Origin of the sequence: Methanospirillum stamsii (genome assembly GCF_003173335.1) — an archaeon.
GTDB classification, from domain to species: Archaea; Halobacteriota; Methanomicrobia; order Methanomicrobiales; family Methanospirillaceae; genus Methanospirillum; species Methanospirillum stamsii.
Genome location: NZ_QGMZ01000030.1, coordinates 1 through 56617, shown reverse-complemented (window position 1 = coordinate 56617; position 56617 = coordinate 1). Strand labels below are relative to the sequence as shown.

The following is a 56617-nucleotide window of genomic DNA, read 5'->3' as shown; positions in this document are numbered from 1 at the left end:
ACGAAAAAGAAAAGCATCCTCCATAAGGAGTTTCTGGCATACTATTTCTTCAAGATCAATAAACGGTTCCTCGATAAGACAGTAGGGCGGAGTTCCTCCAAAAATACCATACAAGACAATTGCCTTGTGAAGATTATTTACATAAGAATAGTAATCAATAAACCGGAAGGGTCTGAGTAAGATCTGACCTGTCCTCCGACCATATAACGGATTTTTATACTGCATAAGTTGTGATTCCACTAATCCTATGCTCGATCCAGAGAGAATGAGATAGAGGTTTTTTTTGGAAAGACCGGTATCCCAGTAATATTGAAGGAGAGAAGGAAGTGATGGCTCTTCCTGGACTAGATATGGAAATTCATCAATTGCGATAACTGTTCGTATATCTCCATGTTGCATAAGATATACAAAAAATGCATCCCAGTCCGGAAATGGAGCATGAAGCAGATAATCGTCCTTAAAAAATACGGCTAATTCAGATGAAATTCGTTTTAATTGCAAGTGTCTTGATTCTTCTCTTGCCAAGAGTCGTATTCCCCCAACCTGACTAATAAACTGGTCAATAAGTTTACTTTTTCCAACTCTCCTCCGGCCATATAATATCAGGAGTTCAGGCTTATTACTATGAAATCTTCGATTGAGTGCTGATAACTCTGTTTTTCTATCTATAAACATACTTCAAAGTAGTCTACTTCAGAGTATATTTATTGTATTGTGGGGATTGATGGATTTTAAATTCAGGATTTCCGGATCTGAAAAGAAAACAATTATCGTTATATCAAATTTAGAATTGAAATTCGCTTTATAATTATTAACCTAGAACATTTTCAAGGAAATGTTTTTTGTTAGTTTAACCTTGCTCCTGAAAGTCCATTATCTTAACATTGGGGAGCGGTATCCCCCACATAATTAAAAAATGATCTAAAATCATGATTTTTATTATGAATATCCGTGGCCAGATATGGACCCACATAAAAGGTCATTATCCTATGATAATCCATCATTCAAGGATTCCATAGGATAGATTTGTTCTTTAATAGCATCCGGATATAAATCCAGATTTTTCAGCGGAAATCGGATTTAAAAGGTAAATTAATGAGGTTTAGGATCTTGAAATCATGTGATATACAATATGGTAAATATGAGCGTTAAATTCAATAATAAGGCTGATTTTTTTTGATGGAAAAGGAGGGAGCATATATTATTCTCCAGTTAATAAATAGTAGAACTGAATTCCCATTAAGAATCTTTTAAAACTCTCAATTCAGTTTCTGGAATACCATTTTTTCTATTGCATGGCAAATTTTTATCTAGCTTAATAAGTAATGTACATCCTGAAACTACAAATAGAATACCATTCTCTTCCTTGAAAAACATTGATTATGAAGTATATTATTACAGGGGGTGCCGGATTTATCGGATCTCACATCGCAGAGTCTCTGGCATCAAATCATGAAGTTGTCGTGATTGATAACCTCTTTAGTGGGAAGATAGAAAATATTAATAATCTTCCTATCATTTTTGAAAACAGATCAATAACAGACCTTGCTTTTTTGAAACGGATTTTTGAGGGTGCAGACGGAGTATTCCACCAAGCTGCTATCACATCAGTTCCCCGTTCTGTAAAGGATCCTCTTCCTACCAATGAGGCAAATATCACCGGAACACTCAATGTGTTAGTTGCTGCAAAAGAGATGAATGTTCGAAAAGTGGTTTTTGCGTCCTCATCATCGGTATATGGTGATACTCCGGTTCTTCCAAAAACCGAAAGTATGACTCCAAACCCCCTTTCACCCTATGGGATTTCTAAATTAACCGGGGAGCAGTATTGCAGGGTTTTTTCTGAACTCTACGGACTGAAAACGGTAGCTCTCCGGTATTTCAATGTGTTTGGTCCTCGCCAGGACCCAAAATCAGAATATTCGGCGGTAATTCCAAAGTTTATTACCAGGATCCTAAAACATGAATCTCCGACAATTTATGGTGACGGGGAGCAGACCCGGGATTTTACCTATGTGAAAGATGTGGTCCAGGCGAATATCCGGGCCATGGAGAGCGATGTACAGGGAATTTTTAATGTAGCCTACTGTCAGCGAATCACTCTCAACTCACTCGCTTCATTCATAATGGAAATTACCGGGAATACAGTCCCGGTTTTGTATGATCCACCCCGTCCGGGAGATATTCGGGATTCACTCGCGGATATTGGACGAATACAGAATGAACTCAAATATAAACCCGGTTACACCGTAAAAACAGGACTTGAAGAGACGATAACATGGTATCAGAATCAGTAAATGGCAAGGTTGTATGTGTGGTCGGGCTTGGATATGTAGGTCTGCCACTTGCAGAGGCTTTTGCAGAGCACATACACACAATTGGATTTGACATCGACCAGAGAAAAATTGAGAACCTGAAAAATTCAGGATCAAAGATTACTGCCACTTCAGATCCACAGCAGATAAAAAATGCCGATGTAGTGCTGATCTGTGTGCCAACCCCGGTAACAAAAGCGAAAGACCCGGATCTCAAACCAGTTGTTTCAGCTGCAACGGTTATCGGACAAAATCTGAAACCAGGTGCAATTGTTGTCCTGGAATCCACCGTGTATCCCGGTGTGACTGAAGAAATTATGGTACCAGTCCTGGAGCAGGAATCCGGGATGCAATGTGGAAAAGAGTTTTTCGTCGGGTATTCACCGGAGCGGATTAATCCAAATGATGATGAACATACCATAGATAAGATTACGAAGATCGTCTCCGGGATGGATACCCGGACGACAGATACGCTCTGCGAACTTTATAGTCTGGTTACAACCGTGTATCGGGCACCGAATATCAAAACGGCTGAGGCTGCAAAAGTTATTGAAAATATTCAGCGGGATCTCAATATTGCCCTGATGAATGAGCTCTCGATTATCTTCTCCCGTCTTGGAATAAACACCAAAGATGTTCTCGATGCAGCAGGTACAAAATGGAATTTTCATCATTACCGCCCAGGTCTTGTCGGTGGTCACTGCATTCCTGTTGATCCCTATTATCTGGTATACAAAGCCGAAGAGATCGGATATCATCCGCAGGTGATTCTTGCTGGTCGGGCGATTAATGACTCGATGCCGAAACATGTAGCAGAGCTAGCAATCAAGGGGCTGAATGAAGCGGGGAAAGTGATCAAGGGATCCAAAGTGCTCATTATGGGAGTAACATACAAAGAAAATGTGCCAGACACCAGGGAGTCACCAGTCGAAGAGATGGTTAAGGAACTTAATGAGTTTCATATTGATGTATATGGATATGATCCGTTGTTGAATCATGAAGCCATTAATCGGTTTGGAGCCAAAGCTATCGAGCGACTTGATGGTACTGATTTTAAGATGGATGCGATAGTAGTTAATGCCCCACATAATGTGTTTAAAAAATTAGCAATAAAGGATATCCTGTCATTATGTAATGGCAAGCCTGTTCTTGTTGATGTTGCGGGAATGTTCCGTGATTGTGGAGATGTGCGGGAAGGGTGTTACTATCGGACGCTATGATGGGGTTAATTTCAGAGTTTTAAATTGCGATCAATATGGTAAGTCTGTTGCCGACCTATCACTACAATGCTAAATTAGATCTGGATAATGTGGATATTTTTTCCCTTAATAAGTTGATTATCAGACTCAAATTTATTTTTCTGTTTAGAGGATGCAGCATAACAAAAATATGGGTTCCACCAGAGCATAATTACCGTCCAATAGGATTTAATTCTAAGGATAATCTTTTAAAATTAGTCTCTTCGTATCATTGGTTTTGAGTTATGCAACTGCCTCTTGAATTGGTTTTGAAAAAAATTTCGGTTCCCTTATTGATATGTTTTCCAGAATTATTATCACTAATTTTTTTTGCTGGATTACCTGCAACCGTAATATTTTTTTCAAGAATTGATTTATTCACTATTGCTCCAGCGCCAATGGCAACACCATCGGCGATAGTAATATCTCCAAATATTTTCACACCGGGTGCTATGTATGTATCATTTCCAATCTGCGGAGCTCTATTTTGTTTTGATGTTGCTCCAATATTTACATCAACATGAATTCTACAATTAGATCCAATTTTTACAAAATTACTTATTACAATTGTGCCTCTATGAACAATTGCAAGACCAGGGCCAAAACAATTGGGAGGGATTGTAAAGCCTAATCGAACTGACATTCGATGAAAATGTAACAGGTGGTAAAAAAATAATGGTTTCCAGAGAAAGGAATTTCTACAATTTTTATAAAATTCAACTTTTCTTAATAGTCTTTGAAATTGCCAGGTTTCATCCCCAACAATTTTAGGTTTTTTTCGATTATATCCCAAGGATAATCTATCACACTCAAGAAAAAAATGTAGATCACTTTTTGATGCAATTTGGGTCGGAAGTGAATTTTCGGAATATAATTCAGATACTTTTAAAAAAATTTTCATAATAATACTATTACTGAAACTTTAATAAATTCAACTCACTTTCATATTAAATTTCTCTTAATCAGAATATGATTAACACCCACATTTGAATATTCGACGGAAAAGATATTGCCCTCATTTCACATAAGGGCAAGTTTGAATCATTCTTAAATTGTATTTTTTTTATATTTGGTACTTGGCTATAGTAGAATAACAAAAGAGGGTCACCCTTCTCATTTTATTCTACATTAGATTCTCATAGATTTTCGAGGATATCCGCTTCACCCATAACCGTAAATAATGATTTTGAATTCAATCATATCAGTAAATATATGAAAGAAAATAAAAACGGTCTAATTTGTGGATCGGCAGGATATGATACCTTCTCGAGATAAATTTTCTCCAAATTATTTATCATCTTAACGTAAAATCACCATTAAAAATTTTAATTTCTCAACCTTCTTTTGACTATTGCATGGCATATTCTTATATCTCATAAATTATAGAAAACATAATGTAATTATAGAAATGAGTCTAACCTTTATTCAGAAAGTAGTTAACATAAAACATATGAGAGATGGGGTGTTAAATTCATCAATAATAACATAATTAAGATGTCTTCTAGTCAGAAATCATGAAGTTATTATGATTGATTAATTATTATCAAGCAGTGCAGTTTTCATCCAATATACCATTTACAACTGGTATGCACCTTCTGCTAGGAGAGGTTCATATGGATATCGGCCCTGAAGCACAATATAATCAATTAATTACTAATATGGCATAGAAATTTAGTGAATCAAATCATAAAAATATATACCGATTTATTCAACTATCTTAAAAGAAAATATTGCTGCATATTTTATTTGTAAGAGGCAAAATTTGATAGGAAATATTGAAGATCAATTTAGAAAAATTTTATTAAATCGAATAAAAATTAGAAACAGCAGAGAATATTTAGAAATTTTGGGATTATCGAACCCAGATTTGCTTAGTAGTTTTATTATGCAAAAAAGAGATGAACTTTATTTGCATGCTTATTATCACACACGTTATTATAATCAAGTTTTCCAAAAAATCGGTTTAATCAAAAACGGAAAAGTAGATCATGAAAAAATTCCAGAAATACCCATTTTAACCAAAGATATTATTCGAAATAATAATCAAAATCTAATTTCAGATGACTCCCATAAACGAAAATTTTTTTACAACTCATCAGGTGGTTCAACAGGTGAACCAATCAGATTGATTCAGGACGATTATTATTTAAAATGGAGGAATGCGACTAATAATTTTTACTATCAAAATATCCTGAATGTCGACGAGCCAATGGTAAAGAAAGTAATACTTTGGGGATCTGAAAGAGATCTTTTTAAAGGCGGGATTGACTTCAAAACAAGGCTCCAGAACAAACTTACCAATTCTGTTTTTTTAAACAGTTTTAAGATGACAGAAGAGGACATTAGCAAAAATATTCAAAAAATTAATTCATTTAAGCCTGAAATATTACGAGGATATGCCGGTTCTCTTTTTGAGTTGTGTAATTATGCAGAACAGAAAAAAATCTCATTATATTCTCCAAAAATAATCGTCAGTGCAGCAGAAAACCTATCCGATAGAATGAGAGCAACTATTGAGTCAAACTTTGGTACCAAAGTTTTCAACTTTTATGGTTCAAGAGAAGTAAGTAATTTATCTGGCGAATGTGAAAAAGGTCTACTGCACTCATTTCAATTCTGGAACTATATTGAAGTGCTAGATAACTATAATCAAAAGGTCAAGGAAGGAGAAGAAGGTAAAATAATTGTTACAAATCTTTTTAACTACTCAATGCCTTTGATACGATTTGAAATCGGAGATATGGCAATTCTTGGGCCGGAAACATGCTCATGTGGAAGTGTTTTGCCCACTCTAAAAAAAGTAACTGGGAGAATTACAGATCATTTCACTTTAGAGAATGGAGCAATAATTCATGGGGAGTATTTTTCGCACTTATTTTATTTAAAAGATTGGGTAAAATCATTTCAAGTTATTCAAGAAGATTATTCATTAATTAGGATAAAAATTGTAATTAAGGATAAAATTAACCTAATAGATCAAGCAGACATTGAAGAAAAAATAAAATTGGTAATGGGCTCAAATTCTATTATCACATGGGAGATCGTAAAAACCATCCCAAAAACACAAAGTGGTAAGTACAGATATACTAAATCTTTGATCACGAGATAAGCATGGGGGGTTAGCATACTTCAGAATTTATTATTTGTCTTCGCTATGAATCTCCATTTCTCCTGAAAGCAACCGAAAAGTAATGAATATTATGAATCGCAATCCGATCCGGATTGAGGTAAAGGCCAATTTCATCAATAAAAATGCGGTAGTGAAGGAATAGTGTAATTTTCATAGGTTGTTGGAAATGGATGTAATAATTGTTGTTCATACAGAATTTGGGTATATACACAACTATGAGGTTGTATATGATAAAAACGCAACAAATGGGGTGAATAAAGGTGTATTTAACCTTATAAAATTGGCAGATAAATATGGGGCCAAGATTACCTTTGCAGTTATGCCAGAGGTTGTAAAGAGTTTCCCGAGAGATATTGAGCATGAAATCGGTTTACATATTCATGCTGGATGGGAAGAATCTAGACGGAACAATCTAACTTATCACGTGGGAGATCGATATCTTCGTGAACATTGTGATCAATCCTTAACTTCCACACTCTTGAGAGAGTATCCTTATCATGAACAACTTGAGATGATACAAGTTGGATCTGAATATCTTGAGGATTCATTTGGTGAAAAACCAACAACCTTTGTCGCAGGTCGCTGGGCAATAGATAATAGGACGATTCGGGCTTTAGTTAATTCAAGGATGGAAAGAGACTGTTCAGCACCTGCACATTCACCTCCATGTCATCACGACTGGTCTAAGCTCCCAAGAATTTGTATGCCCTATCACCCCTCCGAAAATGATTATCAAATTAATGGAGATCTTCCCCTTCTTATTGTGCCCATCTCACAGATGCTTTTTGCAGGGAATGTAAATCCTGAAGTTGCTCCTAAAGTTGGTCTCTCTTGGTTGAAAGCATGTTTTTATGAATATTATATGCAAAGTATGCCCCTATTCCAGATTTGTTTACATTCTCCCAGCATGACAGATCCTTATTTCCTAACAGTAATGGATGAATTTTTAAAATATATTTCAAAGTATTCTAATATCAATTATGTTTACTCACGAGAAGTTTATGAATATCCTTATGTTGCCCCCTCAACTATGATTAGTCCATATATATTAGGATTAAATAAAAAAATACTTAAAAATACCTTCGAATCGATAAAATTAAAATTTCAGAAAAAGTTATTATGATACATATCCTCGCTTCAAAAATTATATCTTTGATTTGTTTTTTTTATGAGAAAGTTTTCCTTAGGAAAGCGAACCTAGATGTGGAAAATTTCATAAAAAACCTTTCATTTGTGGGCTTGGGTACAATCATAGGAACAATATTTTCAGTTACTTATAATATTCTTGCAGGGCGTTTGTTAGGTCCTTCGGAATATGGGACTTTTACCTTGATACAATCAGTGGCAATGTTTCTTTACATTCCAATGTTGCTGGGTTTTTCTTCAGCAATGGTAAAATATAATTCAGAAAAAATTGATTTTATCAGGCAGAGGTGTATCCTCTCGACAACGTATGCCTTAATAATTCTGTTTACTGTAATCACACTGTTTCTATATGCAGTTTTTTCAAAATATATTATTGCAATTTTCTCAATAACTTATGAAATATTCGTTTTTGCAGTCATCTTTTCAATATCATATGTCTTTTATACACTTATGACGAGTAGTGTTAGAAGTCTCCATAAATTTAGGGAGTACTCATTGACAAATTCAATTTTTCCCGCATTACAATTAATATTATTATCGGTTTTTATATATGCGATTAACGATCTCTCCTTTAAATCTCCTCTTTTTTCGATGATAATTACATATGTAATAACGGGAGGAATTCTCCTGGTATATTTAAGAAAATATATTAAAATAGAATTTAGTATGCCAATGGCTAAAAAACTATACCGATTCAGTATATATTCCCTCATGGGAGGGATATCTTCAATATTTTATTTAAATATCGGAAAAATTGTAATAAATATGTTTCTACCTGTATCACAAGTAGGAATATATTATGCATTTAATTATGCATTTACAGCATTTATATTTCTAATTACTATGATCTTTACTACGGTTTTTTTCCCTGTAGCTTCTATGTGTAACAATAAAGGTATGTTATTCAATCGTATCAATAAAATTATACTATTATTAATTGTATTTGGTCTTCCGCTTACATGGATTTCAGGGTACATAATATTAATGATGTACGGTCCTGACTATCCATTTGATTTACCCCTCATGATTTTCTTTTCCATAGCGGGCATATGTATATCGGTTGATCAGTTATATGGGCAATTATTGTGTTCTACTGGAGTAAATGGAGCAAAATTGACTTCTTATGCTGCTGTTGTCATGGCAATAGTAAACATAAGTCTTTGTTTTCTATTAATTCCAGGAATTGGTATCATTGGGGCCGTTATCGCGACAATCATTTCATATTTATTTTCGATTGGCATAATGTTGTTTAAATGTAAAAAATTTATTCATTTTATTGATCAATAGGAGGATTTTTACTATGATAGAAATTGAAAATTCAAGATTTATTTTTAAAACTAAGACAATATGGTTTAGTGAAGTCCCATTTGACATAGAGGGATTTGATCAAGTATCATTTAATGCATGTAAAATGAATGTTGATTTGAAGGGTTTTTTTAAAAAATCGTTTACAACTCAAATAATTGATCTAACGCAAGATCTTGAGACAATATGGAAAAAAATGGATAAATCTTCTTGTAGATATTCAATTAATAAAGCAAAAAAAGATGGAGTAAATATTATACTAAATCAGGAGTATGATTCCTTTTGCAGTATAAACTCCGAATTTAGAGAATTAAAAGGTCTTCCAAATTATGCGATAAGTTCTGACTTTATGAAAAAATATGGGGTTTTATTTTTGTCTACATTTAATGAAAAAATCATCGGAGGTCAATTTTACTTATGTAATGGAAAAAATATTCGATGGATGTTGGGTGCATCTAGAAGACTAGAGGAAACGGGTCAAATAAGAACATTAGTTGGTAATGCAAACCGATTGATGATTTGGGAGGCAATTAATTATGCTAAAGAAAGGGGTATAGATAATTTTGATTTGGGGGGGTATTATGTTGGAGAAAAACAAGATAATGAAAAAGAAAATATTAATTTTTTTAAAAAGTCATTTGGTGGTGAATTGACAACACTCTATAATTATGATAAAGATTATTCCAAACTATATTCTATTGCCAAAAAATTGGGTATAATGTATAACCGGTTTATTAAAAACTAATTGTCTCATAATTTTCAGGTTAATATTATTGAGAGTTGACAACATGCTGCGAATAAGCTATTTGGAAGAGTGATTAATCACATATAAAGAACTGAAAGGTAATCAAATAGCCTCTTCGGTATTTTGAATGGGTAACCAGAAGTAAAGGATCCCTTCAACCGACTCTCCGCGAAGTGGGGATGCTTGTCCATCCCCACGAGCTCATCATGACAAGGGGGAAGGTTCGGGATGGGGGACGGAGTCCCCCTCCTGATTTTATATAATATCGTCCAAATTATTCGACATTATGGACACAGAACTCTTTGAAGCTGCTCTAAACGTTCAATCCCCATGGCACATTACCAAAATCACTTTCAGTAAGGAGATTCGTCAATTAGACATTTGGATAGATTTTCATCCAGGATCAACTTTTGACTGCCCCAAATGCACCTCGAGTGGATGCAAAGGATATGACACTGAGGAGAAAATTTGGCGTCATCTTAACTTTTTTCAATATAGATGCGATTTACATTGCCGAACACCACGAATATCCTGTCCAAATTGTGGGGTTGTACTAGTCAATGTCCCTTGGGCAAGGCAACGAAGTGGTTTTTCGCTTCTGATGGAATCTCTAATCGTAATAATGAGTTTCGATATGCCGATTTCAAAAATTGCAGAACTTATTAGTGAAGATGATGGGAAGATTTGGAGGGTTGTTGAACATTACGTAAATAATGCCCGAAAAGAGGAAGATTACTCTAATGTGAAGATAATTGGAGTAGATGAAACATCTTCACGTAAAGGGCATAATTATGTTACTGTCGTTGTTGATTTAGAGTCATCAAAAGTAATATTTGCAACTGAGGGCAAGGACCACACAACTTTAGAAAGATTCTCTGCAGATCTCACAGAGCATAATGGAGATCCTCATATAATTACTGATATTTGCTCAGATCTATCAAAGGCTTTTATAAAAGGTATTCAAGAGAATTTTCCAAATGCAATTCATAGCTATGATCGATTTCATGTCATGAAACTCGTAGGAGAAGCTTTAGATCAAGTTAGGCGTTCTGAACAAAAAACACAACCAATTTTGCGAAATTCTAGAATCTTATGGTTGAAAAATAGGGTTAATTTATCGCTAAATGAAGAAACCAGATTTGCTCCACTTTCTGAAATGAATCTTAAAACGGCAAGAGCATATCGAATGAAAGAAGCTTTAAAAAAAGTTTGGGGTTGTCCGGATATTGAAACGGCAAATATTCTATTCAATGATTGGTATTTCTGGGCAACTCACAGCCGTCTTGAACCCTTTATAAAATTAGCGAGATCACTCAAAAAACATAAAACTGGAATTCTCAACAATGTGCTAAACGGGATCAGTAATGGTATTGTTGAAGCGATTAATGGAAAGATTCAGATGCTGAAAAGAGGTGCTCGAGGATATCGTAATCCAAATAACTTTATAACTATGATATTTCTGCGATGTGGCAAGTTGTCTTTAAACCTACCCACATGAAATGCGGAAGAGCCATCAAATATCCTAAGGTATAAGTAGAAAAGCAATTAAATATGTGATGTTAAGTTAAACTTGTACTGATAATTATCGAATTTATTTGTATGATAAATCATAAAAAGTTTGGAGGTCATTGAGATCATGAATATAGAAGGATTACTTAAGTGATTTCATCAAAACTGTTTGAATCTCTTATATGGGGTTCAGATTTTAATTTAATTCCTAATGAGTTTAATATTAAGGGAGAATACTTCGTGGATTTTTCCCCTCCTTCATATTAATATATATAAGTATACTTAATTAATTACTTATTTATTTAACTTCAGCGATAAATAATAAAATAAATAATATTAATGTATCATAGAATTTTATAGAACTAAAAACATAACTTACATTATGCCTAATATAAACTAGTTTTTAGAGATAAAATCGGGTAAGAATTTATGAAAATCGTAATAATTGTCACTTATTTTCTTCCTCAAAGACTGGCTGGAGCAGAATTGGCATCATATAATTTGGCAAAACACTTGACAAGATTAGGGCACGATGTACATATTATTACCACTCATGATCCTGGATTACCATATTTCCATATGATGGAAGGGATTTATGTTCATAGAATTCCCTATTCAAAATTTAAAATTGTTGGTACACTCTCATTTTGTCTTGCAATTTTTCAAACAATCAACAAAATTAAACCAAGTATTATTCAAGTGCAAGGTATTGGTGTAGGTTTTATTTCTCCTTTAATATTAAAAAAACTTCTGAAAATTCCTTATATCGTATGTGGTAGAGGGTCTGATGTATACCTTCCAAATATCTATACCAAAATTATTTCCAAGATGATCCTTCAGAATGCAGATGCCATCGTTGCGTTAACTGATAATATGCGTCAGAAAATGAATGAAATATTAGATAGAGAGATATATATTATTCCGAATGGAATTGATTTAAATTCATTTCATGCGATAAGCCCATATTCAATGCTTGAAAAGGACAAAATTAACATCATATTTATTGGGCGTCTTCATCCAGTTAAAGGGATTCAATATCTAATTAAAGCAATTAAACAAGTCCATGAGAAAATCCCCCAAGTGAGATTAGTCTTGATCGGCGAGGGTGAACAACGAAAATCTCTAGAAGATTTGGTCGAAAGACTTGGAATTGAGGATTGTGTGATCTTTTTTGGAAGTATCCCAAATAATAGAATTCCTGATATTTTGAATCGAGCGGATATTTTTACACTTTCAAGTTTATCTGAGGGGTTTCCTACAGTAATTTTAGAAGCTATGGCTTGTGGGATACCTATTGTTGCATCAAGGGTTGGCGGAATCCCCGATATTATGCAAAATGGTGTTAATGGATATCTTGTGGAACCAAAAAACCCGGATGATATTGCAAAAAAAATTTTGGATCTTTTACAACACGATGATTTAAGGCAAGAGATATCACAAAATAATAAGACTCATGTAAAGGTGTATGGATGGGAAAAAATAGCTTTAAGGTTTGAAAATATCTTTTTGGATATCACCCAAAATTCTGATACTTAAAATATTCATACGACCGTGGTGGTCGAAAAAGGTCTTATTTTTTTTTTACTTCTTCAAAATACTGAACAATTGATTTTTTTCAAACATAGATTTGTCATCCTCGATATACCATAAAGAGACTATATTCATCATTCGAATATATTGAATTCACTGTTGGATCATTCAATAAACGAATAAAATCAGTATCTGTAAACCAATCTAACCATCCTCGTCGTTCTTCACGTGCAGCATAAGGAGCAATTTTCATCATTTCAGTCGTGGACATATAAAATTTATCTTCAGGTAAGGTAGCAAAGGCATCCCCTAAATTTCTATACTGGTTGTATCCAAAATTTGAAGGTATGATCATTAAATATTCATTCATTTTTTCGCTATTTCTTGAATTCTGCGATTCGAAATAGTAACTTGAATATTTACTAATAGTAGAATCGTCTTTGATGATTGGCAATTCGCGATTCGAATATTCCAAAATCCAATCGTTACCGTATTTATCCTCATAAGTAAATGCAGTGTTGGGCATATTTGTCCAAGGACTTTGATAAAGATTAAAAAAACATAACATGTATAGTATTGTAGTGATTAAAGTAACAATAATAGAAAAAATTTTTTTATGTTGTGTTTCATTTATTGAGAGCCAAATTCGATATAGAAATAATCCTGATAATATCATTGAGAATATTAAGGAATACATTAATACTCTAACTGGTTCAAAATATATACTATGTCCAATAAATAAAGAAATTCCTAATGAAAGAGCTAAACAAAAGAGAAGTGAATAAAAGAGGTCTGTTTCAAAAATTGTTTTTTTATTGTAATACTGTGTAAGTATATATACAATAAATCCAATCGAAAGCAGAAGATAAATAGAAATTGGTCCATATATCTTTATAAAACCTTCAATATATAGCCAGATTGAGGCTGGGTGTGTGGAAGAAACTAAATCAATTTGATCATTAATTATCGTCCTCTCATCGACTCCTCCAAGATTCGTTAGAATCATGTCAGTTAATGTATGAATATATAGCCTAACCAGTGCAAACCAAAAAATAAATGAAATCGCTATTACAGTGAAAATGTTGAGATCAAAATTTTTCGAGGGCTGAAGTTTTATTACAAATCGTTTAAATAAATTATAAAATATAACTAATAAAAAAGTAATTATAAGAAAGATTGCAACCAATGGATGGCAAAAAACTATAAACATAGAAAGAAAAAGTACACAAATATAGAATGCATTTTCATTTTTTGGAAATAATTGGGTTTTTTGATATAAAAATAATATTAATAATATTGTAACTATTGCAAAAAAAAATGGATAAAAACCATAATAAACATAGGAAAAAATTAATGGGATACTTAAAATAGATATTAATAAACCGCCATTTTTTCTTCCAACAATAGTATTCCCTAAAATATATAAGTACAACATTATTAAAACCATAAAGATAGCAGAGATTAATAAAGTGACAATAATTAAATCAGTCAAAAAAAAATTTATACATGAGGTTAAAATATGTATCCCTGGATAAATATTACTTTGAAGGAAATGTCCAGAATTTATAATTTGACTAGATACAAAAATATGATGGTATAAATCTCCTCCTCCACGGCTTATCGAATAATATCCCCTGATTATTGGTAGAAATAGTACAAGTATTCCTATTGTAATTATTGAAAAGTAACTATAATAGTAATTAATTGATTGATTGTCACAAGAACGAATTATCGAGTATGTACTGAAAAAAATGTTTATTGAGATAATTATCCAGAGGTAAATTGAATAGACTCCATAAATTGAAAGTTCATATCCCGATGATGACGGAGTTAAAGCAATTATGATGACTGATAATAAAAGAGTAAATACAATGATAAATGGGAGAATATTTTCTGGATAAATGATTATATTAGAAAAAATCTTTTTAATTTGAACTAATTTTTCATGAAACATTCGAAAAAGGAATAATTCTGTATTGGTTTTCTTCATCTTATTACTCTAATTGGGATATGTTTTTTGTTATTAGATTTTCGTTTGGCAATTCTTAAATCTCTCATAAAAAACCTGTCAAAATTACCTAAAATTCTTAATTATTTTGTCTTTCGCCATATCCGATAATCGCACATTGGTTATCCAAATCTTTCAGAAAAACGAAAGTAAAATTTTTGTTCATATCTTTTCTAAAACATTCTTCCATATAACAAGAGCATTTTCAAACGAAAAATTCTTTTCAACATATCGTCTTCCTTTTTCAGCGATGACAAATAGATCTGGGGAATTTAGTGCCCGGATAACATTCTTCGTAATGCACTCGGGGGAGTTATTCTCCATAATAAATCCTGTATCTCCATCTATTAATACATCAGGTATCGCTCCGACTGGAGTTGCGAGGACTGGTGTCCCACATGCCATGGCCTCGAGCATGATATTTGGGAGGCCCTCGGTATAAGAGGGAATGATGAGTAGGCGAAGCTGATTCAGATAGTGGGGTAATTCATCGTGGGAGATCCAACCTGGGAGGTCGACCCTGATGCTGATATCATTATCATGGAGGGAAGATTCAATGGAATCTTTCAGCTGACCATCACCACCTATAAGGCAGCGGAGATCCTTATGTCGGTTGAGGATTGCAGGAAGGGCCTCTGTAAAATGCAGAACGCCTTTCTCGCCACTTAAGCGACCGATGTAGCCAATAAGGGGGTAACGATCTTTGTAAGGGGTGGTGATAGTGAATGTAGTAAAGTCTAGGAAGTGTCGTTGGGCAATGATAATTTTTTCACTGTATTTTCCCAGCTTCCATTCAGGAATTAATTTTGAACTGTAAAGAATTATTTTATCAGCGAAAAAGTAACCAATTGTAGAAAAACTTTTTAGCACAAATTGATACCTATCAAATAAGTAAAATTGCGAAACCGATGATGCTAATATGCAAATTATTGGCTTATGTAGTAATCGTGAAAGAATTATTGGTATGACATATACCTCTCCGCCTAGGAAAAAAAACCAATAGTCGACGTACTTATTATATTTTAAAAAAAAGTATGAGATTTTTATTTGCAGAAATAAAAAATTCAAGATACGAAAAAATGGAGAATTACCAGTTGTATGGGAAAGAACGGAATAGTGACTAATATTGGATTTTTTTATTAAAGATAAAATTTCATTTGCGGAAATTATTGAAATATCATCTGTAATTGATGTAAGTATACACATCAAATTTGACACAGGAATGAGACTCGGTTTACCAATTGGGGTGGTAAAAACTCCAACACGGTGTTTTCTATTAGGTTTTCTTCTACTCATTTAATAACCTTGGATTTTTGCTTTATTATTGAAGATAGTATTAAAATAGAGAGATTCTACGTTTTTTCCTATTTTTTTCCAAGTTAAATAAGTTGATATAAATTTTTTCCCGATTTCCACATTATTCTGACAATCTGTTTCGTGATTAAGGGAGAATCGAATAGTATCCGCAAGTATTTGAGTATCCCCATAATTTACCAAATGTCCACATCTGACCTCATTAATTAATTCCCCACATCCACAATCATCCGTCACGATAACAGGTGTCCCGCACATAATGGATTCAAAAGGAACCAGCCCAAATATCTCCAATATTCCTGGATATACAAGTACATCTGCATCAACAAAGGCTTCTATTTTTTCTTCGTTATAAAGAGGACCTGTTATTATAACATTATCCTGAATATGTAATTTTTCAATTAGTTCTTTAATTGAGGTTAGATATCCATCATCTGGTCCAACAATAATTAGTTTGACATATTTAGTTTGGTCCAACAATTTAGAATAACTATTAATTAGTACATCTATTCCTTTGCTCTTGTGAATTCTTCCCAAATAAAGAATTATTTTCTGATCTGAATTAATTTTATATTTTTTTCGAAATTTCCCATATTCTGGGAGTTTCTCATATTCAGATAAATTAATCCCATTTGGAATAATCACAATTTTATCTTCGGGAATACCCATCTTCAAATATTGATTTTTTTCCGTTTTTGATACCGCGATCAGTTTTGAAGCGTCTTGCAGAATACGGTTTCCCCAAAAAAGATCAAATATTTTCTTCATCCATAGTTTTTCAAAAATTGGTAATACTGAACCATGGGCTTGAATGATGTATGGAATCTGATATTTCATGGCATAGTAATGAACAAATAATGCCTGAAAGGAACGATATTCGTGTAAATGAATGATATCGAAATCTTGAATAACTTTTTTTAGTGATAAAAACATTAAAGGAGCACAGGAAAAATTTTTCCTAGTGAAGGTATTACTGATATTTCGGAAACGGAAAACATTAATCCCATCCATGATTTCCGGATTAGTTGTAATCTCGAGACGTGAACTTGAATTATACGCATCAGTAGTAAATACAGTAACCTCATGACCATTCTTAACGAGTTCTTTTGACATATCAAAAGCAACTTTTGGAGCACCTCCATATGAATAAGCAGGAGGAAAACTGGATATCACTTGTAGAATTTTCATATGATTTTAATGTCCATTTTTTTACGAGTATAGGAAAATAATTTCGAACTGGTTAAAACATCGTCAAAAAATTTTAATATACGAAAGAAAATTCCACCGCTATATCACTAATTACTTAAAATCCAACTAATTTGATCATTTGTCATATCTGAATCAAAGTATCTAGCGTTAATTTTTTTAGGTCAAGAGATCTCCGGTTCTAATTCGAATTAAAGAATCACCAGGTTCTATATATTGATTAACCAGTTGAATTTTTTTAGGATAACTATCATTATTCCTATACTCATGAGTGATTGCTTCATAATTTACTTTGTTGTAGGTCATAATTTTCATTCACAGTCTCAATTTTTTAAGATAAATATATCCATACGCGAAAAACCTACTAGCAACAAGAAAAGGATAATATAACCAGCAATAATCTCTATCAATTAATAATCCTTTTATCATCCCTTTTGTTCCCAAAATGAGATGTTCATACAATATCTCATATGTTGAGAGTCCCATTAATCCAAATCGAGAATCTACAAAAGTATTCGCTCCTACAAATTGTTTCTTAAAAAACTGATAAAAAGTCCTCATGGTATCATGATACAGAGGATCTGAAATAAAAACTACTTTATATCCTAAATCTTTCAATCGTTTAGCCCATTCAAAATCCGCCCCCCAATGAATATCCCGATTTATCCCTCCAATATCTTCTAATGATTTCCTTAAAAATAAAGTATTCCCTCCTCCAAAATAACCTATGTTCTTCGAAATTCTGTTATTCATGAATATCATATAGAGATGTGTTTGATATAAACGTGCAAATCCAGTTGCATTTGGTGGAGCGACATATAGAGGCCAGACCGAACTTACTCTATTGCAATAATTGAAGTACGGTACTGCATGTATCAACCAATTTGAATGAGGAATAATAATATCAGAATCCAACGAGGCAATTATCTCTCCAGAAGAAGATTCAAGACCAGTTTGACAAGCACTCCCATACGTTCCAGCATCATAAACAATCTTATCAGAATATTTTTGAGCGATGGATATCGTTTTATCAGTCGAATTACCATCAATAATGATTATTTCTGTATTTGGGTAATTCTGAGCTTTGATACTTTCAAGGCAGGCTTCTATCGTATCTTCATTATTTTTGGTAGGGATGCAAAAAGAAACCAAAGGTAAATTTTTCAAATCGATATTATTCCCATCGAATTCTTCCATTGATGGATTAATAATAATATAATTATCATTTTGGTTCTTTTTTCCAGTATCATTCATTTCTTTCGTTTGGTGTTGCATAAGTTCCCCTGATTAAACCCTCTAATTATTATTGTTGTGAAATTTGACTAGATACATTTTCTTCTTCTTTATTTCTCAATTTTGTCCCGATCCCATAAATAATCGGTTTAAATGGAGAGTCCATAACCAGTTTGGCCATACATTCACTATTAAAAAGAATCCTTGAAAACTGGTCCAGAACGGTTTTCTTCACCTTAAACTGCATCTGGTATTGTTTCCAGCCATCATTAAACTGAACATTATCCAGTTTAGTCGTTCCAAGACCTTCTTTCTCTGCAAACATGATGTGTTCAACATGTGAGATTGGTATTCCCATTATTCGGGTACCAAGTGTATCTGCAACCACCGGATTATTAGATGCTAAAAGGAGGTCTGATTTGACTGCTTCACCGTACATTGGACCATGACCATTGAGTGCATAGGTACCATCAATAATCGCTAGTTTTGGATTGATTATTTTCGTAAGAAGAGTAAGTTTTCTGCTCAAATATTTATGGTGGAGACATCGCATTGTGTCTGGATAGCAACCCCATAAGTTTTTCATGCTCAGGGTTGTGGTGGTCATCGCATGAACTTTCAGGACAGGGACCGAAATGAAGCAATCCACATCATCGATCAACAGATTCGGCACCTGGACTTTGACTCGCTTTCCAACAATGATCTCCTCTACATACTGTGAGGGGATTGTTGACAGGTTGACAAGTTCAGCTCCGGTATCCCTGCAGATATCAGGCATGCCATGACCTTTGAATGCTGCATCTGCAGTGAATGAATGATTTCCTCCATTCGATTCCCCAACGATTACCCGATCAGCCCGATCTTTAAGAACTCCAAGAATTTCTTTCAATACCAGGGGTGTTGTGGTAATCCCTTCTTTGTAGAATGGATAGGTAAAATTGGGTTTAATGAATACCGTGGAGTCTGATTGAACAGAATCCTTCCAGTTAATGAAATCAAGACTTTGTGTAATATCACTCTGAATATTTGATATCTTTGTGATATATGCCCGATAATCAGTCATGTATCGCTCCTATGAGGAGATTTTCAAATAAATCAGTAATCGCACCCCAGTTAAGGCCCTGGACAAATGACCTTGCAGAAATGCCATAATTATCAATCGCTCCCTGGGCTACAATCGAATTTGCCATATCTAATACCTTTTCTGATGAATCAGCATACAAAACGCCATTATTATCCCCAAACTCCTTTATGAGACCAGGTAATTTTGTTGTAATGACCGGTTTTCCCATCGCCATATATTCATACATTTTTATCGGGACAATATCCTGCATGATTTTCTCCTTGGGATCTGCAGGTAACATACAGATATCACTTGCTGCAATAAACTCGGGAATTTTTTCATACGGTTGTTTGCCAGTAAGAATTAAATTTTCCATGAGGTTATTCTCTTCCCGGATCTTCTGCAAATCTTCATAGGCATCACCATCTCCGACAATGAGGATTTTGAGGTTTCGATATTTTTCTTTGCAGCGGGCTAATTCTAAACAAATTTCTTTCAATCCTGAGAAATGATACAACCAGCCCATGAAAAAAAGGACTGTCTCATCTGGTCTAATATCAAATTGTTCCCGGATTATATTCCCATCAATCCCGGGATTAAACCGTTCTAAATCTATACCGGCACCGATTAAAGAAGTGTGTTCAGGATTAGATCCCAGGGTAATTGCGTAGTCTTGTAGTTTTTCATTGATGGCAATAACCCTCGTGGAATTATGAAGAGTCTGCTTTTCAAGGAACCTCCCCAGCATCTGAAAAAACTTCTCCGGGATCAGGGTATCCAATGCATCTATCCAATAATAAACAAAGGGGATACCATGGCGCTGAGCAAGCCGGGCTCCCAGCCAGGCATTCAGGATTCCGAATCCGACGATAATATCGAGTTTAAACTCTGCAATCTGACGGGAAATTTCTATCCGGTGAGCAATCATGAGAGCGGGATATTCAAGGACAGAAATCCTGATGGAACGGGGACGAATGACCTGAACCGAAACACCGGGTATGATTTTTTGTACATCTGAATGAACCTCCCGTGGTTTTGTCAATCCCGTTTCATTGTTCTTTTTCCAATCAATATCATAATCAATAACACGAATGGAATGTCCGCGTTGTGCTAAACGTTCCATCAGATGATGCTGCTGATGAGGATTTCGAGTAATCCAGTTTGATTCCTGAACGATGAGAATATTCATAGCAATAATTATGAAAACTCAGCACTGTTCTGTATGTTATCCCAATTCCTGACAAACCACTCATGAGTTTTTTCAAGACCGTTCGAAAATTCCATGGCAGGTGCATATTCAAGATTTTTCCGGGATTTATCAATACATGATAACAACCGTGTTTTTACATCCCAGTCACGACGCTGAGTAAAGTGAATGCCAGCTTCATTTCCAGTCAGCCGGTTCACCGCATTCGCCATATCAATAACCCGTTGCTCTTTTCCAGCACCAAGGTTGAATGCTTCTCCGATTGCTTCATCCTTAACGCCCATAGCAAGAAGACCATTGACAATATCTCCGACATATGTCCAGTCCCTGGTTTCTGTACCATCACCGGTAATCGGAAGAGGTAAACCTTTCATTGCCCAGTAAAAAAAGTTCGGAATAACATTCCGGTACTTTCCGGGAACTTCCCCCGGTCCAAATGAATTAAAGAACCGTGCATTCACAACAGGAAGGTCATACATATTGTGGAAATAATTCGTATACAGCTCACCCAGGAGTTTTGTTACCTGGTAGGGAGTATGAAGGTGGATGGAAATATCATGCTCTTCAAACGGCATTTTGGAATCCAAACCGTATACTCCACATCCGGATGAAGAATATACAAACCGTTCTGCATTAACTAGTTGAGCATATTGAAGAACTTTCAGAATACCAAGACCATTAACCAGGAGGTCTTTCTCCGGACTATCGACTGAGTTCTGGTTTGCAAAATGTGCAGCCAGATGATAGATAATCTGTGGTTTGTCCCGGAAAGCCCATTTCAGGTTTTCATCATTCAGAATATCACCATGAATGAATTGGATTTTTGGACTTTTTGGAATATTCCAGTTATATGAGGAGGAGAGATTGTCAAGAATAATGATCTTTTTCGTGTCGAGAGCATCCAATGCACGGACCAGATTTCCACCTACAGCGCCTGCTCCTCCGGTAATGAGAATTGTTTTTCCTGTAAATTTTGTTGTATCGAAATTCACTATAAACACCTACAAACGATAATACCATTTCATCCATTCAACGGTTCGTTTTACTCCTTCTTCTGGTGTTACCCGTGGATTATGATTCAAATCCTTAATTGCCTTAGAACAATCGATGGTTTTAATCATGGTAGTAAAAGGCTCTGCTTCATGATAAGTAACTAGTGAATCATCTTTTCCAACCGCATCCAGAATGAGATCTGAGTACTGCTTGATGTCCCGTTCCCATTCCAGTCTTCCGGCAACATTGTACACTTCACCTGGGATGAAATTGTCAACAATATTTGCCCAGGTCCTGCATGAATCCTCGACAAAATCGATAATTCTCTTATGGCCCTTGAAAACGGTATATGGTTGATTATGCAGTGCCTGATAGATAAATTTCGGAATGAAACCACGATAGGGATTATAATGTTCCAGGGGTCCATAACAGTTGACAGGTCTGACTCTGACGGTTTCAGTGCCAAACATGGTCGCGGAATTCATGCACATGAGTTCTCCAGCCCATTTTGTTATAGCATAATCATTCATCTGATAGGTATCTTTGATTGGATTTTTCTCCATGACATCTTCGGTCATAACGCCAGCATAGTCCCCGTAGACTTCAGCACTAGAATAGAATATCATCCTGAATTTTAATTTTTCCTGAAGTCGGAGCATATGTTTTGTACCGACGACGTTGGTCTGCCAGAGGTTCTCATAATAGTCCTCTCCATTCCACCTACCATATTCCGCTGCAAGATGGTACACATAATCGAATTTTTCTTTTTCAAAAACGCGTTCAATTTGTCTATAATTTTTCACATCAGCACGAACATAATTATCACGATCATTATTTAGAATATCTGCAGCAATTACTTCATGTCCCCGTGAAGTCAGCTCATTAACCAAATTTGTCCCAATAAATCCGGATCCACCTGTAACCAGTATTTTTTTTGTGCTCATGTTATCATTCAATATTGTATCAGAAATTGTTCATTATTTTTTAGAAAATTTTAATCTGCCGATTTGATAATTTCTACAATCTGCTCTCCAGCAGAACCATCTCCATAGGGATTAGCCCACATTCGAGATGATGACATAATCCTTTCACTAGAGGATACAATACTCTCCGGATCAGAACCTGCCAGGATATTTCCCCCCACCTCAACCGTCTCAGGTCGTTCTGTGTTCTCTCGTAAGGTAACACACGGAACCCGAAGAATACATGCTTCTTCCTGAACTCCTCCGGAATCAGTAAGAATTAACCGTGCATGAGCCTCAAGTTCCAGGAAATCAAGGTACCCTACCGGAGAAATGATTGTAATCCCTTCGGAATTGATACCAAACTCCTGGATCATCTTTTGAGTCCGGGGATGCATCGGAAAAATAATGGGCATTCCATACTGCTGCCCGACTTTCTGGATTCCTGAAATGATTCCCTTAATTCTTGATTTATCATCCACATTTTCTGCCCGATGGGCGGTTACTAACAGGTACTGGTTTGGCGTAACCCCAAACCGTTTCAGCACACCGGATTTCGTCCTGGCAATCTCTCGGTGCTGAATGAGTGAATCTACTACGGTATTCCCGGTATTATATATTTTTGTGACATCAATCCCTTCACGAACCAGATTATTACAGGAATCATCTGTCGGAGCAAACAAGTACTCAGAGATATGATCCACGACAACCCGATTGATTTCTTCCGGCATACTCCGATCATTGCTCCGGAGCCCTGCCTCCACATGACCAATCGGAATATGCATCTTTGCTCCGACAAGACCTCCGGCAAGAGCGGTATTAGTATCACCTTGGACAAGAATAATATCAGGTCGGTTTTCAAGATACATTTTCTCAATCCCACACATAATTGCCCCAGTCTGTTCTGCATGCGTACCGGAACCAACATCAAGATTACAATAAGGAACCGGGAGAGATAACTCTTCAAAAAAGATTTTATCCATCTCGTACGAATAGTGTTGTCCGGTATGAAGAACTGAAAAATCTATTCCTTTTTTCTGACATGCCCGGATTACCGGGGCCATCTTAATTATCTCCGGCCTAGTCCCTAAAACAATTGAAATCATATCAGATAATTACCTAAATCAATCAACATTTTCCAATCATAACGTGAATTTAAATGGAAAACCAAAGTTACCGATCAATCCTCACAATCTTCACAAGCGTATTCAAAATCAGACCTGAAGTAATAAGAAGCATACCCAGAACTAACAAAACACCGCTGCACATCGTAGGGAAGAATACAAACTTACCGGATGAATAATACTGATTAAAGGCAAAAAGACCAAAAACAATTCCAACCATTGAAAAAACAGTCCCTCCTAAGCCAAATGTCAGCAATGGTCTCCGGTATCCGATAATCCCGATAATATGTGTAAGAACATCCATTCCATGACTCAAGGGATTCTTTTTATGTTTGAACGGAACCTCATACCTGACCGTAATCGGGACTTCTGCTATCGCAAGTCCAAGACGGGAAAAATGTTCAATCATATCTGATTCAATGTTGTAACCTTCGGAAGGAAAATCAAAATTATCTAATGCTTTTTTACTAAATGCCCGGTATCCGGATTGAGAATCTGTACACTTAAAAGAACTCCCCATATTGGTTGCCATATCAAGAGTGACCTGCCCAAGTCTCCGGTATGCAGGAATATCATTGCATTCTTCACTCAGCTGCCGGGAACCAATTACCATATCTGCTTTTTTGGAAATAATTGGCGCAATTAATATGGGTATCTCATTTGGATTGTGCTGACCGTCAGCATCAAGCATAACAACTGTAGAACAACCAATTTCTTTTACCCGAGCAATTCCTGCACGAACTGCATTTGCCTTTCCCTGATTTTTCTCAAGTTTAACGATATCTGCCCCGGATAACCATGCAATCTCTGATGTCCTGTCACTTGAACCATCATCAACAACAACTACTTTCCCTACATGCTTCAGGCTCAGCATCACCACCATACCGATGGTTAATTCTTCATTAAAGGCTGGAATGACAGCAATAATATCTTTTTCAGTAAATGGATTTTCAAAGGCTAGATTAGGAGGAAAATACCGTGTCAGATGTAATACCCGATTAATGCAATCAAATACACGGGTTACATCAGGAACTGAATGAGAATCTTCAGTTTTTAATGGATAGATTGGTGATTGTTTGAAAGATTGAGTTTTTTCCGAAATATTTTTCATCTGATCGATATTCTCATATGAAATGTGAACATCAGATTCTTCTGGAAAAAAATCTTCCCCTTTTCTAAGGTTATTCGCAGGATCATTCAGTGAATTGAAATCAGAAAAAAAATCCTGACCATTAACAGATAAAATATTCTTCCGGGGTTGGGATGAACTTGCTGACACAGTATGTTGGTATGTTACGTGTATGCCCAATTAAAGATTTGCAAGGCAAATATTTAAGTGGTAATAATGGAAGATGTTTCAACTAAAATCAGAACAATAATTATTCGCACATTTTTAAATAGGATTTTTATCCTTCTATTTGATAAAAAAATCTATGGATAATCCTTAAAAAATTTTTACCCATGGAAATAATAAAAAATTACCATAATAATTCTTTTTTACCATAGGTATAAACAAACCAAAGAGAATTATTTCAACTTTCATCGCTACTTATCTTATACGTGATCTCCTCATCGTACTCCGGAATTTCAATCAATGATCCAGACGAACTCATTGATTCAATAAAAAAAGTACATACGAAAGTTCCATTAACAGGGAAAAAAACAAACGAACTCTTAGCTCTTAAGGATAAACAATTACAATATCTTATCGCAGCCATCAGAAATACTCCTCAAATTCCGGAAAACTGGTCGGAGGATGAATGGAAAGAATGGTTAGCCACACTAATTCCACACCGGATACTATCACTCCTTGCCTTGCATATATCTACATGGGAGGAAAAATTCAGACCTCCGGATTTCATATATTCACGATTGATTAAGGAATTCCATCAGGCTGCAATAAAATCAGTTTTAATTGACCACCAATTACTAAACCTATCTTCAATCTTTGAGAAAGAAAAAATTGAAGTAATTATAGTAAAAGGAGTGGCTCTTGCAAGATCAATTTATCCTGATACTGCAACACGAATTTCTTGTGATATTGATCTTTTTGTTCAACCAGAAAATATAAAAAATTTAGAGAATATTCTCGAGAATCTTGGATATAGATGTCCTGAACATACCTTCGATATTTCACCAGATATTTTCCAAGAAGAGGTTTTTTTCACTCCAAAAAACATGGCCAATATTGATATTCACTGGTCAATTGATAGAAATTTTTCATTATTTGATCAGGATTGGTTAGACAAAGCCTTCATATCCAAACAATTAATTCAATATAATAATTTTAATTTTTTTACATTTAATCCAATTAATCATCTTGAATATCTTGCTTTTCACCATATTTTCCAGCACGATAGCATGACCTTTGATTGGATCATGGATATTGCATATCTTTTTCCCAAATTGACTATAGAAGATTGGAAAATTATCACAAAAAAATCAGCAATGGATAATGTTCGAATTTCCTTAGAACTGGCATTGATAATAGCCAGTCTTTGGTCAGGTGTTTCACTACCAGAAAATTATAATAACTTCTCAAATTGGCCGGTTCCCTCCCAAAAAGAACAAAAAATAATGACATTTGCGAAAAATCATAGTATATATCTCATGTCTTTTATCCATATTATCCATGCCTTAAAAAATAGAAACGATAAAATATCACACATATATTATTATATTTTTCCGCCAAAGGGACTTTTATATAAATATCGTAAATCAGATAGTATTTTGGATATCCCTTGTGCATACATTAGAAGATGGATAAGTTTTATAAAATATTTTTAATAATTTCCGGAACCTCTTTTCAATTCAATTATGAGAATAAATATCCAAATGCTTCTTTAATTATTAAAAATCTACGAAAGACATCAGATATTTTTGATCTATATTCAATTGGATATCTTTATTACCCCATAAAATATTATATAAAACTATGTCATTATCCCACTTCTTTAGGAACTTAACTCTAGTTCTAATATTCTGTTCTGTTTTCTCATTTTACCCGGTATTGTCAGAAGAAACGTATAGCATTGATATTTCACCATCAACAGTTGAAACTAATGAGACTGTAAAGGTTGTTTTAGAAGACATCCCACAGAATTCTATTATTAACATGACTATTGAAGGTGAAGTATCTGCAGTCAAGGGAGAAGAAAGTACCTTCCTGATGACCAATTTCCTGTTCCCATATTATGATCCGGCGGCAGTTTATGAAACGCATATGATGGATCTCATTCCCGGAACAGAAGCCACCACCAGTGTGATCCGGGAAGATGGAACTGAAGCTTCCTACACCGGAGAAGTCAATGAAACTGGTATCTTTAACGCATCAATTATCCACGAACTGAACCGTGCGGTATACAATGTCACTTTTACCGGAATTCCGGCAGAGGACCACATGAGAGCCCTTATAGAATTCGGCTCAACAACACGTGAGGATAATAGTACAGAAGAAGCAACAACTGCAGAAAGTTCCTTTACCCCAAGTGGATTCTTTGAGGGAAAGATGGATGTATCTGTTTACATTGATGGTGAACTTCAGAAAACAGAAACTATTTCAGTAACTCCCTGATCTTTATCCTCTTTTTTTTCAAAAATATTAGAGGTACATATATTTTTTTATTGATATATTATTCAATACAAATAAAAAAGTTATTTACCAAAACAATATCAATTACTTAATATTAGGATGATTAATCATCAATATCACGAAAATTGCTCTTTTAGAATGTACAGTAATAATTCCCGGAAAAAATTACAATAATAGTTCATTACCATGAAGAAAAAAGATCTGGCAACCTTATTCCTTGTAATATGGGTTTTGATCATCCTCACTTTTATGCTCATGGGTCAATACCTGGATCTGGAAATTTTTTTTGTTCTCTGGCTAATCGGACTCCTTATTATTACTGAACTCATAAGCACTCACAATATTCAAACAAAATATCTGGTGAAAATTAAATATGTAATCGCGATAGGAGTTGCCATCTTTGCATTCATTGTTTTAGAAAAGGTAATGGTGATTATAAATTCATGAAAATATCTCACATCTCACTCATTACTTTTTTTTCGCTCACCATTACTGCCTTGTATCTTCTTTCTCTCGGAAGTAATCCGATATTATATTCCCTGGAACTTGAAAAACCTACAACAGAGTTTCATAGTGACATTAATGCTGAGGAACGAATTTTTCTTAACAGTTCCCAGGATATGACACCAATAATGCAGGACATCCTGGACTACTCAGGACCTATTGCACTCAATATCAGAATGGAAGATATGGATGCCGCGATTGGCGATCTTCAGCAATATTATAACAAATACCGAAACCTTGACCGGTTGGTAATCAACCTGGATATGAGTGAGAGTGAAATAGAAGAATTCCAGGATAATACCAAGTTACAAGAAGAACTTTTCAGAGAATTATTGATGGCTTCAGATGATCTGGACACACTTAAAAGATTAGAATTCCGATACCGTGACCAGAATGATATTACCTCTCTGAAAACCGTTGCATTCCAGGGTGAAGCACTAAAAAAGAAAATCCATAAGATTCGGGAGAAATACAATCTGGTAAATGAAGAAATTGTAAACCAGGGCATGAAATTTGAGCTCAATACTTCAAAAGTCGAGCAGGCAAGAATGGATATTAATCGTTTTGTCGACGAGATTACTGAAGAACAGGAAGTGAGGAAAAAAGAGATTCCAATTACAAATCAAGAAATCCCGGAAAAAAAATTAACCTTACTGGTTACTCCGGAGTCAGGAAAATACTGGGATGTTATTCATTACTCCGGATATCTATCCGGAACAGACATCTCCAATAAAAACATTACTCTCAATGTTGACAATACCTATTATACAGATCTCTTGACAAATGATATTGGGCATTACTCATCCTATATTTATATCGAACAAATCTCCACAGGACCTCATAATTTCACCTCAGTTTATCAATCTCTAAAATCTGAACAACAACCACTATTTGTCACTCCGGTAAATTCAACCATTGATCTTTACATTCAGGCGGTGGAAAACCAACCGGTAGTTAATTTAACAGGAAATCTTCTAACCCATGTGCAGGTTAACAATGCAACTGTTCATTCAATAGTAAATAATGCTTCATGGAATACAACTCTGACAAACCAATATGGAAATTATTTCACAAATCTCACTCTCCCACAGGGAACCTATCAAATCTATACAGCATTTAATGATAATTCATATCCTATCCATCCCAACCAAAGTCAGGTTTATGAAGTAGTCTCTTCTGGTACCAGTATTCTCTCAATTCGATTGCTCGGGGAAATTGATCCTCTGATTATATTTATCATTGTAACCGGAGGAGTAGTTGGACTGACAGGAATAATAATAATTATTTTTAGAAAATATGTAAAAAAATTGACATTCCAATCTTCTGAACCAAAGACCGGATCAAACGATTACCAATTTATCGAAACTATAGATGAAGAACTGTTAGCTTATACCGAAAGGGCACTTTCCGATCATTACCTTATCGTTTTACAAAAAAAGGGATTATCGGAAGCGGCAAGAGAGGTTTATCAGATAATTCTTACAAACATCACCTTCACCATCCCCCGGAAAGAAGTGAATGCACATACTATCAGGGAAATTTCTGAAATTCTCTCGTCTAAACCATACAGTAATATTTTTTCTGCATTCACCCGAATATATGAAAAAATCAGGTATGGTGGATCAGAAAAAGTGGACGATAAAGAAAACTTTGAAACACAATTTGAAGAACTGGATCAAGCTGTAAGGAAGGAAGAATGAACAGCAAAGAATTTTTATTATTCATAATTTTCTTTATTGCCAGCATTTCCTGTCTGATATTATTCTCAACAAACAATCTTGAATTTAGTAAATCAAATCCCGGATGGAATGGAACATCACAATTCTTCTCTGATACTGACCGGCATACAACCGTTGAAATATACAATCTCTCTCAACTAACAAACGCGGAAAATGTAACCCTTCTAATCATCGCCCCGGATAACGAATTTTTTCCTAACCAGACCGTTTTATACCGGGATTTCTTATTACGAGGAAATACAATAATACTGGCAGATGACTTTGGAACAGGGAATTCTCTGCTTAAAGGCATTGGATCTCATATATCACTTCTTCGGGGGATTTTAACCAGCGTAGACCGGGCTTATAATGATGGATATACCGTTGTGACCTACCCGGCATCTGAGCATCCCCTTCTTTCAGGAGTTGATTCATTAGTATTAGAGAGAAGTTCAACACTATTAGGGGGAGAACCGCTCATAACCTCAAGTCTTTTTAGCTGGGTTGACCGGGATGAAGATAAAGAAATTACTAAAAAGGAACTTCTTGGGAAATATACTGTAATGTCAGGAGAAAAAATTGGAAACGGAGAAATAATCGTCCTTTCTGATCCCAGTATTTTCATCAATTCCATGAGGAATCTTGAGAATAAATACAGCAATCCAATATTCATAAAAAATATTATTCAATTACATCCTCTGCTCTATATCGATCAGGTAAATTCACGAACCAGTAATGCCCAGAGCACCAACCAGGTTATAGAATTCATAAAAAGCCAGAAAATTTTTAAAATTATGATAATCGGGTTAATGCTTGTTCTTATTGGATTATTTTTTATGAGGAAAAAACCAGAATGATGTTGAAATTTTCTAATTCCGCTATTGGAGGTCTGGGAGATATGCAGAAAAAACATTTAATTATATTTTCACTAAAAATCCGGAGCTAAAATAAATGAGTGACCAGAATGATAGTATTCAAAAAATTGTTGATATTCACCGGGAAGTACATGAAAAAGTTGGAGAATTTATTGTAGGCAATAAAAACCTGATTGATTTAATTTTAATCGGATTATTGACAGAGGGACATATCCTGATTGAAGGAGCACCAGGAACAGCCAAAACCAGTATATCAAAAATTATTTCACTCATTACCGGCTGTGATTTTAAAAGAATCCAGGGAGCAATAGATCTTCAACCGATGGATATGATTGGTGTAAACATCTATGATTCTTCTACTCATGATTTTGTATTCCGAAAAGGACCCATATTTACCAATATATTGCTAACCGATGAATTAAACCGGATTAATCCAAAATCACAGAGTGCATTTATCGAAGCTCTCAGTGAAAGACAGGCTACAGTAGATGGGGCTGTCTATCCTCTTCCTTCTCCTTTTATTGTAATCGCTACTCAAAATCCCTATGAGCTGGAAGGCACATTCCCTCTTATTGAAGTACAACGGGATCGTTTTTCATTCAGTACAACAACCACTTTCCTTGGCCATGAAGATGAACTGGAAATTATCAGAAGAGCATCTACAGGAATTCTGGAATGGGACAATTATATTCAGAATATCAGGCCAATAATTGAACATGAAACACTCCTCTCATTAATCCAGAGTATTAAAAAAATTACGATACAGGATCCGGTACACCGATATATCCGTGATATCATTATGGCAACTCGTCATCACCAGGATATCTCACTTGGTGCTTCTTCTCGTGGATCCATTGCGATGGTAAATGGGGCAAAATGTCTTGCTGCATTACATGGACGTGATTTTGTAATTCCGGATGACATTAAATGGCTAACACCATTTGTTCTCCTACATCGTATTTATCTGACGCGAAATGCAGAAATGGACGGTGTAAAAGTAATAGATATTATACAGGAAATACTTGAGACCATCGAGGTGCCATAAACTTGAAATTACATCGCTGCACTGAGGGATTTATCGTAATTTTCATTATCCTCTTATTTACCGCAGCGTATTTTGATGAACCAGGCCTTCTTTTCATTTCAAGTTCACTGGGTCTTTTTATTACATCCAGATACTGGATTTTTTTATTCAGGATAAAAAAAATTGCAGATTCGTGTACTATCAATCGGAAACTTGAAAAAAAAGTATTCAGACAGGGGAATCTATTAAAAGTAAATACAGAAATTTCAATAACTTCAGAAACCGGGATAAATATTCAATATTCCGAGAATCCTGTAGCGGGCATTATATTTAATCATGGTGAAATATCCAAAAATATTTCAGAAAATGCAATCCAGACCTGTAATCTTATTTATTGGATTATTCCGATAATTCATGGTAACATTCGTTTTGCATATGGAGAATTATTATTCTCTGATCTCTTTTTCTCAAGTACCCTACATCTATCCAAAAATAATTATACAAATCCTGAAATAAGAATCGTTCCGGTTCCATTTTTCGAGAAGGAAACAATTTTAAGTACTCGCGGAGATAAAGAAAACGAAAAGGCCAATATTTTACAGGGATTTAGTATCCGCTCATACCGGGAATATATACCAGGAGATGATATCAGGAAAATTGACTGGAAACTCACTGCAAAATATGACAACCTGTATGTCAGAGAGTATTCCGGAATGCAGAACAAGCCTCCACTGATCATCGCAGACCTCCCTGAACAGGGGACATCATATAAACCGGAAGGATTGCAATCTATTATTCGTGCCATAACTGGTATTATTGAAAATAAAAACTATCTGAAAGAAAATCTTTCAATTCTGGTCATTTCGGGTCCAAATATCATTAGCATGGTGTTGGATGAATATGATCACGCTAAATGTATGGAACTGGTGACCAGATATTTACATCCTCAAATTCGGAATCATCATTTATACCGGGTAAAAAAACGATCTGATATACGGGAAGAACTAAAGCAAATTAGAGACCAGAAAAAAGAAAACTTTTCAATAAATGATAACAATTTCTTTGAAAGAAAATCCACTATTTATTTAAAAGTACTCATGGAAAAAGAGAATACACATTTTTCTAACCAGATATCAAAAATACTCACCATGCATAATCCTGAAGAAATTGTCTTCTACTCCTTATGCGAAGGTGATGTAAGCCATATCCAGGAGATTCTCAAGCAAAGTCATTATAGAAATATCAGATTTACCCTGAAAATTCCATCAAAAAATTATCCTGAATTTATGAAAAAAGCAGGAATATATTTGAAAGGTGAAAAGATCGAGATGATACAATGAATCTTTTATTTAAAGAAATTTCTCTTATTGCTCTGACTGTCCTATCCTTGACTGGCTCAATGATACTTTCAAGAAACATCTGGTTTATCTATCCGTTGTTGATAATATTTTCATTGTTTATCTGGAATATCAGCAGGAATGCGCCTCACTATCGTACTATCTTATTTTTATTCATTATTTTTGATTCCTATGTATCATATTATTCTTCACCATTCCTTTCAATCCTGATTATTTGGTCCGGAGTCATGTTATTTGCTATCCAGGAAAACCTTATTGTAACAAAAATGGATATCCGGATAATTGTAATCCTTTTGGGAATGATTGCATTAACCGGCATAATAATTATGCATACCAACCGGATTCTCTATCCATCCCTCTTCGTCCTTGGTTTATCAGCGGGTATTATTTTTCTTTCCATTATTTTCCATTATCGAATTCAAAAAAGATATTCCGGAGAATATTCATGAATGTTAAAAATAAAGACCGAAATATTACCGCCTCACTGGTTCTCATTCTATCTGCAGGGCTATTATTCATTATTACCTGGATTTCTGGCAGGAATGATCTGACAAATGCAACCGTTATCATATCAGCATTGATTTTATTCCTGACCGGACTCATCATCTTTACCTTTCAAAAAAATTCTCTTGTTGAGGGAGAATGGGCATCATTATTTCATGTTCAGGAAACGATTAATCTTTCACGAATAACTTCTGACCTTGGAATAATGGGGCATGCAATATTCATTCCGGAAACAGAAGAAAAAACAAAAATTATTTTTCAATTTATTCCGGTGTCGACATATAAAAAAGGAGAACTCACTGGAGATTCTTTTGTCACAGGAACCGGGGGAACCGGACTTCTAATTGATCCTTCTGGAAAACCATTAAAAGAGTACCTTGATAAAAAATTGAAACTTCATATTCCTGATAATGATGATGAAATATTCTCATTGATTCGTGAGATAATAGAAGAAACTCTGGAATTAACAGAGAAAACCCTAGTTCAAAAAACAGGAGAGAGTTTTATCATCTCATTACAGGGCTTTCAGATGATAAACGGATGTTTTGCAATCCATGAAGAATCACCAGCATGTTGCCTTATCAATCCATGTCCAATAAGCAGCCTTATTGGAATGATCCTTGCAGAAGGAAAAAACCAGCCTTTTACCCTGGAGCGATGTTCTCCGAAGAAAAAGAACAACTCTGTAGAGTTAGTATATTCTCCAGTTAAAATAGATTAAAAAATTTACCTCTTTTCTGCCGGATAGATCTGAGTCCAGAGATGAAGATCGCGATAACTTGCATTTATCCTGTCCATATTTTTTATCGTTTCATTAGGAACTGATTCATTAAACAGTAAAAATTCTATCCTATTATATCCAGTACCTGGTGGAATGAAGGTATACGGACGTGTAATTGTTTCATTATGAGGAATAGTAAGGGTATCTTTGTCAATTAAATCCATCGCCATTATGGTTGATGTATTATCTTCCGGATTAAACGTCATATTCATCACATGTGTCTCAATCGTATACGTGATATTGCGATACTCATGATTTCCAACACCGATAAATAAAGGATATTGTACTCCGACAAATACTTTTGAAGGATAATCAGCAGCCATTTGATTCTCACCAAGAATGAAAAATTCTGTAAATTTTTCTCCTTCTTTAGGAACAGCAATAACAAAAATTGTAACACTAATTGCAGTAATAATTGAAATTAACAGAATTATTGAAAGAATGCGGTCAAAACGGGTCTGACCATCTGAAAAAAAATCATCCCTTACTGATTCAATTATCTGAGAGAATGGAAATTCATATCTCTCTTCATCAGGTAGTATTCCTCTCCGATACTGTCCAATAAGGATCATTGCTAAGACGAATGCAGATAATGATATGACAATTGGATCAAGACGTATGCCCCACGGCGTATAATTTAATGCAAGACCGATTAGAGGAACTACTGCAATGGACATCCCAAATGAGAGTGCAATACGTTCTATAAGATCCAAATCTGATTTTTGAGGAAAAAACGCTGCAATAAGAGAATATCCCGGAATAAATAATATTACAGGGAGAGCAAAAAGTGTCCGGATAGGACTGGTATTCAGAAATGGAACATAAATTGCACATAAAGATATAAAGAGCCACAAGAAAATAACCTTTAAATCCGGAAAAATCCTGACTTCAAAAAAGGCTTTATTTATAGTACCCCATATTTTTTCTGGATCAGGAGATGAATTCACATAAATAATTTGATCTCTCTTTAAATTAAGGCTTTGAGTATATGAATAAATCCTTCAGATTTTTAGATATATCATCTGAAAAAAATATCGATATCGTTACATCAATTCTATGAATATCAAAATGAAGGATTAATTTATTATTAAAAATAAGTAATATTTATGCTAAATAATTTATCGAATTATTTATTAGATTTTAGGCATTTAAACATCAAAAAATTTTTTTCAATTTTCTCTCTAATGATTCTATCTTTTCTGGTGACCTGCAATCCTTGTCTTGGTTCTGATGATTTGATTGATGATTCATCTCCTACTGCATATGATCTTTACAAAGAAGGAAAATATGATGAAGCATTACAATCCTTTGACCAATTATTGATTCAAAATGCATCTGACATTCGTGCTTTAACAGGAAAGGCTAATACACTGGTAAAATTGAAGAAATTTGAAGACGCAATTACAGAATATGACAAAATTCTAATTCTGGATACAACGAATGCAGATATTTGTAATAAAAAAGGTCAAGCACTTTATAATTTAAAAAAATATGAAGAAGCGATATATTCTTTCAATAAAGCACTGGAGATTGACCCGAATCTGAAATCTGTATGGTATAATATTGGAAATACATATTATTCACTCAAACGATATGAAGAGGCAATGCCTGCTTTTGACAAAGCCTTTGAATTAGATCCGGAATACACCTCGGCATTATTGAAAAAAGGTGATTCACTAAGAAATTTACAGCAATATGAAGAAGCAATATCAACATATGACAAAGTGATTGATCTTGATCCTAACCTGACCGCACCTTGGAATAGCAAAGGAGTTACTTATAATAAACAAAAGAAATATGAAGAAGCAATTGAATCTTTTAAAAAATCTCTGGAAATCAATCCAGACCAGAAATCGGGATGGTATAATATTGGAGATGCATATTATACACTCAGCCAATACCAAGAGGCGATACCTGCTTTTAACAAAGCATTTGAATTAGATCCGGAATACACCTCGGCATTATTGAAAAAAGGCGATTCTTTTAGAAAAATGCAAAAATATGATGAAGCGATAACCACATATGACAAAGCTATTGATATCGATCCTAACCTTACTTCTCCCTTTTTAAGTAAAGGAGCAATTTTTTCAGATTTACAGGATTATAACAAATCAATTACAGCATATAAATTGGCACTAGAAATCGATCCTGGTCTTGCATCTGTATGGAATAGTGTAGGATCAGTTTATACTAAACTAGAAGAATATGAAAATGCAATAAAAGCTTTTGATACTGCATATTCATTAAACCCGGGTTTAACATCAGCGCTTATAAATAAAGGAGATTCGTTAAGTAAGTTAGGTAGGAACGAAGAAGCAATAGAAGTATATGACAGAGTGTGTGAAATCAACCCGAACCTTACAACGGCTTTGATTAAAAAAGGAGAAGTCCTCACATCATTAAATAAAACTGAAGAATCTCTTGAAATATACAACTCAATTATTGCAGAAAATCCGGATGATGTTACTGGATACATCCAGAAAGGTAATTTTCTAATAAAAAAGGGAAATTTTGATGAAGCCATATTAGCTTTTGATAAAGCAATAGCACTGGATCCTGAATCTACTTCGTCTATTAAAAGAAAAGCCAATGCTTATTTATCAGAAAACCGTTACGAAGAAGCGGCAGAAATTTTTAACCAGGCTTTGACGATAAATCCGGAAGATGCCTCATTATGGATTAGTCTTGGTAATACATACAAGTCTGATAAAAATTATGAAGCCGCACTGGACTCTTTTAACCGGGCATATGAACTGGACAAAAATTCGATATCCGCTCTGAAGGGGAAAGGTTCCACCCTTCAGTCGATGAAAAAATATAACGAAGCCATCGATGCATATAACCGTATACTTTACCTTGACGAAAATGATCCTAATGCATGGATAGGAAAAGGAAATGCCCTAAATGGTCTTAAACAATATTCAAGTGCCCTTATAGCTTTTGAAAAAGTGCTGGAGATAGACCCTACTCTTGTTTCAGCCCTGAATGGAAAAGCTACTGCACTCAGGAATATGAAAAAATCTCTTACTGATGAGATTCATGAAGAAGTGTATAGTACATATGAAAGTATCCTTGAAATTAACCAGGATAATCCAGGAACATGGATTAACCAGGGAAATACATTGAAGAATCTCAAGAGATATGAAGAAGCTATTGAAGCATATGATAATGCCCTCGGACTTAATGATACCCTTACGTCTGCATGGATAGGAAAAGGAGATTCTCAAAAAAGCCTTGAATACTATAAAGAAGCGACTGAATCATATGAAACCGCATTAGAATTAAACCCGAATTTAACATCAGTATGGAAAAATATGGGTGATTCATATATCAAAATTGGAGAAACTGAACCAGCAATTGCCGCATATGAAAACTATACAATCCTCTCTCCAAAAAGCCGTCCTAGCTGGTTTACTTTAGGAGAACTTTATCAAAAACTTTCGGAATTCAACAAATCCATATTCGCTTTTGATAAAGTAATAGAATTACATCCGAAAAATGCCACAGCCTGGCTCTATAAAGGTGAGGCCCTTACCGGACTTATGATGTATAACGAATCATTACAAGCGTACAGGCAGGCGAAAAATTACAATAAAAGTATTATAATTCCGCCATCAGTCATTACAAATGCAACTATTGAAGACCAGAATAATTTACGAGTAAATCTCTTTTAACCCTGAACAACTATTTTTCTGATAATAATTTTTTATTCATCTTTTCAAAAAGATAGAGTTAGTAGCGTTTTTTCCCAATTATCAACAGATATTAATATCCCGATTAGATTCGAAGGTCGTGATCTTATTATGTGAAAATCATAATAAATTTAATAATATATTATAGTTAGTTGCATAATATTTTGAAATAATATTTTGCGCTCAAAAATTTTTCAGCCCATCCTTTGAAATAGGTGATCTGGTTAATTCTGTAGAAAAATTCTTCCCAAATTTCTGCTTTTAAGTGATCATGATCCTTAATGAAAAGGGTAGAAAGATCTCTCCGGACAGCTCTCCAAATTTGCTCAATTGGATTTAAATCTGGAGAATACGGCGGAAGGATAATTAGTTCAATACCATTTTGTGCAGAAAAATCACGGACCATTTGTGATCGATGAGATGAGAAGTTGTCAAGAATTATCACAATTCTTTTTCCTGGATTTGCTACTTTAAATTCACTTAAGACTTCACATATGTCCTCTTTTTAAGAGTGATCACGAAATGTTAAAATGGAGTTCCCATTAGGAGAGTAAATTCCAAAGGTATTGGCTCTAAACTTACTGGTATTTTTTATAATGCGGGTTTTTGTGAAAAACCAAACCCGTTAAGTGTTAGCAGTAGATTGTGGGGAACTAGCATCGAAAAAGCCGATTACAACATTTTTGCTCATTTTTAGGAGTCTTTTTTTAAAATTTCCTCTGCGTTTTCAGGCCGACGATAATCTTGCGGATATAATTTCCCAAAAAGCATTTTGTATTTCTTTAAAATTCTCCTTATTTGGTCCATACTATAATTTACGGAAAATTTTAAAAAAATTAACTCTCGAACTTCAGAGGTTGTCCAAAAATTGTGAGTGTGTAAAATCTCATATAATTGATCCTTTTCAACATCTGAAAGTTTTGCTGGCTTTCCACCTGCATAACCTTCTGAATTCCACCTGTCCTGCCACGTGTAACCCGTTCCCGGAGAAATACCTACTAATTTACACGCTTCCTTTACGGACATATTCGAATACCGAAGGTTAATAAAGGTTAACCGCTTATGGATTTTGGCCTCGAGCTCATAATCTTTTATTTTTTTAAGCAAATCACTTTGAGTAATGTGAGGAATAATTGATATTTGCTGGACATTTATCATAAACTATGTTTAAATTTAAAAGTATAGAAAGTAATGCAACAAACTATAAATTATTAATGAACCAATGCGATCTAAATCCCCCCTCAAAAAAGATGATACTCATCTTTTTTGTTGTCAAAATCCAGATTGTTCCGATTATGGGAAACGTGGACTAGGAAATCTTACGGTTAGTGGAACATCTGGGAGCCAAGGAAACCGTATGTTGAGATGCAGGTCTTGTGGCTATCGCTTTTCTGAAACCAGAGGTACTGTTTTATTCAACTCAAAAATAGACCACGATCAAGCCGTTTCTGTTATGGCACATCTCTCCGAGGGATGTGGTATACGAAAAACCAGCAGATTAACAGAAGTGAGTTTAGGGACAGTGGCTAGGCTCTCTAAAAAGTCAGGAAAACATGCTCAAGTAGCCCATGATGAATTGGTTGGTTTTTCCCCCTCAGACTAATGAAGTTCAATTCGATGAAAAATGGAGTTTCATTGGTAAGAAAGAGAAGAATTGTGATCCATAGGACCCAAAAGATAACAATTATGGAGATAATTGGGATCATATTGCTTATGGTCCTGAAAACCGATTAGTTCTTTCTGTCATTCCCGGAAAACGAACTGCAAAGAACACTCACAAACTCATACAAGACTTTATTAGAAGAACCGGGGGTAAAATAATGAGATTGATTACCACAGACAAGTATTTGCCATACATAGATGCCATTCTTGTCGGATATGGAAAACTGGTCAATCTTGAAAGAACAGGCAAACGAGGACGCCCAAAAAAGCCATATTGGGAGGTTCCTTCAGAATTGATTTATGCAATGGTAAAAAAACATCTTTCCAAAGGAAGAATATGTAAGGTTGAGACTGAGTTAATCTTTGGAACAGAGGAAGGACTGAAAAACGCATTAAAAGCTTCAAAAGTTAGCAATAATATTAACACTTCATTTATCGAACGGCAGAATGGTACTGACAGAAATCGGAATTCACAAAAACTTAGAAAAACGCTTTCATTTTCTAAAGAACTGGAAGAACACGAATTGATGACGTTCTTTTCTCTATATAGTTACAATTTTTGTTGGTCCGTTGGGACACTTCAACTACAAGATAAACAAGGGAAGCGATCAGTGAAAAGAACACCTGCAATGGCAGCAGGTTTAACAGATCATGTGTGGACTATCGAAGAGTGGATTCGTTTTCCTACTGTGCAGCTATGTTAGATTACGACCGATTCGAAGAATTACCTAAAAAATGGATAATGATTATCCAGCATTAACTTCGGACTCCATTTTAAAGCCCAACTTTGCCACTAGAAAATAATATGTGTGTTTTTAGTGATGTTTGAATCGTTAAAAATGCAGACAAAAAAAAGAACCAATGAACTTTCGCCGAATGAAAATATATCTTTTCCTATCGGGACAATATTCCTCGTTGATAAGTTGTATGAAATCCTGCAATTTGCGATATTTTCGGAAAGCACGAGACGAGGAGTATCGAAATCAACAAACTACTTCGAGCCCTCATTAGCTACAAATTGACGAATAACTTCAACATAAAAAGGTCTGAAGACTGGATCAACCGGCCTGAAATACTTGACGAATTTTCCCCCTCTCCCTTACTTCAGTGAAAGAACGCTTTACCGTGTCCTTGAAATGCTTGATACTAATCGTGATGAAATCATCTCTGACATCCAGGATGTCTTTTTTTCGCGATACGATTTTGAGCATCCCAACATCTACATGGACTGGACCAGCCTGGTCCTTCATGGCTATGAGGCCCGACTTGGAAAATATGTATTCATCTGTGACCACCGCCCAGAAAAAAACAGATCACAGTTGGTGTTACAGAACTTTAAGGCCCGATAAATATCCCAAATGGGATGACAATCGAACCTGGCAATCTCAATGATCATATCCACTTCAAGAAGACATATCACAGTCAAACAACCGGCTGAAAGAAGGATCTCTGGTTATATTCGATAAAGGAGCGAATAGTGTCGCTAATACCCAGTTGATCCGGGCAGATAATCTTCAGTTCATCACCGGAAAAAAGCTCAACAAGAGCGATGACAACATAATCGCTAAGTTTGAAACCTATAATCCGCATGTAATTGATGAGGAATCTGGGATTCGCGGAATTAAAATCAAGAAGCCAAACACTATTAACTATCTCTACTTCTCAAAAAAACTGCAGAAAGAACAGCTGGAATCCAGAGCCAGAAAAGTCGTTCGTGAGATAAAAGAAGCAAAGGCCATTCAATAGAGCATTGACAAGAATAAGGCTCTTCCAAAACGATTCAGGATTAACAATCTTCTTGTGGATGTGGGCTACTCCATCCAGACAATGCTGATGGAACTCTCCGAAGATGATGCTATATGGCTTCTTGAAATAAAGTTTATAAATGGGAGAGAGGAAGTTTTCTGCCCAAATCAAGTAAGAATTTGACACTTACTGAAGCCCTTCTGACCTATCAGAAGAATGTCTTGATTGAAAAGATATTCAACTCTCTCAAGAACGAGATCGAATCAAACCATTACGTATATGAACAAATAATAGTATTTACGGGGCATTAATCATTGGGTTTATTGCACAGATATTTGTCTCACTAATCCGATTTGAGATCCCGGACCTGAAGCATACGTCAACAAAATTCATCAAACGGCGCTATCGATTTTGGGTAATGTCCTGACAAAAAGCTGGTAATACTTATAGGCAAAATTGTGTCAATATCCATGTATTAAAATTTTATATGAATTAGATGATGAATATTAACAATGGTAGGAAAACGCGGTCCAATAAACATAACCTGTCAAAACCCGGATTGTTCATTCTTTCAAATAGAAGAGGGAAAGGACATTACAAAAAATGGTCATAATACAACAGGAAATCAACAATATCATTGCCATCATTGTGGTCAGTATTTCATTGAAACACGTAATACTCCCCTTTATCATTCACGTTTACCTCGTTCTGAAGTTCTTTTAATTGCAAAGCATGCAGTGGAAAAAACATCAATTCGTGGGGTATCCAGAATTATTGATCACCACCGGGATACGATTTCCAGGTATTATCACCTTATCGGAGACCATGCAGAAATCCTCAATGATCACAACATCTGTGATGTCCCTGCTGGTGATTGTGAAATGGATGAAATTAGGGAATTTATACAAAAAAAACAAAAATCTCCAAAATAATGAACCTGAAGAATATGGAGATTATTGGACAGATACAAGTTTCAAAAGAGAATCTGGATTATTTATCGCATTTCACTCATGAAAGAGGATTGGAAGTAACTGTGCAGATATGATGGATCTCTTTTTTGAGAGAATGAATCTCCCAACACCCGATGAGAAAATTTCGATATATACTGATGGAAATATTCAATACTCGATTTGTTTGCCAGAATTATATTGGGAACCATGTATGAATTATGGCCAGCGGGTAAAAGTCAAGAAAAAAAATACGCTTGTTTGTGTTTTTCGAGAGAAAATATTTGGTAATCCTCATTTTCCTTCAATCTCAACATCTGTTGTTGAGGGCTATAATAATAAAATTCGTCAGCGTTTGAGTAGGTTTGGAAGGAAAACGGTTTCATTTTCGAAAACCGTCCATGATTATATAGCATCATTAAACATTTTTCAATTCGTCTACAACTTTATTGAAATCAAAACTGACCGTTAGTCTCCGGCAATGCTGGAGATTATTACTGATCACTTATGGAATTGGGAGGAGTTTTTAAACCACCATGTTCAGTTATAATTTGGGTCAATACCAAGTATTTTGATCACAATAGTGCGTGATCTTAATGAGTATCTATAGTCAAAGTGGCAAACTTGGGATTGAAGATTGAGAAGAAACTAATCCGGGATCAAAAAAGAAAACCAACTCAGAGACCATCTGCAAAAATGGTTGTTCTTCATGTTCAGAAGAGTGAAGCAGATTAAGGAAAGTGTGAATTCCGGGTTATTGTTCGAGTTTTGAATTTCACGGATGAATTAAGATATATTCTCCGATTACGAGGGCCGCATGTGGAAAAATAGTATGCGTAATTTTTTTGGTGCCGAGTGTCGGATGAATAAAAATTCATTGAATATGAGAGAGACTGTGCAAGTGATATCACATGAAATCCAAACAGAGCACAATCTATCGTTTAAGCATAGTTCATATAATTATTTAAAAAATGAGAAATAATCCTCCTCATCAAATTCCAATTTTCTTGATTAAATTACCCTTTAAATCATTATTTTTAGCGGTTACTTTAGAACCGGTATTTAAAATTCCAATCAATCCATTTTTCACGTTATTATCAGTAATAGTTACACGACAACCCGTATTTACGATACCAATTTCAGCATTTTTAATTGAGTTATCATCTATGGTAACATAGCATCCGGAATTAAAAATACCAATAAGTCCATTCTTAATCGAATTTTCATCAATAATAGCGTTTTTCCCTGTATTGACAATACCTAAAATATTACATTTTAACTCGTTATCACTGATATGTGAACCAGTACCGGAGGAAATTATTCCGACACCATTGTTATTAACAGTATTACCACTGATTTCAGTATTTTTGCCTGAAGAATCAATACCAACCAGACTATCTTTCACATTATTATTTATTATAGATGATGATGCACCAGTAGAGATGATTCCTGCCTCGTAATTTCCTACAACATCATTATTTGTAATAATGGCATCTGAACCATAGGATAAAATACCCATATCATTATGATATACCTTATTATCGTCAAGTAAAGCATTTAACCCAGATGATTTAATGCCAATATCATTATGATAGACTAAGTTTTCTGTGATATCAGCATCATTACCGGTTGATGTAATTCCAACTTTTGAATTATGGAATACATGGTTTTCATTTATTGTTGCAGATGAACCGGTTGAATTGATACCATATTTGTTATGATGTACATTGTTTTCGGTAATAATTGCAGATGAACCGGTTGACTGTATACCCTCATAATTCTTGGAAACCTTATTTTTAATAATATCAGCAGAAGAACCAACAGACCTGATACCGATCTCTGAATTACTGTCAACGCAATTATTACTGATTTCAGCATATTCACCAAGGGAATCGATGCCAAGATTATTATGTGTTACAACATTACCGCTTATATCAGCATACATGCCCGAAGAACCAATTCCAACATCACTTCCCTTTACTACATTATCAGTGATTTCAGCATTGCGAGCTGACGAACTGATTCCGATATCTTTGTTATTAATCACACAGTTTTCATCGATTGTGACATCATCACCAAAGGAATTTATTCCAATCCCATTATCATATACCAGGTTTTGAGAGATTGATGCATTTATTCCACAGGATTTAATGCCCATTTCAAAGTTATTGATAACATAATTTCCATTGATTGTAGCATTATTTCCATTAGAAATTATACCAATCTTACCATTATTTTTCACGAGGTTTTCATTAATTGTTGCACTTTCACCAATTGAACTGATACCATACTTATTGTTGATGACGGTATTACTATCAATAACTACAGAAGAACCAGTAGACCTGATACCATCATTATTATTCTGGACCAGATTGTCAGTAATAGTTGCAGAAGAGCCATAAGAATAGATTCCTGCATATCCATTCTGGACAGTGTTCTGGTTTATGGTTGCTGATGAACCACGAGAACGGATTCCAAGCTGTTCATTATCACTAACATAGTTATTCGAAATTTCAACATCCTTGCCAAGAGAATCAATACCAAGAATGTTTTCTTTCACAATATTACTATTAATTTCAGCATTCGTTCCAGAAGAACCAATTCCAATTACATTTCCCTTTACAACATTTTCAATGATATCAGCATTGATGGCTGATGAACTGATACCGATATCAGTGTTATTAATCACACAATTCTCATCAATTGTGACATCATCACCAAAGGAATTTATTCCAATTCCATTATCATATACCAGGTTTTGAGAGATTGATGCATTTATTCCACAGGATTTAATACCCATTTCAACGTTATTTAGAACATAATTTCCATTGATTGTAGCATTATTACCATTAGAAATTACACCAATAATACCATTATTTTTCACGAGGTTTTCATTAATTGTTGCACTTTCACCAATTGAACTGATACCATACTTATTGTTGATGACGGTATTACTTGCAATGGCCACAGAAGGTCCGGTAGACCTGATACCATCATTATTATTCTGGACCAGATTGTCAGTAATAGTTGCAGAAGAGCCATAAGAATAGATTCCTGCATATCCATTCTGGACAGTGTTCTGGTTTATGGTTGCTGATGAACCACGAGAACGGATTCCAAGCTGTTCATTATCACTAACATAGTTATTCGAAATTTCAACATCCTTGCCAAGAGAATCAATACCAAGAATATTTTCTTTCACAATATTATTAGTAATTTCAGCATTCGTTCCAGAAGAACCAATTCCAATAACATTTCCCTTAACAACATTTTCAGTGATATCAGCATTGATGGCTGATGAACTGATACCGATATCAGTGTTATTAATCACACAATTCTCATCAATTGTGACATCATCACCAAAGGAATTTATTCCAATGCCATTATCAAATACCAGGTTTTGAGAGATTGATGCATTTATTCCACAGGATTTAATACCCATTTCAACGTTATTAAAAACATAATTTCCATTGATTGTAGCATTATTACCATTAGAAATTACACCAATAATACCATTATTTTTCATGAGATTTTCATTAATTGTTGCACTTTCACCAATTGAACTGATACCATACTGATTCTCACTGACGGTATTACTATCAATAACTACAGAAGAATTAGTAGACCTGATACCATCATTATTATTCTGGACCAGATTGTCAGTAATAGTTGCAGAAGAGCCGTAAGAATAGATTCCTGCATATCCATTTTGGACAGTGTTCTGGTTTATGGTTGCTGATGAACCACGAGAACGGATTCCAAGCTGTTCATTATCACTAACATAGTTATTTGAAATATTAACATCCTTGCCAAGAGAATCAATACCAAGAATGTTTTCTTTCACAATATTACTAGTAATTTCAGCATTCGTTCCAGAAGAACCAATTCCAATAACACTTCCCTTAACGAAATTTTCAGTGATATCAGCATTGATGGCTGATGAGCTGATACCGATATCAGTGTTATTAATCACACAATTCTCATCAATTGTGACATCATCACCAAAGGAATTTATTCCAATGCCATTATCATATACCAGGTTTTGAGAGATTGATGCATTTATTCCGCAGGATTTAATACCCATTTGAAAGTTAGTAATAACATAATTTCCATTGATTGTAGCATTATTACCATTAGAAATTACACCAATAATACCATTATTTTTCACGAGGTTTTCATTAATAGTTGCACTTTCACCAATTGAACTGACACCATATTGATTGTCAATGACGGTATTACTATCAATAAGTACAGAAGAACCAGTAGACCTGATACCATCATTATTATTCTGGACCAGATTGTCAGTAATAGTTGCAGAAGAGCCTTTAGATAAGACTCCACCATAATTATCTGATATTGTATTATGATCTATCGTAGCAGCTGATCCAGTGGATTTTATTCCATAATAATTATCATTCACTGTATTATCAGTTATTGTAGAAGAAGAACCCGAAGTACTTACACCAATATCATAATTGCTTATTCCCGCGAAATTCTCCACTGTGACATCGTTGGCTGAAGACGTGATATCAATGCCTATTCCATTTCCAGAACCACTGATCGAGAATCCATTTCCATCTAGCGTAACTCCTGAAGCTGAAATTACAATACTAAAAGTAAAATCTTCTTCCGATTCATAATCTTCAGAGTTATAATTCTGATTTATATAATATTCTTTATATGCTCCGGTAATTGTCCAGGTACCTAATGTATAAGTATAATCTTCAGTTTCTGTATCCACTACTAATTCAATAGAGCCTGATATATCGTTACTAACAACTTCATGGGCTCCATCGTCTTCAGGAACTAATGCTGCCTCATCAGGAACAACAGGACAAGAATCACCGGTACAAGAACCGTCAGTAACCGATAAATTAGATCCATCATCTTCAGGAACTAAATCTTCCTCATCAGGGACAGCAGGACAAGAATCACCAATACATGGAGTTTCGTCTATACCGGAATCATCATCTTCAGGTGCTAATGCTTCCTCATCAGGGACAGCAGGACACAAATCACCAGTGCATGTGGATTCGTCAATACTGGAATCATCATCTTCAGGTGCTAATGCTTCCTCATCAGGGACAGCAGGACACAAATCACCAGTGCATGTGGATTCGTCAATACTGGAATCATCATCTTCAGGTGCTAATGCTTCCTCATCAGGGACAGCAGGACAAGAATCACCAGTACATGGGCTTTCATCTATACTGGAACCATCATCTTCAGGTGCTAATATTTCCTCATTGGGGATAGCAGGACAAGAATCACCAGTACATGGGCTTTCGTCTATACTGGAACCATCATCTTCAGGTGCTAATATTTCCTCATTGGGGACAGCAGGACAAGAATCACCAGTACATGGGCTTTCGTGTGAACTACCACCACAGCCATCCGGATTGGTACAACCGCCATCATGACCGCCTGAACAGCCGCCGTGCCCTGAATTTGGATCTGTAGTTTCACATGCTAGTACAATTCCTACTGTAAAAAGAAGCAGGAATATAATTAACAAAGATTTGAATAATTTCATGATTTCACCACTATGATTGATTTGTTCCACTCATTCTCTCGAGATTGTTAAGATATGTCTGTGCATTTGATATCCCATCGGGATCATGACTGACAGCCATTTGAAAAGCAGCTTTAGCTTTATCATACTCACCTTGAGTAACATAGAGGACACCTAAATTAGTATAAGCCATAATAGCACCACCTGTATCCAATTCAATTGCCTTTAAAAATGCATTTTCCGCTTCAATAGTGTCGTTTTGCATAAAAGCCACCGCTCCAATTCCTGTATAGACATCGGGAGCAGTTTGAACAGTTGCATAGTTTTCTCCTTCCAAAAAAGTAGTCCTCGCCTCATCTAGTTTTCCAAGAGAAGAAAGAATATTCCCTTTTCTAACTAAAGCATCAGCAAAAAATTCACGGTTTTTACTTGTTACCTTTTCATAACTGGTAAGGGCATCATCAATTCTCCCAAGTTTTTCCTGGACGGCCCCAAGATTAATCCAACTCCGGAAATATTCAGGATTTGAAATTACTGCTTTTTCATAATATTTTGATGCATTTTCCAAATCACCCAAAGCAACATAACAAGTACCAATATTATTGAAAATTGGTGCTTGGTCTGATCCCTCATAATCATCAACCTCTTGGGTAAATGCTGCCAGTGCCCCGGAATAATCTCCAATTGTCAATAAATCCATTCCGGAATCAGCATTAACACAGAAAACTAGTATAATAAGCGCTAAAAAAAGAATTAAAATCCCTTTTATTCTTATGATATTAAAAAAAGAATTTCCATTAAGGCATCCACTATCAGATGTTTTTAAGATGTTTTTATCCTGAATTTGAAAGGTATTAATTATTTCAGTCATATCAGTAATAAGATAACATTCCATTGTTTATTTTATTCATATATAAAAACTTTGAAATGAATAATTTTTATGGACTGCTTATTTAAATCATAGATTTGAGCCTTAAATGTAAAAAATTTAGCAAATAATTAGTTTGAATATTACTATTGCCTAAATGCCATATGGCCATAAATTTATCATACGATTATTATAAAAAAAGAAAATAATATTTAAAAAATTAAAATCAGAATAATTAATCTTAAAATTTTTATTTCAGTGCAAAACAGTGGCCCAGGTTTAATTTTAACATGAGTCCCAATCTACTGTAAAGTTTTCTGCATACACACACATGATAACCGTATTGAAAAATATAATTATGATAAAAAAAATGTAATTGAATCAACCATACTTAATTTTTTAAATTTCAATAAAAAAAAATTCTTGATTTTATTGAACATGAAATATACTCATCATGATTCATTCTAATTCAATACCATTAGAAGTTGATGTTTCAATAATGGGAAGATCTTTCTTTTGAAAAAATATACTGAATGGAAATTTAATTCTCCAGAATTTCCTGTCAGTATTATATTCTCCGATTTCGTACTTACCAATAAATAATCTAATTACGATAAAATTTCGGGTAAAATACATAATATATCTTAATTTTATAAATTTTTGTAAAAATAAATTATATAAACCTAAATATCGGGTATTAATTTTACTTTTTTGAATTATTCTTTGTAATAAAATAGTTATTTTTTTTCGAATGAGAACCTTCCAGCGTGTATAAATACCAATTATTCCAAAAGAAATTTTATAGTATTTATCTTTACGTATTACACCAACCACATATCCTGTAAGCAATTCACGAGTCAAAAAATAATCATCAGGTTCTTTGTTATTATCTCCCTGGGTCAAATATCCATCAGAACGAATACCGATGATCCGATGAGTAACTTGTTTTTCACCATTAGGTGGATTAAAACAGATAATATCACCAATTGATGGATTTCTATTCTTATATGGTACAACATCTAATAAATCCAAGGGAAGCAAAGTGGGATACATACTATATCCTGAAAAAAGAATTGGAATATGCCCATCAGAAAAAATTTCTGAACTTGTTGCAGGCACTTTTGAAGGTTTATTCTGGTTTAAAAAGGCGTTCTCCTCATATATATCATCTTGATTACTTTTTAATTCAGTAATAATTAGTTCGATAGATTCCCAGAATTTTCCGGAAAGAGTGTTTTGTAAAAGATATATCGGAACTGATGTAATAAAGTCCCCAACATTTTTTATTTCTTTTTTATAAACTTCTCTAATGTTATTGGGTTCACGAAAATTATGTTCACATCTTTTGAACATATGCTGAATGCATTCAAAAACCATAATAAATTTATTATGTAATTGAATTTTTTCAACTAAATCAATATCGGATTGTTTAAGAAAAAAAAGTCCCTTTAGAGGAACACTTTTTTTTGTATCCCATTTTCCGCCAGTTCCATTATTAAAAAAAGTACTCCACGTTGGCCATGGATGGGCATGATATGAACCATTATCGTGTTTCAATATAAGCGTTGCATCGTCACTTAAAGAACACCATGGGGGAGGAATTCTTTTACTTGCGGTCGATTTTCCAATCCCGCTTGGTCCGGAAAGAACAATTCCACATCCATTTTTTTCAATGAGAGCTCCATGAATTAAAAATCCCCCATATGGAATAAAGTATGAAGCTATTCCAAATGCACAACTTGCAATTTTATTCATTTTTTTATCAATATCATCAAAAGGATATATTGCAAATAATTTAGGGGAATCTTCGGAGAAATTTATAAGAGGAAAAAAACCGTATGATTCCTGGATACTAAAAATAATTTTTCTTCCAGTACTTGATTTCTGTAGTGACATAATATCTGCAAGGATTTCTAATAATTCAGATTCCTCTTTACCTGCAGGAATTAATATGAATTGATTGTTAAATAGAAAAGGGATAGAATAATTATTAGAAAAACATGTTTCTATTTTTACCATCTAATTAAAAAGAGCGTTTAGAATTAAAAATATCTAGGTGATTAGATATGGCGCAATAATTAATTATGTTGAAACGCCATATTGTTGACAAGTAGTACAACCAGGACAGTTAGTATCATCGTAAGACGAACCACATTCCGCAGCCTTACCAGCAAAACATTCTTGATTTGTCCCCCTTGCTTTATTGATCATATCCATGTTACATATTTCAGGTGGGACATATTTTGGTTTAGTTCCCTTTTTGTTATCCATATAGAAATCACTAATTCTTATTTGATGTTTTAATATTAATTACTTACGTTTCATTGAACGTTTTTACCATAATTATCTTTGAAAGGATTTGAATTATCTACAATCTGCTTGAAATTTTTAAAACAACTGAATGAATCAACTCCAAAAATCCTGCCTTCATTTTCAGATAATATGCCCGGACATCCACCATCACAATATTGCATATATTTACATCCATCACAGTCGGGTAGTAAAGATAAAGGAAAATATGTAAGTATCCTAATTGAATTTAATGAAGGAGATTTTAACCAGATATCCTTAATTGGATGTTTTCCGATTACTCCAATTATCATGTATGAAAGACGATCACAAGGAACCATTGTTCCATCGTTTAATACAGTGAGGTGAGAAAAACCAGCTCCACAGCAACTATGGTATCCTGGTTTAAAATTAGAACTATTATCTTTTGATTCTTTTCCGTTACTATTATCTGTAATACGTAAAAATTTTTTAATATTCCCATTAAATTTAATTCTTTCTTTGTATTTAATTTCAAGCTCCCTTGCAATTAATATAACATTTGCTAATTCATCAAATGATAAAGCAATATCCTGTTCATTTCGTCTGGCGCTACCAATTACTGCAGTCTCCATTATACTGATAAAATTAACGCCAATATCATCAAGAAGGAAACGGGCAACATTTGATAAATCATGAATATTATATCTATTAACCGTAACCCTGACTTTTACAGGAAATCCTGCATCTTTTAGCCGTATGAGTCCCTCAATAGATTTATCAAAACTGCCTGGTCGTGATCGGTTATGAATATCAGCACATGACCCATCTATTGAAATCTGTATCGAATCAAGTCTGATTTTTCTTTTATTCTTTGATAATTCCTGAATTATTTTTTCAGAAATTAGAGTGCCATTAGATAAAATTGAATATCGCATTTTATTTTTAATAATACCATCAATAAGCAAAAAAAGATCAGAACGCAGAAATACTTCACCACCGGAAAGAGTGACTCTTTGCACACACAGACTTCCAAGTTCATCAAAAAAATCAAGCCATTGTTCAGTGGGCAGATCTTTTCTCTTATTTACATCTGAAATATAACAATATTGACATGAGAGATTACAATGACCTGTTAAAATTATATCTGCTTTAAGTGGAGCAGGTAGAATTCCTTCAGGAGGAATAGTCATATCAGGAATACAAAATTCAGTTTGTTTCACAATCTACCTCGATAAGAAAGTCATGAGATATGTTAGAAATAAATTGATTAATATCAGATAAGATTGCATCATCTGAGGGGCAGTCAGAAAATATTGTCTGAAGGTACTGAGAAATATCAATTATGTTGTGTGGTTCATTGAGAAAATCCCATATCAATATTCCAGTCCCATTAATGGGAAGTTCCTTATCGATATCCGGATTAAATAAAAAAGCTAAATCTGATTTATCCTTTCGGCAACTAACAACAGGATTATTCATATAAACTGTTGAATTGGAAACTTTATCTTTTTGTTTCACGCTCTCTTTAATCTCTGATTTTTTCATTGTTTATCCTGCTTATGTAGAAAATGATTAATCTGATATTCCGGATATAATTTCATAACCGATAAATCCATCCTTTTTCAGACTGGATATAACATTCATGACATCTTCACGTATTCTATCTGAATCATCATCATAGTAATTTTTTACATCCATAACAATCTGGTCGACATCCCTTTTCCCATCAATTTTTTCCCAGATAAATGCACCTGTACTATTAAGGACAATAGAACTTCCGATATCGCAATTAACAATTATTAAGTGATCATCAAGACCTTTTCGACTGACTACAGACGGATTTTTAGTAGGAATGGATGATAACGTTAGTTCATTAATAGTTACCATACTAATAAATTAGCCTAATTTGGTAATAAATAAATGTATTCACCATAAAAAATATTCAGACCTGATAACTATCAGCCTGAGCCCGAAACATTTCAGTATATTTTCCATTTTTCTCATACAATTCCCTGTGACTACCTTCTTCAACAATCTTCCCTTTGTCCAGAACATAAATCTTGTCAGCCATCATTATCGTAGAAAACCTGTGGCTAATGATAATCGCAGATTTATCGATGACCAGTTCTTTAAATATCTCAAAAATTTTCATTTCTGCAAGGGCATCAAGAGAACTTGATGGCTCATCTAAAATAACCAAATCGGCATCACGATAAAATGTTCTTGCAAGAGCTATTCGTTGCCATTGCCCAGTGCTCAATTCGTGCCCACCGGAAAAAAAATTCCCTAATACTGATTGATAACCCTTTGTTAATTGGCTAATAAAAGTGTCCGCATCAGCTTTCTTGGCAGCTGTCTCCACTACCCTGCCCGGATGATTCAAATCACCGAGCCGGATATTTTCTTCAACAGTAAGTTGATAACTTGAATAATCCTGGAAAAGAATTGCGATATGTTTACGCCAACCAATTGGATCAAACGAACGGATATCTATCCCGTCAACTAGTATTTTCCCCCTGTCCGGATGATATAAAAGAGCAAGTAATTTTACGATAGAACTCTTTCCGGCACCATTTTCTCCTACAAGAGCAATTATTTCCCCTTTTCGTATTTGAAAAGACACTTCAGACAAGACATTTTCATCTGTTCCAGGATAACTAAATGAAACCCGGTCAAATACTATTTGATTAAATCCTTCTTGAGGAACAGGTTTTGGAGATGGAGGAACAATAATCTCCGGAACATGATCCAGAAACTGAAACAAATTATCAAGAAATAATTGATCCTGGTAGAGATCACTCATCCCTCCGAATATTGACTGAATATATCCAATGAACATCTGAAAGCCCATGAAATACATTACCATATCACCCGGAGTAATGCCCCCTTCAACTGTCTGAATAACGATATACAGGAATGATCCAAAAATCGCAGCCGTCATAAAAATCTGCGAAAAAGATTCCCATATTAATTGTTTCTTATGAAGTGACAATTGTTCATGTCTCAAATCAACCTGAATATCATTAAATTTATGAATAAAAAATGATCCAAGGTCAAATAATCTGATTTCTTTTGCAAATATCTGGCTAGTTACGATCCAATGAAAATACCTGCCCTTTCTTTCGTTCTCGGTCTGTAATTGTTTAAGAGCATAGATCTTTGCCGAGGACAGTATCCTGATAACAAAAAACGGTATTGTAGAACTAAAAATAATTAACCCTGCAATCGGAGAGAAAGAAATGAGAATAACAAGAACACTGCCAATTGATATAAGGCTTTGACCGATTTTTACTATACTTAATAAAACACGGTTTATCCTAAAATTACTTTCAAATTGTGCCCGATGCAGAGTATCCTGATATTCTTTATTTTCATAATATGCAAGTTCAAGATGTACAGATTTTTCATGAATAATATTATTTAACCCATCGGTAAGAACAGAAGATTGTACTATTGAAATATAATGACTAAATGACCTGAAAAAAGCAGTAAATATTGCAATAATCGCTGCAATAATCACTAGTGGGATGATGAGAGAGAAAACCTGATGTTTATCCGGTGCAAGAATGCCCGTCGTAGCAGTATCAACAATAAGTTTTGTCAGATACAAACTACAGATAGGAAGAATTCCAAGAATAACAGATGATATCAGATTAACCAAAGTTAACCGGGAGGTAATGCTCCAGATAAGACGGAGTGTTCTGGAGAGATTTTTAATAACCTGAATCAGCTCAACAAAAATATCTCTGATAAAACCGGACAGATGAATTGAAACCACTTTCAACCTGATATTACTATTACTCAATTAAACAATTAAAAAGAATGACTTTTTATCCTGTTTCGTTTTTATAGATTCTTTGAATCTCACCAAATTCCTGCGCCGGAATTATCCGTATCTCCTGGGCCACAATCTCATCAACCATCCCATTATCCGTAGTCACGGTATAGAGAACACCGGCAGATACATTCCTGCCGGAATCATCATCATCATCATCATAACCATCCTGATAATTCGCAATATCTTCAATCACCGGATATTTCCCATCTTTATCAATGACTCTAAATATCTGGGAATGGACATGGCCGGCCATAATAATCGTCGGACGATCGATTAATTTATCAAAAATATCTTCTCCCAGTTTGGATCGGTCAGTATCAGACTCCATGTAATAATGAGTTGCAATAATGTTGAATTTTAATGACGATTTTGTAATTTCATCCCGGATTTTATTGAAAGTATCCTCTGAACGGGTTTTTTCGGCATAATCGATACCGATAAGATTAAAATCGTTTATAGAAGTTACATAAAAATCATCATCATTTCCGGTATATCGAAAGAAATTACTATAACTGGTACCCCAGTTCGTATCATGATTACCTGCAATAACATATACCGGAATATCCGTTTTTTCTATTGACCGGGCATATACATCCCATTGTTTCTTGTCATTATAGTTGTTGACAAGATCCCCGGTGAAGATAATCGCACTAATATTATACTCATCCCGGATGGAGTCAAGATATGAAAAAGTATACTCATAGGTATCCGGATAACGTGAAGCCAGATTTTGAAGATCTGATATATGCACAATTGAATACGTATAGGAACATGCTACGGGTACACACAATTGAGATAATAGAATGAGAAGAGCAATAATCAAAAGAAATTTTCTTACAACCGACACTCGGCACCAAAAAAATTACACATAATATTTTTCCACATGCGGCCCTAGCAATCGAACAATATCTCTTAATTCATCAGTGAAATTTAGAATTCGCACAAGTATTCTGGAATTATCAATTTCTTTAATCTGCCTCACTCTTCTGAACATGAAGAATAACCATTTTGCAGATGGTTTATGAGTTGGTTTTCCTTTTTGATCCCGGATTTGTTTCTTCTCAATCTTCAATGTCTCACGAATTACCCACTCTGTGAACGAATACACGAGAAGACATAGAACCATTATCATGGATAAGGCTGCAATCCGATTTGAATTCTCCAGATAAACCTCTGATGCGTGAAATGAATTCCCTTTTATGAACCTGAATCCTCTTTCAACGGTGATTTGCTCCTTATAATACTCAAGACAGGTGTTTGGATCGATTGTAGTGTCATTGCTAGCCAGAACAAATCTTCCCATCACTGCTTGCTCTTTTTGGATAACCTCCTTGTTTAGAGATAATTTACAGGAAACAGAATACCACTTCTCAAGAACCTCACCTTTTTTCGGCCTTCCTACTTTTCCTGACGCTTTTTTGTTATCACTTGTTATTTCGATATCAGAAAGAATGTACCGCTTATGCTTTGACATCCATCTTTCTACAGCTAAACGTGCATCATTTTCACAAGCAAACCCGTTGACCAATGATTTATTCAGGGCAGTCTGACTTTTTGCCAGTTTCTCCTCAAGTTTTTCAATATCACGTTTAATGCTAGACTTATGTCTCTCTTCAGAATGGAATAAAAACCACTTTTGTTCGATACCGCCATACTTGCTATCGAAAGCAGCATACTTATATCTGGCATCCAAACAC

Annotated in this window: 45 protein-coding genes and 2 pseudogenes; 21 read left to right on the top strand and 26 right to left on the bottom strand. The window is 34.7% G+C overall.

All coding sequences use genetic code 11. The annotated features are described in order from the left end of the window. A partial coding sequence (locus tag DLD82_RS13615; RefSeq protein WP_146199810.1) for an AAA family ATPase occupies positions 1-675 on the bottom strand: 675 nt, incomplete at its 3' end. Between the two features lie 707 nt (positions 676-1382). Between DLD82_RS13615 and DLD82_RS13610 the strand changes: the two genes are divergently transcribed. Together DLD82_RS13610 and DLD82_RS13605 are read left to right on the top strand one after the other, a co-directional pair. Next, positions 1383-2297 (top strand): SDR family oxidoreductase, encoded by a 915-nt coding sequence (locus tag DLD82_RS13610; protein WP_109941675.1) that lies wholly within the window; start codon positions 1383-1385, stop codon positions 2295-2297. Beyond that, positions 2279-3535: a nucleotide sugar dehydrogenase gene (locus DLD82_RS13605; RefSeq protein WP_109941674.1), complete on the top strand. Its 1257-nt coding sequence runs from the start codon at positions 2279-2281 to the stop codon at positions 3533-3535. The genes DLD82_RS13610 and DLD82_RS13605 overlap by 19 nt, the downstream gene beginning before the upstream one ends. 247 nt (positions 3536-3782) lie before the next feature. Here DLD82_RS13605 and DLD82_RS13600 read toward each other — a convergent pair whose 3' ends face one another. Next, positions 3783-4454, bottom strand: a complete 672-nt coding sequence (locus DLD82_RS13600; protein ID WP_109941673.1) for a serine O-acetyltransferase — start codon at positions 4452-4454, stop codon at positions 3783-3785. Positions 4455-5315: 861 nt separating this feature from the next. Between DLD82_RS13600 and DLD82_RS13595 the strand changes: the two genes are divergently transcribed. The 6 genes from DLD82_RS13595 (at position 5316) to pelF (ending at position 12924) form a co-directional block, all read left to right on the top strand. After that, entirely contained in the window at positions 5316-6662 is a 1347-nt protein-coding gene (locus tag DLD82_RS13595; protein ID WP_219968427.1) for a phenylacetate--CoA ligase family protein, read from the top strand. A 187-nt stretch (positions 6663-6849) separates the two neighbouring features. Continuing rightward, positions 6850-7806, top strand: a complete 957-nt coding sequence (locus DLD82_RS13590; protein ID WP_109941672.1) for a polysaccharide deacetylase family protein — start codon at positions 6850-6852, stop codon at positions 7804-7806. After that, positions 7803-9116 (top strand): oligosaccharide flippase family protein, encoded by a 1314-nt coding sequence (locus tag DLD82_RS13585; protein ID WP_109941671.1) that lies wholly within the window; start codon positions 7803-7805, stop codon positions 9114-9116. The genes DLD82_RS13590 and DLD82_RS13585 overlap by 4 nt, the downstream gene beginning before the upstream one ends. A gap of 13 nt (positions 9117-9129) precedes the next feature. Next, a complete protein-coding gene (locus DLD82_RS13580) occupies positions 9130-9879 on the top strand; it encodes a hypothetical protein (protein ID WP_109941670.1) in 750 nt (249 codons plus the stop codon). Positions 9880-10165: 286 nt separating this feature from the next. Further along, a complete protein-coding gene (locus DLD82_RS13575; protein ID WP_109941669.1) occupies positions 10166-11377 on the top strand; it encodes an ISL3 family transposase in 1212 nt (403 codons plus the stop codon). Between the two features lie 440 nt (positions 11378-11817). Further along, on the top strand, positions 11818-12924 hold the full coding sequence (pelF, locus tag DLD82_RS13570; protein WP_109941668.1) for a GT4 family glycosyltransferase PelF: 1107 nt from the start codon (positions 11818-11820) through the stop codon (positions 12922-12924). A 94-nt stretch (positions 12925-13018) separates the two neighbouring features. Here pelF and DLD82_RS13565 read toward each other — a convergent pair whose 3' ends face one another. The 10 genes from DLD82_RS13565 to DLD82_RS13520 all read right to left on the bottom strand — a co-directional run bounded on the left by DLD82_RS13565 (position 13019) and on the right by DLD82_RS13520 (position 25139). Further along, entirely contained in the window at positions 13019-14410 is a 1392-nt protein-coding gene (locus tag DLD82_RS13565) for a hypothetical protein (protein ID WP_109941667.1), read from the bottom strand. Positions 14411-15088: 678 nt separating this feature from the next. Further along, on the bottom strand, positions 15089-15796 hold the full coding sequence (locus DLD82_RS18690; protein ID WP_181391450.1) for a glycosyltransferase family 4 protein: 708 nt from the start codon (positions 15794-15796) through the stop codon (positions 15089-15091). 426 nt (positions 15797-16222) lie between these two features. Continuing rightward, entirely contained in the window at positions 16223-17428 is a 1206-nt protein-coding gene (locus DLD82_RS13555) for a glycosyltransferase (protein WP_109941665.1), read from the bottom strand. A gap of 333 nt (positions 17429-17761) precedes the next feature. After that, the gene (locus tag DLD82_RS13550; protein WP_109941664.1) at positions 17762-18721 is read right to left on the bottom strand and encodes a glycosyltransferase; all 960 of its coding nucleotides are present in this window, start codon (positions 18719-18721) and stop codon (positions 17762-17764) included. 28 nt (positions 18722-18749) lie between these two features. Beyond that, the gene (locus tag DLD82_RS13545) at positions 18750-19742 is read right to left on the bottom strand and encodes a DUF362 domain-containing protein (protein ID WP_109941663.1); all 993 of its coding nucleotides are present in this window, start codon (positions 19740-19742) and stop codon (positions 18750-18752) included. Beyond that, the gene (locus DLD82_RS13540) at positions 19735-20865 is read right to left on the bottom strand and encodes a glycosyltransferase (protein ID WP_245920453.1); all 1131 of its coding nucleotides are present in this window, start codon (positions 20863-20865) and stop codon (positions 19735-19737) included. The genes DLD82_RS13545 and DLD82_RS13540 overlap by 8 nt, the downstream gene beginning before the upstream one ends. A gap of 74 nt (positions 20866-20939) precedes the next feature. Continuing rightward, entirely contained in the window at positions 20940-21941 is a 1002-nt protein-coding gene (locus DLD82_RS13535) for an NAD-dependent epimerase/dehydratase family protein (protein WP_109941678.1), read from the bottom strand. A 9-nt stretch (positions 21942-21950) separates the two neighbouring features. After that, positions 21951-22886 carry an NAD-dependent epimerase/dehydratase family protein gene (locus DLD82_RS13530; protein WP_109941661.1) on the bottom strand — a complete coding sequence of 312 codons (936 nt, stop codon included), beginning with the start codon at positions 22884-22886 and terminating at the stop codon, positions 21951-21953. A 50-nt stretch (positions 22887-22936) separates the two neighbouring features. After that, positions 22937-24010, bottom strand: coding sequence for a non-hydrolyzing UDP-N-acetylglucosamine 2-epimerase (gene wecB, locus DLD82_RS13525; protein ID WP_109941660.1), 1074 nt, complete (start codon positions 24008-24010; stop codon positions 22937-22939). A gap of 67 nt (positions 24011-24077) precedes the next feature. Further along, complete coding sequence (locus DLD82_RS13520; RefSeq protein ID WP_109941677.1) at positions 24078-25139, bottom strand: glycosyltransferase family 2 protein; 1062 nt, start codon at positions 25137-25139, stop codon at positions 24078-24080. 449 nt (positions 25140-25588) lie between these two features. On the opposite strand from DLD82_RS13520, the gene DLD82_RS13515 reads away from it, so the two are divergent. The 9 genes from DLD82_RS13515 (at position 25589) to DLD82_RS13475 (ending at position 34324) form a co-directional block, all read left to right on the top strand. Further along, positions 25589-26815, top strand: a complete 1227-nt coding sequence (locus DLD82_RS13515; protein WP_181391449.1) for a nucleotidyltransferase family protein — start codon at positions 25589-25591, stop codon at positions 26813-26815. 223 nt (positions 26816-27038) lie between these two features. Beyond that, a complete protein-coding gene (locus tag DLD82_RS13510; RefSeq protein WP_109941658.1) occupies positions 27039-27602 on the top strand; it encodes a hypothetical protein in 564 nt (187 codons plus the stop codon). Between the two features lie 204 nt (positions 27603-27806). Then, entirely contained in the window at positions 27807-28067 is a 261-nt protein-coding gene (locus DLD82_RS13505; RefSeq protein WP_109941657.1) for a hypothetical protein, read from the top strand. Then, complete coding sequence (locus DLD82_RS13500; protein WP_109941656.1) at positions 28064-29824, top strand: hypothetical protein; 1761 nt, start codon at positions 28064-28066, stop codon at positions 29822-29824. The genes DLD82_RS13505 and DLD82_RS13500 overlap by 4 nt, the downstream gene beginning before the upstream one ends. Beyond that, positions 29821-30699 carry a DUF4350 domain-containing protein gene (locus tag DLD82_RS13495; RefSeq protein ID WP_109941655.1) on the top strand — a complete coding sequence of 293 codons (879 nt, stop codon included), beginning with the start codon at positions 29821-29823 and terminating at the stop codon, positions 30697-30699. Before DLD82_RS13500 ends, DLD82_RS13495 begins: the two co-directional genes overlap by 4 nt. A 94-nt stretch (positions 30700-30793) precedes the next feature. Beyond that, positions 30794-31762: an AAA family ATPase gene (locus tag DLD82_RS13490; protein WP_109941654.1), complete on the top strand. Its 969-nt coding sequence runs from the start codon at positions 30794-30796 to the stop codon at positions 31760-31762. A 2-nt stretch (positions 31763-31764) separates the two neighbouring features. After that, on the top strand, positions 31765-33081 hold the full coding sequence (locus DLD82_RS13485; protein WP_181391448.1) for a DUF58 domain-containing protein: 1317 nt from the start codon (positions 31765-31767) through the stop codon (positions 33079-33081). Beyond that, the gene (locus DLD82_RS13480; RefSeq protein ID WP_109941652.1) at positions 33078-33548 is read left to right on the top strand and encodes a hypothetical protein; all 471 of its coding nucleotides are present in this window, start codon (positions 33078-33080) and stop codon (positions 33546-33548) included. Before DLD82_RS13485 ends, DLD82_RS13480 begins: the two co-directional genes overlap by 4 nt. Next, positions 33545-34324 (top strand): hypothetical protein, encoded by a 780-nt coding sequence (locus tag DLD82_RS13475; protein WP_109941651.1) that lies wholly within the window; start codon positions 33545-33547, stop codon positions 34322-34324. Before DLD82_RS13480 ends, DLD82_RS13475 begins: the two co-directional genes overlap by 4 nt. 5 nt (positions 34325-34329) lie before the next feature. On the opposite strand, the gene DLD82_RS13470 is transcribed toward DLD82_RS13475, so the two are convergent. Next, entirely contained in the window at positions 34330-35331 is a 1002-nt protein-coding gene (locus DLD82_RS13470) for a DUF1616 domain-containing protein (protein ID WP_245920452.1), read from the bottom strand. Positions 35332-35619: 288 nt separating this feature from the next. Here DLD82_RS13470 and DLD82_RS13465 point away from each other — a divergent pair, with 288 nt between their 5' ends. Further along, positions 35620-38058, top strand: coding sequence for a tetratricopeptide repeat protein (locus DLD82_RS13465; RefSeq protein WP_219968412.1), 2439 nt, complete (start codon positions 35620-35622; stop codon positions 38056-38058). 166 nt (positions 38059-38224) lie between these two features. On the opposite strand, the gene DLD82_RS19610 is transcribed toward DLD82_RS13465, so the two are convergent. Then, positions 38225-38572, bottom strand: a complete 348-nt coding sequence (locus DLD82_RS19610) for a transposase (protein ID WP_109941649.1) — start codon at positions 38570-38572, stop codon at positions 38225-38227. A gap of 197 nt (positions 38573-38769) precedes the next feature. Then, positions 38770-39234 (bottom strand): helix-turn-helix domain-containing protein, encoded by a 465-nt coding sequence (locus DLD82_RS13455; RefSeq protein WP_109941648.1) that lies wholly within the window; start codon positions 39232-39234, stop codon positions 38770-38772. Between the two features lie 662 nt (positions 39235-39896). Here DLD82_RS13455 and DLD82_RS13450 point away from each other — a divergent pair. Then, the gene (locus tag DLD82_RS13450) at positions 39897-40442 is read left to right on the top strand and encodes a hypothetical protein (RefSeq protein ID WP_109941647.1); all 546 of its coding nucleotides are present in this window, start codon (positions 39897-39899) and stop codon (positions 40440-40442) included. Between the two features lie 354 nt (positions 40443-40796). On the opposite strand, the gene DLD82_RS13445 is transcribed toward DLD82_RS13450, so the two are convergent. Continuing rightward, positions 40797-40988 carry a hypothetical protein gene (locus DLD82_RS13445; protein WP_109941646.1) on the bottom strand — a complete coding sequence of 64 codons (192 nt, stop codon included), beginning with the start codon at positions 40986-40988 and terminating at the stop codon, positions 40797-40799. Between the two features lie 172 nt (positions 40989-41160). Beyond that, positions 41161-41328, bottom strand: coding sequence for a hypothetical protein (locus DLD82_RS18685; RefSeq protein ID WP_181391447.1), 168 nt, complete (start codon positions 41326-41328; stop codon positions 41161-41163). A gap of 668 nt (positions 41329-41996) precedes the next feature. Between DLD82_RS18685 and DLD82_RS13435 the strand changes: the two are divergent. Both DLD82_RS13435 and DLD82_RS13430 read left to right on the top strand, forming a co-directional pair. Beyond that, a pseudogene (locus DLD82_RS13435) lies at positions 41997-42981 on the top strand (IS1/IS1595 family N-terminal zinc-binding domain-containing protein). A gap of 80 nt (positions 42982-43061) precedes the next feature. Beyond that, positions 43062-43262, top strand: a pseudogene (locus DLD82_RS13430) (IS1634-like element ISMhu7 family transposase); the annotation flags it as partial. A 160-nt stretch (positions 43263-43422) separates the two neighbouring features. Here the strand turns inward: DLD82_RS13430 and DLD82_RS13425 are convergent. From DLD82_RS13425 to DLD82_RS13385, 9 genes are all read right to left on the bottom strand, one after another. Beyond that, on the bottom strand, positions 43423-47964 hold the full coding sequence (locus DLD82_RS13425) for a right-handed parallel beta-helix repeat-containing protein (RefSeq protein ID WP_109941644.1): 4542 nt from the start codon (positions 47962-47964) through the stop codon (positions 43423-43425). Between the two features lie 10 nt (positions 47965-47974). Then, on the bottom strand, positions 47975-48814 hold the full coding sequence (locus DLD82_RS13420; protein WP_181391446.1) for a tetratricopeptide repeat protein: 840 nt from the start codon (positions 48812-48814) through the stop codon (positions 47975-47977). A gap of 456 nt (positions 48815-49270) precedes the next feature. Further along, positions 49271-50830 carry a SynChlorMet cassette protein ScmC gene (gene scmC, locus DLD82_RS13415; RefSeq protein ID WP_109941642.1) on the bottom strand — a complete coding sequence of 520 codons (1560 nt, stop codon included), beginning with the start codon at positions 50828-50830 and terminating at the stop codon, positions 49271-49273. Positions 50831-51132: 302 nt separating this feature from the next. Then, positions 51133-52302, bottom strand: a complete 1170-nt coding sequence (locus DLD82_RS13410) for a radical SAM/SPASM domain-containing protein (RefSeq protein WP_109941641.1) — start codon at positions 52300-52302, stop codon at positions 51133-51135. Further along, positions 52289-52627 (bottom strand): hypothetical protein, encoded by a 339-nt coding sequence (locus tag DLD82_RS13405; protein ID WP_109941640.1) that lies wholly within the window; start codon positions 52625-52627, stop codon positions 52289-52291. Before DLD82_RS13405 ends, DLD82_RS13410 begins: the two co-directional genes overlap by 14 nt. Positions 52628-52654: 27 nt before the next feature. Further along, complete coding sequence (locus DLD82_RS13400; RefSeq protein WP_109941639.1) at positions 52655-52969, bottom strand: PqqD family protein; 315 nt, start codon at positions 52967-52969, stop codon at positions 52655-52657. Between the two features lie 55 nt (positions 52970-53024). Next, the gene (locus DLD82_RS13395) at positions 53025-54860 is read right to left on the bottom strand and encodes an ABC transporter ATP-binding protein (RefSeq protein WP_181391445.1); all 1836 of its coding nucleotides are present in this window, start codon (positions 54858-54860) and stop codon (positions 53025-53027) included. Between the two features lie 52 nt (positions 54861-54912). Continuing rightward, positions 54913-55767: a metallophosphoesterase family protein gene (locus DLD82_RS13390; protein WP_109941637.1), complete on the bottom strand. Its 855-nt coding sequence runs from the start codon at positions 55765-55767 to the stop codon at positions 54913-54915. A gap of 15 nt (positions 55768-55782) precedes the next feature. Further along, positions 55783-56617, bottom strand: an 835-nt coding sequence (locus tag DLD82_RS13385) for an IS1634 family transposase (protein ID WP_109941636.1), incomplete at its 5' end; no start/stop codon positions are given.

Coding starts and splice junctions, on each gene's coding strand:
- DLD82_RS13610 (WP_109941675.1), top strand. CDS start 1,383: ATGAAGTATATTATTACAGGGGGTGCCGGATTTATCGGATCTCACATC.
- DLD82_RS13605 (WP_109941674.1), top strand. CDS start 2,279: ATGGTATCAGAATCAGTAAATGGCAAGGTTGTATGTGTGGTCGGGCTT.
- DLD82_RS13600 (WP_109941673.1), bottom strand. CDS start 4,454: ATGAAAATTTTTTTAAAAGTATCTGAATTATATTCCGAAAATTCACTT.
- DLD82_RS13590 (WP_109941672.1), top strand. CDS start 6,850: ATGGATGTAATAATTGTTGTTCATACAGAATTTGGGTATATACACAAC.
- DLD82_RS13585 (WP_109941671.1), top strand. CDS start 7,803: ATGATACATATCCTCGCTTCAAAAATTATATCTTTGATTTGTTTTTTT.
- DLD82_RS13580 (WP_109941670.1), top strand. CDS start 9,130: ATGATAGAAATTGAAAATTCAAGATTTATTTTTAAAACTAAGACAATA.
- DLD82_RS13575 (WP_109941669.1), top strand. CDS start 10,166: ATGGACACAGAACTCTTTGAAGCTGCTCTAAACGTTCAATCCCCATGG.
- pelF (WP_109941668.1), top strand. CDS start 11,818: ATGAAAATCGTAATAATTGTCACTTATTTTCTTCCTCAAAGACTGGCT.
- DLD82_RS13555 (WP_109941665.1), bottom strand. CDS start 17,428: ATGAAAATTCTACAAGTGATATCCAGTTTTCCTCCTGCTTATTCATAT.
- DLD82_RS13550 (WP_109941664.1), bottom strand. CDS start 18,721: ATGCAACACCAAACGAAAGAAATGAATGATACTGGAAAAAAGAACCAA.
- DLD82_RS13545 (WP_109941663.1), bottom strand. CDS start 19,742: ATGACTGATTATCGGGCATATATCACAAAGATATCAAATATTCAGAGT.
- DLD82_RS13540 (WP_245920453.1), bottom strand. CDS start 20,865: ATGGAACGTTTAGCACAACGCGGACATTCCATTCGTGTTATTGATTAT.
- DLD82_RS13530 (WP_109941661.1), bottom strand. CDS start 22,886: ATGAGCACAAAAAAAATACTGGTTACAGGTGGATCCGGATTTATTGGG.
- wecB (WP_109941660.1), bottom strand. CDS start 24,010: ATGATTTCAATTGTTTTAGGGACTAGGCCGGAGATAATTAAGATGGCC.
- DLD82_RS13520 (WP_109941677.1), bottom strand. CDS start 25,139: ATGAAAAATATTTCGGAAAAAACTCAATCTTTCAAACAATCACCAATC.
- DLD82_RS13505 (WP_109941657.1), top strand. CDS start 27,807: ATGAAGAAAAAAGATCTGGCAACCTTATTCCTTGTAATATGGGTTTTG.
- DLD82_RS13500 (WP_109941656.1), top strand. CDS start 28,064: ATGAAAATATCTCACATCTCACTCATTACTTTTTTTTCGCTCACCATT.
- DLD82_RS13495 (WP_109941655.1), top strand. CDS start 29,821: ATGAACAGCAAAGAATTTTTATTATTCATAATTTTCTTTATTGCCAGC.
- DLD82_RS13490 (WP_109941654.1), top strand. CDS start 30,794: ATGAGTGACCAGAATGATAGTATTCAAAAAATTGTTGATATTCACCGG.
- DLD82_RS13480 (WP_109941652.1), top strand. CDS start 33,078: ATGAATCTTTTATTTAAAGAAATTTCTCTTATTGCTCTGACTGTCCTA.
- DLD82_RS13475 (WP_109941651.1), top strand. CDS start 33,545: ATGAATGTTAAAAATAAAGACCGAAATATTACCGCCTCACTGGTTCTC.
- DLD82_RS13455 (WP_109941648.1), bottom strand. CDS start 39,234: ATGATAAATGTCCAGCAAATATCAATTATTCCTCACATTACTCAAAGT.
- DLD82_RS13450 (WP_109941647.1), top strand. CDS start 39,897: ATGAGATTGATTACCACAGACAAGTATTTGCCATACATAGATGCCATT.
- DLD82_RS13445 (WP_109941646.1), bottom strand. CDS start 40,988: ATGAAGGACCAGGCTGGTCCAGTCCATGTAGATGTTGGGATGCTCAAA.
- DLD82_RS18685 (WP_181391447.1), bottom strand. CDS start 41,328: ATGCGGATTATAGGTTTCAAACTTAGCGATTATGTTGTCATCGCTCTT.
- DLD82_RS13425 (WP_109941644.1), bottom strand. CDS start 47,964: ATGAAATTATTCAAATCTTTGTTAATTATATTCCTGCTTCTTTTTACA.
- DLD82_RS13420 (WP_181391446.1), bottom strand. CDS start 48,814: ATGACTGAAATAATTAATACCTTTCAAATTCAGGATAAAAACATCTTA.
- scmC (WP_109941642.1), bottom strand. CDS start 50,830: ATGGTAAAAATAGAAACATGTTTTTCTAATAATTATTCTATCCCTTTT.
- DLD82_RS13405 (WP_109941640.1), bottom strand. CDS start 52,627: ATGAAAAAATCAGAGATTAAAGAGAGCGTGAAACAAAAAGATAAAGTT.
- DLD82_RS13400 (WP_109941639.1), bottom strand. CDS start 52,969: ATGGTAACTATTAATGAACTAACGTTATCATCCATTCCTACTAAAAAT.